The organism is Paramagnetospirillum marisnigri, from assembly GCF_001650715.1.
In the GTDB taxonomy this organism is placed as follows: Bacteria; Pseudomonadota; Alphaproteobacteria; order Rhodospirillales; family Magnetospirillaceae; genus Phaeospirillum; species Phaeospirillum marisnigri.
Genome location: NZ_LWQT01000088.1, coordinates 228,834 through 269,874, shown reverse-complemented (window position 1 = coordinate 269,874; position 41,041 = coordinate 228,834). Strand labels below are relative to the sequence as shown.

Below are 41,041 nucleotides of genomic sequence, written 5' to 3'. Positions count from 1 at the left end.
GTCTTGCCGTGGTCAACGTGACCAATGGTCCCGACGTTGCAGTGCGGCTTGTTGCGCTCGAATTTAGCCTTAGCCATTTTTCAACCCGTCTGATCGCGGCGGCTGCCGCCTTGGTTCATGCCATGCTTCCGGGGGTCACGACGGGCGGGAGATTTGGAGCGGGTGAGGGGAATCGAACCCCCGTCATCAGCTTGGAAGGCTGTTGCTCTACCATTGAGCTACACCCGCCAGATCGTCCCGCACGGTCGCACCGCCTGGCGCTCACCTTAAGAAGAAATCGTTCTTCCGCCACCCCGCCCCGAAAAGGGGGGATGATGGTGGAGGGGGGGGGATTCGAACCTCCGTAGACTTTCGTCGGCAGATTTACAGTCTGCTGCCATTAACCGCTCGGCCACCCCTCCACACCGTCATCCGACCATCGGCCGTGGCGACGGGAGGGCTGTACTTATGGGAATTTGGCGGAGCTTGTCAATCCGAAAAGAGAGGGCTAAACCCATCCCAGCACAAGGAGCCCCCATGAAGAAGCGTGACAGCCGAACCGACCCCCGTACTCCCAGGCGCGGCCCAGACCAGCGCGGCCCAGATCATCGTGGGCCGGGGCCACGTGGTGGTGGTGGCGGCGGCGGCGCCTCCTACTGGATCTACGGCACCCATGCCGCCCTGGCCGCCCTGGGCAATCCCGATCGCCGGATCAGGCGCATCCTGGCCACGGCGGAGGCCGCCAAGGGGCTGGAGGGCCGCCGCCTGCCCCTGGCCCTGGAACCGGCCGAGCGCGCCGAGATCGACCGCCTGCTGCCCGCCGGGTCTGTGCATCAGGGGATCGCCGTGCTGGTGGAGCCGCTGGAGTCCCTGGGCATCGAGGATGTGGGCCGCCTGGCCTCTGAACGTGCTGCCGCCGTGGTGGTGGTGCTGGATCAGGTCACCGATCCCCACAATGTGGGCGCCATCCTGCGCTCCGCCGCCGCCTTCGGCGCTCTGGCCGTGGTGGTGCCCGACCGCCATGCCCCGGAGGAGACCGGGGCGCTGGCCAAGGCGGCCTCGGGCGCGCTGGAGCGGATGCCGCTGGTCCGCGTCACCAATGTGGTACGCGCCCTGGAGGAGTTGAAGCAGGCGGGATTCTGGATCGCCGGACTGGACGCCGATGGGCCGAAGACCCTGGCCGAAGCGGCGCTGTCCGGCAAGGTGGTCATGGCCCTGGGGGCCGAAGGCGAAGGCCTGCGCCGCCTGACCCGCGAGCATTGCGATCATCTGGTGCGCCTGCCCATGACCGAGGCGGTGGAGAGCCTGAACGTCTCCAATGCCTGCGCCGTGGCGCTTTACGAACTGCGTCGGGGCGGCTAACTTTGCCCCCGCGCCGGTTTAGCTCAGATGGTAGAGCACCTGATTTGTAATCAGGGGGTCGCGGGTTCGAGCCCTGCAACCGGCACCAGTCCCATCCCCCCTACTCCGCCTGATGGCGGAGGTCGCGGACCCTGACCGCCTTGCCCTGGGAGCGCGGCAGTTCGCCGGGCAGGCGCACGATGACCTCGCAGGTGACGCCGATCAGCGACTTGATGTGGTGGCGAAGCTGCTGGGCGAGATGGACGCGGTTCTCCTCGCGCTCGGGCGCCGAGGATTCGGTCTCCACCGTCAGATGGTCCAGCGAGCCCTGGCGGGTCAGGGTCAGTTGGTACTGGGGCGCCACGCCGGGGAAGCCCACCAGCACCGCCTCGATCTGGCTGGGATAGACGTTGACGCCCCGGATGATCATCATGTCGTCGTTGCGACCGGTCACCCGCTGGATGCGCAGATGGGTGCGGCCGCAGGCGCAGACCTCGTCGGTCAGCCGGGTGATGTCGCGGGTGCGGTAGCGCACCATGGGCAGCGCCTGCTTGGTCAAGGTGGTGATGACCAGTTCGCCCTGTTCGCCCATGGGCAGCGGCTCCAGGGTGTCGGAATCCACCACCTCGAACAGGAAATGGTCCTCCCAGCCGTGCAGGCCGCAACGATGCTCGCATTCCGCCGCCACGCCCGGCCCCATGATCTCGGACAGGCCATAGGTGTCGTGGGCGCTGATGCCGAGTCGCCGGTCCAGTTCGGCCCGCATGGTCTCGCTCCACGGCTCGGCGCCGAACACGCCGATGGCCAGGGGCGAATCCGCCAGGTCCTGCCCGGTCTGGGCCGCCACCTCGGCGATGTTGAGCGCATAGGACGGCGTCGCCGCCAGCACCCTTGCCCCGAAATCGCGGATCAGGGTGATCTGCTTTTCGGTATTGCCGCCCGACATGGGCACCACCGAGCATTTCAGCCGCTCGGCGCCGTAATGGAAGCCCAACCCGCCGGTGAACAGGCCATAGCCATAGGCGTTGTGCACCACGTCGCCCGGCCGCGCGCCGAAGCCCACCAGGGAGCGCGCCATCAGATCGGCCCAGACATCCAGATCGGCCTCGGTATAGCCCACCACGGTGGGCTTGCCGGTGGTGCCCGAACTGGCATGGATGCGGACCACCTGTTCACGCGGCACCGCGAACAGGCCGAAGGGGTAGTTGTCGCGCAGGTCGGTCTTGACCATGAAGGGGAAGCGGGCCAGGTCCTCCAGATGGCGGATCTGGTCGGGCGCCACCCCCGCCGCGTCGAAGCTGCGGCGGTAATGGGGGATATGGGCATAGGCATGGGCCAGGGTTACACGCAGGCGCTCCAGTTGCAGCCGACGCAACGCCGAGCGCTCCAGCCGTTCCACCTCGGGCGCATACATGAAGTCCGCCGCCATTGTCCCTCTCCCCCCTCGACCTGACAGGGCCGGGATGGTGACGGCGAAGCGGCCTGGACGCAACCGGGAAAATTAAAACCTATGTCCTGGTCCGGATGGCCTCGGCCGCCAGCCGCGCCTCGGTATAGCGGGCCAGGGCGCGGACCGCGCGGGCGCAATTGCGGAAGATGCACACGCCCTGGTCCATCAGCCGCGCCGCCATGGCGTCGTAGAGCGGGCCGCCGTCGATGACGCCGATAATGGGCTTGGGCGTGCGCTCCACCAACGGCGGCATCAGATGCACGCTGCTCTTGGGGTTGTTGATGTCGATGCCGGGGCGCAGCTTGCTTTCCTCCAGCGCCATCACCGATGGCGCCGTGGGGTCCATGCCCACCACTACCGCGTCGATATGGGGATCCTGGGCGAAGGCCTCGACGATCTGGAGATGGCACTCGTCGTCGGCACCGGGATTGATGTCGATGGAGTTGCGGACCTCCACCAGGGCGTCCAGCTTCTTGGCCACCAGGATGTCCTTGACCTTGGCGACGGTGGCTTCGGTCAGCTCCCCCATCTCCAGGGCAAAAGTCTCGGTGACGGTGGAATCGGCCATGCCCACCGCCTCGAACCCGGCGCCCGAGATGCCGCCCAGCCGGTTGCCGGTGATCGCCTTGTGGTGCAGGGCGCCCGCCATGTAGAACAGGTCGTCGAAGGCGTCCAGGTCCTCGGCCACCATGGCGCCCGCCTGGCGCACCACCGATTCGAACAGGTCGAGCTCGCCCGCGATGGAAGCGGTATGGCCCATCACCCCGGCCTGCCCCGCCGGAGTCTTGCCCGATTTGTAGACCACCACCTGCTTGCCCAGGGTGACGGCGCGGCGCACCGCACGGGCGAAGTCGAGGCCGTCGCCGTCCTTGAAGCCCTCCACATAGACGCCGATGGTCTCGATCTCGGGCCGTTCGGCGAAATAGCTCAGCATGTCGCCGTGGGTCAGGTCGGTCTGGTTGCCCAGCGCCAGCATATAGGCCGGATCGAGCCAGGGATTGCGCGACAGCCGGGTGATCATGAAGGCGCCGCTTTGCGACAGCATCACCGAGTTGCGTTGCGGCTTCTTTTTCGGCTTGGGCAGGCGTTCCAGCGGAATGAACCAGGAATCATAGCCGCCCGCATGGGAGACCACGCCGAGGCAATTGGCCCCCAGGAACACCGGCCCGCCACCGGGATTGCCGTGGGCGGCGTTGATGCGCGCCGCCAGGGCGGCGGCCGGTTCGACGCTGGTCTTGGTCTCGCCCAATCCGCCGGGGATCAGCATCACCGACTCGACGGCGTCGGTGGCGATGATCTCGTCCACCAGGTCATAGACCGCGCCCGATGGCACCGCGACGATCAAAAGGTCGAGCTTGCCGTCCAAATCCTTCAAGCTGGGGACGCAGCGCACCCCGTCGATCTCGGTCTCCTCGGGGCGGATCACCAGCAGCTTTTCCTTGGCATAGCCGCTGCCCATCAGATTCTTCAGGATGATGCGGCCGAAATTCATGCCACTGGCCGAGACGCCGACGATACCGATGCGCGAGGGATGAATCAGCTTGTCGATCTTGGCGATGGGCCGGGCCAGTCGCCGGGGCGTCGGCGCGCGGTAGGAGCAGGCGACCTCGCCGCCGCCCAGGCTCTCCGCCGCCGCCAGATCAAGGGTCAGGCGCTCCAGGGTGACGCCGGGCGCCAGTTCCCGCTCGGCCACCAGCCGCCCCAGGGCGATCAGCCGCTCGAAACAGGCCAGCAGGGCGGCATCGGGGGCAGCGTGCCCGGCCCGGCGGGCCTTGGCCGCCAGACTCTGATAGGCGAAGGTGCGGCTGAATTGGGCCAGGAAGCCCCCGGCATCGGCCAGCGCCACCGAGGCATGGACCTCGGCGCGGTCGCGGCGGAAATTGCCCCGGGCCAGTTCGGCCTCGACGCCGCCCACCCCGGCGCTGATCACCACGCCGAATTCACGGGTATTCGCCAGGGCGAAGCGCAATTCCACCGCGCCCGCCCCGGCCGTGCCGCCCAGCCCCAGCGCCGCCCGCAAGCGTGCCGCGTCGGGCGCCTTGCCCTCGGCGGCGGCGGCACACAGGATCGCCCAGCCGTCAGCGGCCGGAGATGTCGCACTCCCCATTCCTGAACCCTCCTCCCTACGCCCGGTTTATCCCAGGTCGTTCAGTCCTTCTTCGTCTTGCGCCAGCCCGGCTTGAAGCCGGGGCCGGGCTCGCCCGATCCCCGCGCCGGGGCATGTTCGATGGAAAAGCCCTGGTTATGGGCCGCCTTGGTCACGATGGTGATCTTCATGGCCCAACCGCCGATCATGGCGGCCAGCCCGGCGGCGGGCAGCGCCGCCACCGCGATGTCGGGCTGCAAGCCGGCGCCGATCATCATGACGATGGGCATGACATTGCCGCCCAGGGTGAAGGGACCGGAAAAGGCGATCAGCACCGCCGCCGCCGCCACCGGAGCGCCGCCATCTACCATTTTGCGGCGATAGAACATCCACACGAAGATGCGCCCGGCAAGGGCCGCCATCAGCACGCCCCCCACCCATTCCGGGGCGGCGCCGGTCTCGAAGGCCAGCGGCGCCAGCAGCAGCAAGGCGCCCGCCCCTTCCACCAAGCCGGTGACCAGGATCAAGGGCAGGATCAGCGGCGAGCGCCAGGTGGGAATGCCCTTGGTGGCTTCCAGGATACGGGCCTGGCAGTAGAGATATCCGGCCGCCGGAGCCCAGACGATCTTCACCAGTTCGGGAAAGACCAGGGCGGCGGCGCCCAGGGGGAACAGGATACCGGCGGTGATGGCTTCACGGGTCATCCAGCTGCGCTTGCCGCCGAACAGCACGTTCATGGCGCGAAGCGGGCGACCGATTTCCAGGAAGACCGAGAACAGGCCCAGACCGACCAGCGCAAGACCGGCGACCAGCAACAGCTTGCTCTGGATGCCGTAATAGGCCCCGGCGGACACCAGGATCAGCAGCCCGGTGCCGGTGCCGCCGCCGATGAAATTGCCCGCCGCGCGCAAATCCCAGGCGGTCTGGAGCCAAGGGGACAAACCAAGATGCCGCATCTGCGGCTGGCCTTCAAAATCCTCGCTCACTCCTCGGTCTCCCACAAATAATGAATGTTGGGACCGGTTCCGAGTTCCTCGTGCATCCGAAACGACTTGTTCTTGTTCAGCAGCGTACTGACATTGCTGTCGGGGTCGTCCAGATCGCCGAAGGTCAGCGCCTTGGCAAGGCAGGCATTGACGCAGGCGGGGGTAGCCTCGGGATCGATTCCGGGCTTCAGCCCCTGGGCCAGCCCGGAATCGACACGGTCGACGCAGAAGGTGCACTTCTGCGCGACGCCGAGCAAGCGTTCATCGTAACGCTTGGTCTCGTTGGCCGTGGCCTGGTCCTTGAAAGCGAAGGTCGGCTTGGTGACCTTGTAGCGGGCCTGATAGGGACAGGCGAGGATGCAATAGCCGCAGCCGATGCAGATGTCGTAGTCGATCATCACCATGCCATCGGCCCGCTTGGTGGTGGCGGTGGTGGGACAGACATCGCGGCACGGCGGCTCGTCGCAATGCATGCAGCCCACCGGCACAAAGACCCGGCGCACATCGGGGAATTCGCCGATCTCCATGTCCAGCACCTTGCGGTACTGCACGCCCGGCGGCGTGTTGTTGGCGTGGCGGCAGGCGGTGGTGCAGGTCTGGCAGCCGACGCAGCGGCCCAGATCGGCGGTCATGGCCCATTTGGTCATGACGTCCTCCCTGCCACCTTGCGCACCGCCACCCGGGTCAGGTCGGCGGCCGAGCCGGTGGCGTCGGTCAGGGTCATGGACATGGCGGTCAGCTTGTTCATGCTGGGCACGTCGAAATCCTTGGCCACCGGCGTCGCCCAGTGGTCGAACTGCGACAACATCAGCAAGGTGTCGGGGCGGATGCCCTGGCTGAGCACGACGCGGCCCTGGACGCTTTTGCCGATGGGGGAGGAAACCTCGATACGGTCACCCTCCTCGACCCCCAGTTTCGCGGCGGCGGCGGGGTTCATCACCACGCCGTCATGGCCCTTCACATTGCCCGAGACCTCGCGCATCAGCGGGATGTGCATGTTGGAGCCCCAGGCGTATTGCATGCTCCGCGCCGTGACCACCCAGAACGGGAAGTCGGCGACCTTGGCCCCGCATTCGACCACATGGCTTTCCCAGATGCCGGGGAAGTCGTGCCAGTCGAACAGCGGCCGGTATTCCTCCAGCTGGCGATCCCACCAGGTGATCCCGGCCTCCTTCAGGCGATTGGCCAACTGGCGGCCGATGCGGGTCAGGCGCTCCTGATAGGGCAGTTCGTAGCGCAGCCCCTTTTCCACCAGGGCGGGGGTCAGGAACCAGTTGCTCACCGGGAAGGGGATGGTGCGGAAGCCGTTGGTCTTCCACCAGTCCAGCCCATGGGTCTCGGCGCCATCGGTCAGTTCGGCCGAGGCGGACCGGCACGAGGCGTCCCAGATCTCCTCGGCGCTATGGGCCTTGTCCACCGGCAGCGAGAAGTCCCAGTTGGGACCCTTCAGCGCTACACCGTGGGAGCCGCGATTGATGGCGGCGTTGTACTTCTCCAGCAGGCCGGTACGCGCCGCCAGATCGGTGGCGATATCGGTGAAGTCGCGGGAGTCGCCCCGGCCCTTGACCGAGGGTTGGCGCAGGGCGAAGCCCTGGCTGTCCCAATACTGTTCCTGGAACTTGGTGCCGCCGATGCGGATCAGCTGCAGGCCTTCCAGGTCGGTGCGGTCGGGCAGCAGGATATCGGCGAAGTGATTGGTCTCGTCGCGGGTGACGGCGAAGCAGACCACGAAGGGCATGCGCGACACCACGCTGGCCACCCGGTCGGTGTCCCAGAACGAGATCACCGGATTGGTGCGGTAGACCAGCAGGAATTCCGGGAAGGTGGCGCGGGGCAGCTTGTCCTGGGGCTCGTCCAGGAACATGTAGGAAAACTGGGTCGGCCCCAGGGCCGGGCTCCACGAGGAATTACCCACCAGCGGCACCAGGGTGGAATAGGCGTTGCGGATGGAGGGCTTGGCCTTCCAGGTCTCGCGGTCGGTGGGGTTGAAGGGATAGTCCATGAAGCCGTCGATAGTGGCCTCGAAGCTTTCCAGCCGGTTGGACACCGGCCGGTTGATGCGGATGGTGGTGCCGATGGTGCCGCCCGGCACTTCCAGCGCCCCCACCAGCACCGTCAGCATGGTCCTGGCCCAGCAGCATTCGGCGCCGCCCCAGCCGTTGTTGACGGTCTTGCCCAGGGTCACCGCCACCGGGCGATAGGGCATGGTCTTGCCCTCGATCTCGATGGTCTGGCCGACGCAGGCGGCGGCGATGAATTCATGCGCCACCTTGCGGATGCGGGCGGCGGGCACGTCACAGACCTTTTCCGCCCAGTCGGCGGTGTATTGGGCCATGTGCTCGGCGAATTTGGTGAAGGCGGTGACGCCTTCCACCCCGGTCTGGTCCCAGCGTTCCTCGTCGGCGCCCAGCTCGAAGGCGCTCGCGACGGGAAAGCGGCCCTCCAGGGCGGGCACCGCGCCGGGAGTGTCGTGGGGAACGGCTTGGCCGCTGGCCTCGTCCCACAGCAACGGTTTGCCGGTGGCGGGATCGCGCAGATAGAAGCCGTGCGGTCCCACCAGATAGGGACTGGAGGTGCGATCGCGCAGGAACGGCAGGTCGAGCCGGTCGCGCGGGCTCTCGAACACCATGACATTGAGCAGGGCGAACAGGAAGGCGGCGTCGGTCTTGGGCTTGATGGGCAGCCATTCCGAGGCGCAGGCGCCGGTGACCGACAGATGCGGTTCCACCTGTACCTTCTTCATGCCGCGTCCGCGCGCCTCGGCATGGCGGTAGACGCCGCAGACCCCGGCCGAGGCCTCGGAATTATTGCCGCAGGAAATGATGTAGTTGGTGCGCGGCGTATCGGGCGTGATGACATAGCCGCGATGCCAGAACTCGCCGTAGAGGTGCTCCGAGTGGTAGCACTTGACGCCCTGGCCCGAGCCGAAGCCGAAATCGATGGGGCCCCAGGCCGACAGGAAGGCGGTCAGCGAGCCCATATACTGGGTCGGCGTGCCCGCCCCGCCGAACGATGCCGCCACCTTGGGATAGCCCGCCTCGTCCAGCAGGCCCTCGGCGCGGATGGCATTCAGCTTGTCGGCGACGATGGTCATGGCCTCGTCCCACGAAATGGGGACGAAGCCGGGGTCCTGGTCCTTGCCCTTCCTCGGGTTGGTCCGCTTCATGGGCGTCAGGATGCGGTGCGGCGAATAGGCCTTCTGAATCAGCCCGAACGCTTTGACGCAGACCTTGCCCTCGGCGGGATGAACCCCCTTGGCCTTATGGTTGGGCTCCACCTCGGTGGCGATGCCATCCACCACCTTGACGGTCATGAGGTCGGGCCCGGCCACGCACTGATAACAGTAGGTCGGAACCCGTTCCACCACCCCGCCAGCCTTGGCCGGGGGCGGGCTCATTTCGCCGCCTTGACCTTCTCGGCCTTGGCCAGCAGGCGACCCTTGGTCTGCTCCAGACCGACCACGAAGCGCTTGTGTACGCCCTTGCCGATATTGTCCAGCGAGTCCTTGGCGGTGAAGGAGAAGGTGACCGACGGCCCCTTGACCTCTTCCACCGTCACCGTGATTTCCACCCACTGGCCCATCAGGGTGGGGGCCATGTGATCGACCTCGACCCGGGCGCCGACGGAATCCTCGCCCTCGTCCGAATGCTGCAGCAACAGCTCGCGGCAGGTGACTTCCATGTCATAGATCAGGGCGGGGGTGTTGTAGACCCGCACATCGTCGCCAAGGAAGCTGATGGTGCGCCCCTCATCGACGTCCCAGCGGCAGGTGTGGCTCAACCCCGCGACCAGCGAGCTTTTCATAGGTGTTCCTCCCGGATGATGGTGAAGCGGATTGGTCCGCCCCGATTTTCCTTTTTATATTACAGCAAGCGTCTAAGTGTCAAGTTTTCTGTATCACTAGCGTGCGCTGTGACGTCCACGCACCGCGCAAATCAACGATAATTCCCACAATTATAATGTCACAATATGACGTGCGAATATCGCCATGCCGCCTTGCAACATGAGAAAGAACACCCAGGAACAAGCCAAGGAATCCAAGATGCCTATTGAAGTAAATCAGTACTGTTTTGCTTATTTTGTGCGGGCGCCCGGCCCTGCCGATCGCGAGGCGCCGTTGTGATTCCAAGCCCGCCATGAGCGGCCCCACACACGGAAAGGCTATGGACCGGCAGACTCGACCCAACCAATATTGGCGTCCGGACGGAACGGGGATGCGTTCCGGCATCAGGCGCGGAGACTGAAGAGACATGCTCAAGCTCGACGTGGGCACCCTGGCCTTTTCGTCGGCGCTGGTATCCCTGGCCACCGCCGCCACCATCCTGGTCATCGGAGGCACACGGCGCCGCGATCTGCCATGGAGGTACTTTGCCGTGTCCGCGGCCCTTTACGGGATAGGGCTGCTGCTGATCATCTTTCACCCTCCGGGATGGCTGGTTCCGTTCGTCACGGGCGGCAACATCCTGGTCATGCTCTCCACTCTTGCCGCCCATGCCGGAGCCTGCGTCATCGCGCGGCGAAGCATCCCCGTCATGGTCTATGGCATTGCCACCCTGGGTCTGGCTGCCGGTTACTGGACGGCCTACAGGATTTATCCCTCCATCGACTCGCGTATCGTCCTGATTTCGCTGGCGCGCCTGCCATTCTTCGTCCACGGAGCCATCATCTTGCATGGCTGCTGGAGGGAACACCGATCACGCAGCACAGCACTGCTCGAGGCCTCCTTCATCGGCTGGATCGGACTCCTGGCCGTGCGCATCGGCGATGTGGCAATCCGCAAGAGCCATATCCCGCACTTCGTCAGCCTGGACGGCTTTCAGGCATTCTATTTCCTCTTGGCGCTTCCTTCCCTGGCGGCCCTGGGCATCGCGGTCCTGCTGATGGATGTGGAGCGGGAGGAGGACTTCCTGCTGGCCCGGATCAACTCCATGACCGAGGCCTTGCGCAGGGCCAAGGAGGCGGCCGAAGAGGCACTGGCCTCCAAGTCCCGGTTCCTGGCGGCCACCGGCCATGACCTGCGCCAGGCCGTCCACGCCCTGCGCCTTCTGCTGGCGGCCATGACCAGCGGAACCGCGGATCGCAGCCACGATCAGAAGGATGCCGAACTGTTTCTTCAGGAGATGGACGGCGTGATCAGCGGCATGACCGAACAGTTGAACGCGCTGCTGGAGTTGTCGCGACTGGAGGCCGGAGTGGTGGTCCCCGCCATTTCGGACTGCGCCATCCAGACCATTTTCCAACGGGTCGAGGGACAGTTCCGGCGGAGCGCCACCGCCGCCGATGTCGACCTTCGCTTCATGGCCTCCTCTTGCGTGGTACGAAGCGATCCGGCCCTGCTCTGCCGGATTCTCGGCAATCTGGTGGCCAATGGCATCCGGTTCGCCCCCGGCGGACGTGTCATCGTGGGATGCCGCCGCCAGACCGGCCATGTCCTGATCCAGGTCCATGACGACGGAATTGGCATTCCAGGGGAAAAGATGGATGAGATTTTCGAGGAATACCGGCAACTCGATAATCCGGCTAGGCAGCAGGTGAAAGGGCTTGGCCTCGGACTGGCGATCATCAAGCGGCTGGCGGGTCTGCTGGATCACGGAATTTCCGTCATCTCCACCCCCGGTGTCGGAACCATGTTCTCCGTCCGGATTCCAATATCGACGGATGTGGCGAATTGAGTCGAGACGCCGTTAGACGTTGCCGCCCCTACCATCGCATTGAACCCTCGGCATCACATCCGCCGCCATGAAAAACGGAGAGCAGATGGAAGAGACAGATGTGGGAGGGCAAATCCTGCGCTTCCGGAAGGAAGCCGGATTGAGCCAGCACGACGTTGCTGCCTTTCTGGGAGTGGGCCAGCGAACGGTGTCGCGCTGGGAGCGTGGCGTCGATCATCCCAGCACCGCGATCCTGTCCCGTTTGCAATCCCTTCTGGGAGGGGCGGAAGGAAACCCCTTGTCCCTGGCCTATGAAGCCGTGCGGCGGGCCGCGGTGCCCGTGGCTCTTATCGATGGCAAGGGAAAGGTACTGGTTGCATCGGCCAGCTTCGAGACCTCCGCCCGGGGCATGACGGAAACTTCACGCTCCGCCCTGCCGACGGTTCTGGTGGTCGAGGACGACGAGTCCATCCAAAGAGCAACCCGCGCGGTCCTGAAGCGGTGGTCATATTTGTGCGTCGAGGCGACAAAGGGGGAAGCGGCCATCGCCATGGTGGCCAAGCGGGAAGTCCGCCCCGACATCGCCATCATTGACTTCCTGTTGCCCGGAGGCATGGACGGTGTCGATACCGCGTCCTATCTGCGGCAGATCATCCCCGACCTTCCCGTGCTTCTGATCACGGGCGAAGCCACCCCTGAGCGAATGCGCAAGATTTCCGCCAGCGGCTTGCCGCTGATCACCAAACCCGTGGATATTGAAGGCATGAAACTGGCCCTGGAAGCCCTCGCCCCGAGATCGGCGCCTTAGACGGCGAAGGGTTCAGTCGGCGAACCAGCGGGCGAAGAAGGTATCGTCGCCCTCGGTGCGCAACCCCATGGTGGGGGCGCCGGTGTCGTCGATCAACTCCATGGCGCGCAGCCAGCGCACCACCTTGCGGAAATGGGCGATATTGTGGAGGCTACTGCCACCTTCCAGCCAGTTCTGCTCCAGGAAGGCCAGCACGGCGGGCTGGCCCAGTTCGGCCTCCCACAGGATGCCCAACAGGGAGCACAGCCCCTCTTCCACATCGCGTTCGGGCAGGAACAGCGACTGCACCGCGTCGGCCTCGGCCTTGCGGCCGGTTTCCGGCCCGGCGCCCAGGCCGAAATCCAGTACGGCGCGGCGCTCAGGCGCCGCCAACTGGTAATGGGCGACCTCGTGGATCAGCACGCTGGGTTCCAGATGGACCGCCACCGCCTCGCCGTCCCAGGTGAAATGCTGCTGCGGGCTCATTTCCAGGATCTTGAAGCCGAAGCGGCGGCACAGTTCCACGGCGCCCCGATGGTGGTCGGGATCGGTGGACAGGCTCAGCAGATCGCCCTCGGGCACCAGATGGGTGACGCGCCGAAACACCGCCCGGGCCAGCGGATCATCCGCCAGGGCCTGGTCGAACTCGGCCTTGAGGCCGCCGAGGATGCTGTGGTCGATGGGCGTCAGGATCATGGGCGGGTGTATTAGCCCATGATCCTGCCAAAGGGAAGCCTATCCCGCGTGGCGGACGCTGTCGTGCACCACCCGCACCAGCACCTGCTGCAGCGTGGCGATGGCCGACGAGACTTCGCCCGCCATGGCGCGCACCTGGGCGGCGTGGCCGCCGGTCTGGGATGCCTCGTCCGAGACCTCGCCGATATTGGCCGAGACCTCCTGGGCCGCCGAGGTGGTCTGGACGATATTGCGGGCGATTTCCTGGGTGGCCTCGCCCTGCTGCCCCACCGCCTCGGCGATGGTGGCGCTGATCTCCTCGATCTCGGTGATGGCGGCGATCACCTGCTTGACCGCCGCCACGCTGTCGTCGGTGACGGCGCGGATTTCGGCGATCTGGCGGTTGATCTCCTCGGTGGACTTCGAAGTCTGGTTGGCCAGGTTCTTGACCTCGCCCGCCACCACGGCGAAGCCCTTGCCCGCGTCACCGGCCCGGGCCGCCTCGATGGTGGCGTTCAAGGCCAAAAGATTGGTCTGCGACGCGATATCGGCGATCAGCCCGGCCACGTCGCCGATGCGGGCCACCGCCTTGATCAGGTCCTCCATGGTGGAGCGGGCATGACCGGCGGTATCCACCGCCCGACGGGTGACCTCGGTGGAATGGCCCATCTGCCCACGGATCTGATCGATGGAGGCGGTCAGTTCCTCGGCGGCGGCGGCCACGGTCTGGGCATTGGCCAGGGACTGCTGGGCGGCGGCGGCGACGCTTTGCGCCTTGGCGTCGACCCGGCGGGCCGACACTTCCATGTCATCGGCGCGTCCCATCACCGCCTGGGTGCGGGCGGTGACATTGCCAACGGCGGCATCGGCTTCGCGCTCCACCGTCTCGGCCATGGCCTGAAGGGCGCCGCGCTTGGCCCGTTCGGCCTCGGCGGCCATGCGCCCCTGCTCCGCCCTCAAACGCTCGGCCTCCAGTGCATTGTCGCGGAACACCTTCAGGGCGCGGGCCATGGAACCGACCTCGTCGCGGGCCTCGGTACCGTCTACCAGGGTCTCCAGATGCCCCTTGGAAATAGAGCGCATGGCCTGGATCTGGTGTCCCAGCGGCCCGGTGATGCTGCGCACCACCAGCAGGATCACCGAGATGAACACGCTCATCAGCACGGCGGTCAGAATCCAGAACCGCCGGGCGGCCTCGTCGGCGGCATCGCGGGTCTTCTGCGCCGCATCCACCGCCCCCGCCTCGATCATGGCCTGGGTGGCGTCGATCTTGGCCGCCATCTCGGCCAGTTGCTTGTCCACATGGCTCATCAGCGGGATGGCGATCAGGCGGTCGCTCTGGGCCATGTCGTTCATCTGGGCCACCGCCTTGGCGTAATTGGCCAGGCGGGTCTGGATATCGGCCATGGCCTCGGCCACGCTGGGATCGGATTTCAACTTGTCGGCCAGCCCGCCCGCCTTGGCCAGATTGGCGGCGATGGCCTTGCGCATGGACTCCAGTTTGGCTTCCGAGGTGCCGGAATCCACCAGGGCCAGATGACGGGAAACATCGGAATGGGTCTGATAGACCACGGCGATCAGCGCATCGGCCTGGATGCGCCGTTCGGCGGCCTGGACATGGATGGAGTCGATGGCGGACAGGGCCGTGCGGGCCTGCCTGTCCGCCATGACCAGCAAGAATGCGGTCAGCGCCAGGATGATGAACGGCGCCACCGTGATGCGGGCGGCGAGCGGCGTATGACGCAGCAGGGCGATCGGTCGCTCGAACATGCCCGCCTCCTCTTACTTATAGATGCCGGAATAGACGATCAGGTCCTTGCCCGGCACCCGCTTCACATAGGTCACCTTGGGCTGGATGGTGTTGGTGGCCGGGTTCTTCCAGCGGTATTCGGTCCAACCCTCGCCCTTGAGGCCGGTGTTCAGGATGTCCTTGCCCAGTTCCTTGCCGTCCTCGTCGACGAAGTTCAGCACGCTCTTGCCCTTGTTCTCGGGCTTGGGCGGGAACACGACCCAGTTGCCCTGGGTGTCGATGACGTTGATATAGACCTCGCCATACTTGAAGTCGCCTTCGGTGGTGAAGACCTTGGCGGCCTCGTCGATGCCCTTGGCGGCGACCAGTTCGGCGGCCTTGAGGGTCAGGGCCTTGACCTCGTCCTGGGTCGGCTTCTTGGCCTGGGCCTGAGCCATGCCGATGGCGGCGACCAGGCACAGCGCGGCGGCCATGGCGGTGCGGAAAATGTTCATATGCGTTTCCCCTTGTTTCATGGATGCCGCGGAAATCCTTGATTTCCCCTGGCACCCCCCTTCCTTGGCGAGCATCGTCGAACGAAACTCACGGCAAACATATCGCACCGCAACATTAACCCCGAGTCAAATCGCAAAAATTCTAATCTGCCATGCTTGGCCGCCGACCTTGACCCGGACATCGGCGGCGGGCTAAACGAGGCATCCCGTTTCTTCAGGACACAAAGCGCATGGACAGGATCCGCATCCACGGCGGAACGCCGCTCAAGGGCACCATCACCATCGGCGGCGCCAAGAACGCCGCGCTGACCCTGATGCCGGCCTGCCTGCTGACCGACGAAACCCTGTCGCTGGCCAATCTGCCCCATCTGGTGGACATCACCACCATGGCCAATCTGCTGGCCCAGCACGGGGCGCGGATGATCCTGAACGGCGACGCCAAGGACGGCGGCCATACCGGCCGGGTGCTGGAGCTGACGGCGGCGGAGATCACCAACACCACCGCGCCCTATGACCTGGTGCGCAAGATGCGGGCCTCGGTGCTGGTGCTGGGGCCGCTGCTGGCCCGCTGCGGCCAGGCCCGGGTTTCCCTGCCCGGCGGCTGCGCCATCGGCACGCGGCCGGTGGACCTCCACCTCAAAGCGCTGGAGCAGATGGGCGCCGTCATCGAGCTGGAGGAGGGCTATATCGTCGCCCGGGTCAATGGCCGCCTCAAGGGCGCCCATATCATCTTCCCGCAGGTCACCGTGGGCGGCACCGAGAACATCCTGATGGCCGCCTGCCTAGCCGAGGGCGAGACCGTCATCGCCAATGCGGCGCGCGAGCCGGAAGTGGCCGACCTGGCCCATTGCCTGGTGGCCATGGGCGCGAACATCGACGGCATCGGCAGCGGCACGCTGCGGGTCCAGGGTGTCGACCGTCTGCACGGCGCCCGCTATTCGGTGGTGCCCGACCGCATCGAGACCGGCTCCTATGCCGTGGCCGCCGCCATCACCCGGGGCGATATCGAACTGGTGGGCGCCCGCTTCGACCTGATGGAATCGGTCAACAAGGTCCTGACCGAATGCGGCGTGCTGGTGGAAGAGACCCCGCGCGGCATGCGGGTCTCGGCCGAGGGCCGCGACATCCGGGGCGTCGACATCATGACCGAGCCCTATCCCGGTTTCCCCACCGACATGCAGGCCCAGTTGATGGCGTTGATGGCGACCTCGTCCGGGGCCTCCATGATCACCGAGACCATCTTCGAGAACCGCTTCATGCATGTGCCGGAAATGACCCGCATGGGCGCGCGCATCAATGTCCACGGCGCCTCGGCCATCGTGCGCGGCGCGCCCCGGCTGTCGGGCGCCCAGGTCATGGCCACCGACCTGCGCGCCTCGGTCTCGCTGATCCTGGCCGGGCTCGCCGCCGAGGGCGAGACCATCATCAACCGCGTCTACCACCTGGATCGCGGCTATGAGCGGGTCGAGGAAAAGCTGGCCGCCTGCGGCGCCCGCATCGAGCGGATCAAGGACACCGCCGCCGAATAGGCGGCGCCTACCCAGCGCCGCCGGTCGCCGCCGCCCACAGCCGGGCGATGACGCCGAACTTCCACAAGGCGCCCGCCACCGCCACCACCGCCACCAGGAACACGGCGGTGCGCCACGGCGCCTCCTTCTCGGCATAGGGATCCTTCAGCGAACGTTGGGCACCCTCGGGCAGCTTGGCCAGATGGGTCAGCGCGGTGCCGAACGGAATATTGATGCGGGCATGGGTGTTCACCGCCCAGCCATTGGCATCCAGGATCGGCCCCAGATTGCGCTGGCGCAGCTTGAACCAGGCGATCAGCATGCTCGGCCCCGACACCAGCAGCAGCACGCCACCCAGGGCCAGCGGTATCTGCCACCACGGCAGCGACAGAAAGCCGGTGACCACCGATGCCAAGGCCGTGCCGATGGCGCCTACCGCGAGGCCCAGGGCGGCGAAGATGCCGGCGAAGCGTCCGGCGTCGAAGGGCGGCGGCGCGGCGGCGGCGGGAGCAGCGGCGGCAGGGGTGGCGGCGGGCCGGGGCGGCGGCGCGGTGGGAGCGGCGGCAGGGGCAGGCATCAGGGCCACCACCGGGGCGGCCGGGGCGGCGGCCTTGGCGGCGGCCATCTTCTCGACCTGCTGGCCGATCATCTTGCCCACCTTCTTATAGGGCGCCCAGAAGGATTGGCGGATGCCGATGGGATGGTCGATGATCTTGACCACGGTGGCGTCCCAGTCGCCGCCCTGGCGGTCGTAGAACACGCCGTTGCGCCCCACCATCAACTGATCGGAATCGCCATCGGTGACGGCGGCGGCGATGAACATCTTCTCGTCGGACTCGCCGCCTCTGCGGGTGCAGTCGCAATAGACCAGATAGATGCGCGACAGGCTGGCGACGGCTGCGTGCTTTTCCGGATCATTCACCTTGATGCACAATTCGCAGGACCGGCCGTCCAGATAAAGGGTGCCCGCCTGGAACACCGCCTTGCGCTTCCTGGTATAGAAGTCGCGGAAAGCGACGAAATTGTTGAGCAGAGTCATCAGGTCGCGGCAGCAGCGCAGCAGCCGGTCCACCGAGGCGATGGCCTTGGCCTCGGCCTCCAGGGCCAAATCCTTTTCGATCAGGTCGAGGATGGCGACCTTGGCGCCAGATGCGAGAATTTCGCGCAGGCGCGCCGCGCCCAGTTCACCCACCGGTCCGACCGGGCGTTCCGCCCGCCAGGCATTCCATGCGGCGAAGCGAGCCTTGATCCCGGTCCAGTCCTCGGCGGACAGGGCGTCGCGGCTGCCCAGCAGCGGCACCACCACCAGGGAGGTGAACGTGGTCATGGCCGAGGCCCAGGCCGGATTGCCGCCCAGGCCCAGCGGCAGGTCTCCGCCCGCCGTGACGCAGGCCAGGGGAAAGGCGGCGAGGCTTTCCTCGGCGGGCGACAGCAGCTTGCCGGACAGCGCCACCCAATCCTCCTCCGAGCGGTTGAGCGGCCCAGCGGCGCGGGGATCGAAGGCGGCCAGGGCCGAGCGGGTGAACCAGTCCTCGATCTTGTCGGACACCGCCGCCAGGGCCTCGGCCGCCGGGTCGGTGGCCTCGCCCAGGGGCTGCAATGCCGAATCAGATGCCGCCTTGTCGGCCCAGGCGACATAGGTCTCGGCCGCTTCGAAAAAATCGTCCAGCTTGGCACGGGTAATGCCTTCAAGGCCGCTGCGGTCGATCTCGCCGCCCAGGGTCTTGACCATGTCCTCGATCACCGAGCGCAGCGCGGGCTCGTCGACGATTTCCGGCGGCACCACGCCGTCGCCGTTGAAGTCGTTGGCCGAGAACACCTCCTCGACCCCGGCGACATCGGCCAGGGTGATGACCTCGGCCCCGGCCTTGCCACTCTTGGCCAGGATGCGCCGGGCGGCAGCCAGCACCGCCCTGCCCTCGTCCTTGCCGTCATCGATGGCCTCCAGCGGCAGCGAATCCTCGCGCTTGAGCAGGATATCCGGGTCCTTCAACTGAGAGCAGGCCCATTCCACCGCCGCGATCACCTCGCCCGCCCGGATGCGGCCATCCTTGTCGGTATCCAGGATATCCAGGGTCCGAGGGTCCATCTCGATCCCCCGCGTCGGGCAGCTCAGCACCGCCCACAGCTTCTGGTCCAGCGAGCCCAACGCCGCCAGCGAGACGCCGGTATCCAGCCGCACCTGATCGAACCCGCCCGCGCGGAAGAATTTCCACTGGATCGCCGCCGTCATCACCGCCCCCTGTCGCTGTCCGAACCCCAGATGATGCCCGAAGCTCCCGAAAAGGGAAGTTACCTTGTGTTACGAGAGCCGACATCACCCTGTTACCGGCGGATGATCAAATGGCCTCATGGGAAAAAGAGATGCTTAAGGAGGTCGCCATGAAGACCATGTTCAAACTGATCGCCGGTCTCGGCCTGATCACCATCGTCGCAGCCTGCACCGCCCAGGCCGCCGACCCCACTCCCGCCCAAAGCTGGACGCCGGGATGGCGCCATGAACAGATGGTCAAGGCCATGCAGGACGGAACCTTCACCCCCGGCCAGGGCTTCGGCCCCGGATACGGGCGCGGACAGGGCCCCGGCTATGGCCGTGGCATGGGCGGCCCGGGCTTCGCAGCCGCCATCGGCCCCGATGGCAAGATCGACCCGGACAAGCTGCCCGTGGGCTGCCCCATGCGCCAGGCCGCTGCCAAGTAGCCTTCAACCCCCCCCCCCTCCCAACCTCCCCCCGGCCAAGCCGGGGGGAGGTTGGGAGGGGGGGGCATGAACCAGCCATGACCGTTCCCCCGGCTTGACAGCCGGGGGTGGGGGTTCGATCCTGTCCCGGCGTTCCAACCCCGGGAGACTCCCATGCGCCGACTGCTTGCCTCCACGCTGCTGGCGACGCTGCTGTCTTTTCCGGCCCAGGCCCAGACCAAGGACGAACTGGTGATCGGCATCACCCAGTTCCCCGCCACCTTCCATCCCTCCATCGAATCCATGCTGGCCAAGACCTATGTCCTGGCCTTCGCCCATCGCCCGGTCACCGCCTATGATCCGAACTGGCAACTGGCCTGCCTGCTGTGCGAGACCCTGCCCACCCTTGAGAACGGGCTGGCCAGGCAGGAGACCCTGCCCGACGGCAAGAAGGGGATGGCGGTCACCTATACCCTGAAGGCCGGGGCCAAATGGGGCGACGGCACGCCGGTGACCAGCGACGACGTCGCCTTCACCTGGACGGTGGGCCGCCATCCCCAGTCGGGCATCGCCAGCGCCGAATTGTATCGCCGCATCCCCCGGGTGGAGATCAAGGACGCGCGGACCTTCATCCTGCACCTGGATCGGGTGACGTTCGACTATAACGCCATCAATGACCTGCGGCTGCTGCCCGCCCATCTGGAGCGCCCCCGCTTCGAGGCCGCTCCGGCCGAGTACCGCAACCGCACCGCCTATGACCAGGACACCACCAATCCCGGCCTGTACAACGGCCCCTATCGCATCGCTCAGGTGACCCAGGGCAGCCATGTGGCGCTGGAGCCCAACCCCCATTGGACCGGGCCGAAGCCCGCCTTCAAGCGGGTGGTGATCCGCGCCATCGAGAACACCGCCTCGCTGGAGGCCAATCTACTGTCGGGCGGCATCGACATGATTGCGGGCGAGTTGGGCCTGCCGTTGGAGCAGTCGCTGGCCTTCGAAAAGCGCCACGGCGCCCGTTTCAATGTCATCACCAAGCCCAGCCTGACCTACGAGCATCTCGACCTCAATCTGGGCGCCCCCGCGCTCGCCGATCGCCGGGTCAGGCAGGCACTGCTGCTGGGCCTCGACCGCGAGTCCCTGACCCGCCAACTGTTCGAGGGCCGCCAGCCGGTGGCCCATTCCCTGGTGCCGCCGCTGGACTGGGTCCATGCCGACGACATCGCCAAATACCCGTTCGATCCAGCCCGGGCGGGCGCCCTGCTGGACGAGGCGGGATGGAAGCCCGGCCCCGGCGGCATCCGCGCCAACGCGGCGGGCGACAAGCTGGCATTGGAGTTGGTCACCACGGCGGGCAACCGCTCGCGCGAACTGGTCTCCCAGGTCTTGCAGGCGCAATGGCGCAAGATCGGCGTCGAGCTGCGCCTGAAGGCCGAGCCGCCGCGCGTGCTGTTCGGCGAGACGGTGACCAAGCGCAAATTCCCCCACATGGCCATGTTCGCCTGGTATTCGGCGCCGGAAAGCGTGCCGCGCTCGACGCTCCATTCCGACTCCATCCCCACCGCCGGGAATTCCTGGTCGGGGCAGAATTATACCGGCTATGCCAACCCGGCCATGGACGCCTTGCTGGGTGCCATCGAGACCGAGTTGGACCGAACCAAACGCAAGGCGCTGTGGCGCCAGTTGCAGGTGCTCTACGCCGAGGACCTGCCCGCCCTGCCGCTGGTGTTCAAGGCGGATTCCTTCATCCTGCCCAAGGCGCTGAAGGGGCTTGTCCCCACCGGCCACCAGGACCCGTCGCCCTATTGGGTGGAGGCCTGGCGGTGGGAGTGACGGGTCTCGCCCCCTCCCCAACCCTCCCCCGGCAAAGCCGGGGGAGGGAGCCGCTTGACGTCCCCCTCCCCCGCGCGGCGCGTGGGGGAGGGCCGGGGTGGGGGCCATGATCGGCATCATCTCCCGTCGCCTCCTCCAGTCCGCCCTGGTTCTGCTGGCCATGTCCTTCGTGGTCTACGGCCTGATGGGGCTGATGCCGGGCGATCCCATCGACCTGATGATCGCCGCCGATCCCCGCCTGACCGCCGAGGACGCCCTGCGGCTCAAGGCGCTCTACGGGCTGGACCAGCCCTGGACCGAGCGCTGGGTCCGATGGCTGGCGCAGGTGGCCCGGGGCGAGTTGGGCTATTCCCGCCTTTATGCCCGGCCGGTGGCCGACACCATGGCCCCGGCCATGGTCAATACCGCCCTGCTGATGCTGACCAGCCTCGCCCTCGCCCTCGCCCTGGGGCTGCCGCTGGGCATCCTGGCCTCCTTGCGCCCCGGATCATGGACCGACCGGCTGGTGACCGTGCTGGCCACCGCCTCGGTATCGGTGCCGGTGTTCTGGCTGGGGCTGATGCTGATCGTGGTCTTCGCCGTCACCCTGGGCTGGCTGCCGGCCGGTGGCATGGGCGAGACCGGCGGCGGTGGCCGCCTGATCCACCTGATCCTGCCGGGAAGCGCCCTCGCCCTGGCCGGGCTGGGGCAGTACGCCCGGCATATGCGGGCCGCCATGCTGGCCGAGGCCGGAGCCGACTATATCCGCACCGCCCGGGCCAAGGGCTGCGGCCCCGCCCGGGTGCTGCTGCATCACCAGTTGCGCAACGCCCTGATCCCGGTGGTGACCATCGTGGCGCTGGAACTGGGCGGGCTGTTTTCCGGCGCCCTGATCACCGAGACGGTATTCGCCTGGCCCGGCATGGGCCGCCTGATCTATGAGGCGGTGATGGGCAACGACTTCAATCTGGCGCTGTCGGGCCTGCTGCTGGCCACGGTGATGACCCTGCTGGGCTCGGTGCTGGCCGACTTCGCCTATTGGCGCCTCGATCCCCGGGTGCGGGTCCGATGAGGGCCGGAGCCGCCCTGCTGGTCCTATTGCTGCTGGCGGTGGCGCTGGGGCCGCTGGTGCTGCCCGCCCCCGAGGCCCTGGACCTCGCCGCCCGCTACGCCCCGCCCTCCTGGGAGCATCCCCTGGGCACCGACGAGCTGGGCCGCGACCTCGCCGCCCGACTGCTGCATGGCGGGCGCGTCTCACTGGCGGTGGCCGCCGTCACCGCCGTGCTGGCGGCGATCATCGGCACCGGCATCGGCCTGCTGGCGGGGTTCCATGGCGGATGGGCCGACGCGGTGCTGATGCGTCTGACCGATGGGGTGATGGCTCTGCCGCTGCTGCCGCTGCTGATCGTGCTGGCCGCCGCCGATCCCGCCCGGCTGGGCCTCGACCCCGAACTGGCCGCCAGCGAGGGCTTCGCCGTGGCCCGCCTCGCCGTCATCATCGGCTGCGTCGGCTGGACCACGGTGGCGCGGCTGGTGCGGGCCTCGGCGCTGTCGCTGCGCTCGCGCGACTATGTGCGGGCGGCGGTGGTGGCGGGCGCCAGTCCCGGACGCATCATGCGCCGCCACATCCTGCCCAATATCGCCTCGCCCGTGGTGGTCTCCACCACCATATCGGTGGGCCACATCATCCTGATCGAGAGCGCGCTGTCCTTTCTCGGCCTTGGCATCCGCCCACCGCTGGCGTCCTGGGGCAACATGCTGACCGGCGCCATGGACGTGGTGTGGAGCACCCCCGCCCTGGCGGTATGGCCGGGCGCCGCCATCTTGCTGACCGTGCTGGCCTTCAACCTGCTGGGCGACGGGTTGCAGAAGCGGCTGGACCCGAAGCTGGTCAGTACCTCCACTTGATGGAGCACCCCATGCAGGGCACCTGCTCCGTGGGCGCCATACCGGTTTCCGCCACCTGGCGCATGGCCTCGAACAGCTCGCGCCGCGCATCCGGCGCCCCGGGCAGGCGGCCCGAGGCGTCCAGCCGCCCGCGATAGCAAAGCCGCAGATCCTTGTCATAGCCGAAGAAGTCGGGGGTGCACACCGCGCCATAGGCCCGCGCCACCTCCTGGCTTTCGTCATGGAGATAGGGAAAGCCCAGGCGATGGCGAGCCGCGAACTCCTTCATGGCGGCGAAGGAATCCTCGGGATACTGGATGGCGTCGTTGGCATTGATCGCTACCACGCCGATGCCCAGGGTCGACAGTTCGGCGGCGTCGCGCGCCAGCCGGTCGATGATGGCCACCACATAGGGGCAGTGGTTGCAGATGAAGGCCACCAGGGTACCGCGCGGCCCGGCCTTATCCGCCAGGGACCACATTTTGCCGTCGATGCCGGGCAAGGTGAAATCCGGGGCCGTCTGGCCCAGTTCGCCGCAAGGTGTCTCGACCGCCATTGTCGTCCTCCCCGATGGGCAGAAACTGCCCATTGATTCCGCACCCCACGAGTCACAGAATACCCTGGAAGCAGGTTCAAGGATCATAGAAATGATCGGGCGTTACGCCGTTTTGGCATTGGTTCTGGTCCTCGGTGGGTGCGGCTATGTCAGCCGCGCCGGAATCGGCGACGCGCCCAAGCCCCTGCCCAATCCCTACACCTTCTTCCAGTTGGAGGCGCTCAGCCTCATCAACACCCACAAGACCATCGGCGACCACATCATCGGCTGGATCGCCGACAAGGATTGTTCCAGCCCGCGCGCCGAGCGGGGCGAGGAGTATTGCCGCGACTGGCCGGGCAAGCCCGCGCCGCCGCCCCAGGTCTATTGCTACACCACCCTGGCCAGGCCCAGCTGCTATTCGCAGCCCTATAACGAAGGCAATGATCACCTGATCGGCTTCGTTCCGGCCTCGACCCCCATCCGCTGACGGGCGGGCCGGTCATGTCCACCCTGGTGCGCATGGCCGAATACAAAGCGAAGCCCGGCTTCGTCCGCTTCGAGAAATCCGAACTCAGCCAGATCCTGGCGCTTTACGCCGGGCGGGTCGCCAATGGCGACTGGCGCGACTACGCCATCGATATCGGCCCGGACGAGGCCGCCTTCTCGGTCTATCGCCATACCCTGGAACGGCCGCTATTCACCATCGCCAAGGACCGCCGCCGCAAGGGCTGGGTGGTACGGTCCGGCGGGCGCGAACTGGCCCGCGCCGACCGGCTGGCCGACATCCTTCCCGCCCTGGGAGGCAAGCCGAGGGGGGTGTGACCCCAGGCGGCAGGAACGGCCGCGCTTCTATAATTGAGGTGAGGCCTGAGCGGGCATCCTGCCCGCTCAGGCGGCCTTCTTGTCGTCCGCCCGGCCCTGCTCCTGGTAGTCGTCGTCCTGCCGGCCCGCGATGCCGTGCAGGAAGGTCTTGCGCGACTTCCAGAAGAATACCAGCGCCTGGATCGGGGTGATGTTGAACAAGATCAGGTCCTGGATGTGCTGCACCAGGATCAGCCAGCGGAAATACCTGGACCAGCGGCTGGTCAGGATGGGCTTGGCGAAATGGATCAGGCCGGGGATCACCACCAGCAGATAGCCCGCCCACAGGATGTTTTCCAGATGGGGATGGCTGCCGTCCACGTCGCGGGACTTGTAGGTGAATTCGCCCTCGGCCTCGCACCAGTTCTTGGCCAGGGCCTCGTCGGCCAGCTTGGTGCCCTTGTACATCTTCAAGATGCAGGTCTTGGTGCCCAGCGGCTTCAGTTCGCGGTTGAACTTGATGCTCTCGATGGCGTGTTCCAGCGTCTCGTTGGGCAGGGCGAACATGATGTTGGAGACGTAGTGGATGCCGTATTTGCGCAACAGGCGGCAGGTCTCGAGATAGGTGGCGTTGGGGATCGGCTTGCTCAGCGTCTTCATGCGGGTCTCCTCGACCCCCGTCTCCAGGCCGAACACCACGCCGCGGCAGCCCGCCGCCTTCAGCGCCGCCACCAGCGGCTCGTCGATGATCTGGACCGAGATGTTGCACGAGAACGGCAGGCCGATGGCCTGTTTGTAGCGGGAGCAGAACTCGTGCACCCACTTCTTGTTCAGGTTGAAGGTATCGTCGGAGAAATGGACCTGGCGGGTGGGGTACTTGGTCACCGTCGCCTTGATTTCCTCCAGCACCAGATCCACCGAGCGGCGGCGCACCAGCTTGCCCTTGCCGTCATACATGTCGGCCATGGCGGGCTCGAAGCAGTAGGAGCACTTGTAGGGGCAGCCGCGCTGGGTCATGAAGCGCTTGACCCCCATGCCCGCCAGCAGCGGATAGCGGTCGTAATACAGTTCGCGGTCGGGCGGCGGATACTGGTCCAGCGGCTCCAGGTTGCCCACCGGGTTCTTCTGCCAGGCGCCGTCCTCGCGGCGCGACCACAGCCCCGCCACGTCGAGGCAGTCGCGGCCCGAGCCCAGCCGGTCCATGACGTCGAGCAGGGCTTCCTCGCCCTCGCCGATGCAGATGTAGTCGATGCCGGGATAGGTGGCCACCTGCTCGGTCATGAACATGCAGTGCGCCCCGCCCCAGATGATGGGCAGGCCCAGCTTTTCCTTGATGACGGCGGTCAGCGGCCGGAAGGCCTCCACCTGCGGCGTCATCACCGAGAAACCGACCAGATCGGGCTTGGACGCCCGGATATGGGCCAGCACCGACTCGGTGGTGGGATGGTCGGTGAGCATGGTGAGATCGACGGCGTGCCCCTTGGCCTTGACGTAGGAGCTGAGCGACATGATGCCCAACCCCTCGTTGAGCAGGTTGTCGCTGATGAACAGAATCTTGGCCACGGCCACCTCGAAGCAGGTTGGAAGTGATCGAAATACCCCGGCGGCGGGCCAAAAAGCAATAAAGTCATGCCCCGCCCCGCCGAAGCGGGTGGCGAAGGTTGAAAAGCCCGCCCCCATTCCCTACAGTGCGCCCGCGCTTTTTACGGGTCTGGGTCGGCGGTTTGACATGAAGTCGGATTTGGTGTCCATCATCCTCTCGTTTCGGAACGAAGAGGACAATCTGCCGGAATTGATCCGCAGGCTGACCCTGATGGCCGATTCCCAGCCCGAGGGCTATGAATTCATCTTCGTCAACGATTGCTCGTGCGACCGTTCGCGCGAGATTCTTGTCGAGGCCCGCGCCAAGGACCCCCGCGTCAAGTTCCTGACCACCGCGCGCCGGGCCGGGCCGTCGGAAGGTGTGCTGGCCGGGCTGGCCGCCGCGACCGGCGACGCCCTGATCTACATGGATTGCGACCTGCAGGACCCGCCAGAACTGCTGCCGACCCTGCTGGCCCATTGGCGCGACGGCTGCGACGTGGTCCATACCCGCCGCATCGCCCGGCATGGCGAGGACCCGGTGCGCATGTGGCTGACCCGGCGCGCCTACCAGATCATCAACTGGACCTCGCGCGGGCAGATGCCCATCGAATCCGGCGATTTCAAGCTGCTGTCGCGCCGTGCCGCGCAGCATCTGCTGTCCCTGCGCGAGCATGACCCCTATATCCGTGGCCTGGCGGTATGGCTGGGCTTCAAGCAGGCCTTCGTTGACTACGAGCGTCAGGCGAGGCATTGCGGCGAAAGCAAGTTCACCGGCCTGCACCGCAACGCCTTCAAGGCCACGGTGGCGGGCATCACCTCCTTCTCCTTCCTACCCATCTACCTCACCCTATGCGCCGGACTGGCGGGCTCGGCCCTGGTGCCGGTGCTGCTGCTGGCCGCCCTGGTCGCCTGGGGGCTGGGGGGCGGTGTCTCGGGCTGGCTGATCGCCGCCCTGGCCTTCTTCCTGTGGGGCAGCGTCATGACCGCCCTGGGGGCCGTCGGCCTCTATATCGTGCGGATCTACAAGGAAGTACGTGGTCGGCCACGCTGGATCGTCGCCGAGGCGGAAGGCCTGGACATCGTCCCCGACCGCGCCGTGATGGGGCCGTCATGAGCAAGGGCCTCGACGGCATCGACGTCATCGTCCTGGCCGGTGGCCTGGGCACCCGTATCCGGGGCGTGCTGGGCGATACCCCCAAGGTGCTGGCCCCCATCAACGGCCGTCCCTTCCTCGACCATCTGCTGGATCATCTGGCCGCCCTCGGCGCCGGGCGGGCGGTGCTGTCCCTGGGCGTGGGAGCCGGACAGGTGATCGACCACCTGAACCAGCGAATCTATCCGCTGCCGGTGGTGCCGGTGGTGGAACCGGCGCCGCAGGGGACCGGTGGCGCCGTGCGCCATGTCATGCCTTCCCTGACGGGCGAGCCGGTGATGGTGATGAACGGCGACACCTGGCTGGAAGCCGATTTCGGGGCGTTCCTGGCGGCCCACCGCATGGCCGGCCGACCGATATCGCTCTTGTGTGTCGCCGTGGACGATGTTTCACGCTATGGTCGGGTGGAGATGGAGCCCGATGGAAACGTCACCCGCTTCGCCGAGAAGGACCCGGCCCTGGCCGGTCCGGGTTGGATCAATGGCGGCGCCTTGCTGTTGTCGGCCCAGGCGCTGCAGCGCCTCGCCGCCGGAACCGGCGCCTCGCTGGAACGCGACTTCCTGGGCGAGGCTCCGGACGGGTGGATCTTCGGCTGGCGGGCCGAGGGCGCGGCCTTCATCGATATCGGCACCCCCGACAGCCTGGCCGAGGCCGGCGGCGTGCTTCCGCAACAGACGACCCCGGCCGCAGGAAAGCCCAAGGCATGATCATCAGCCGCACCCCTTTTCGTGTATCCCTGTTCGGCGGTGGTTCCGACTACCCCACCTGGTTCAAGCAGTTCGGCGGTCAGGTGGTGGGCTTCGCCATCAACAAGTACTGCTACATCACCCTGCGGTCACTGCCGCCCTTCTTCGCCCACAGGCACCGCATCGCTTATTCCCAGGTGGAAAACGTCAACGAGATTTCCGAGATCCAGCATCCGGCGGTGCGCGCCGTTCTGGCGGAAATGGGAGTGGATTCCGGTGTCGAAATCCACCATGACGGCGATCTGCCCGCCCGCTCGGGCATGGGCTCGTCGTCCTCCTTCACTGTCGGTCTGATCAACACCCTGCTGGCCAAGCAAGGTCGCATGGCCACCAAGAAGCAGCTGGCCGAGGAGGCGATCCGCATCGAGCAGCAGGTGATTGGCGAGAATGTGGGATCGCAGGATCAGGTCTGGGCCGCCTATGGCGGCATGAACCGCATCTCCTTCCTGCACGACGGCAGCTTCGACGTAGCGCCACTGATCATCGCCACCGAGCGCCGCAAGGCCATGATCGGCTCGCTGATGCTGTTCTTCACCGGCTTCTCGCGCTTCGCCGACAAGGTGGCGGCCAAGCAGATCGCCAATATGGACAACCGCCGCGCCCATATCCACAAGATGGCCGCCATGGTGGACGAAGCCATTTCCATCATGAGCGCCCCGGTCGACCGGCCGCTGGACGACCTGGGCAAACTGCTGCATGAAAGCTGGCTGCTGAAGCGGGAACTGGCCGACGCGGTCAGCACCCCGGAGATCGACGAGATCTATCAGGCGGCCATGGACGCGGGCGCCATCGGCGGCAAGCTGCTGGGCGCGGGCGGTGGCGGCTTCATGCTGTTCTATGTGCGCCCCGAGAACCAGGCCAAGGTGCGCGAGCGCCTGAAGAACCTGATCCACGTGGATTTCGACGTGGACACGTCGGGTAGCAAGATCGTGGTCTACGAGCCCAACGGCCTGGAATACAGCTGATCGGCGGCAGCGGTCAGCGCCAAGAAAAAAGGCGGTCCCTTAGGGGGCCGCCTTTATCCTTTTGCCCTTGGGCCAGACTTACTTGGCGCCGTTGATGGCCAGGTAGCTGATGCCGCCGGTGGCGCCGATGCCGATCTGGCCACCCAGGCCGATGGGAACCAGGGTGATATCGTTGCCGATGCCGGCCAGACCCGCCTGGGCGGCAATGCCGACACCCAGGGTCGCCGAAGCCTTGGCGCCGACGAAGTAGCCTTCCAGGCTGTTCTTGTCCTTCCAGGTGCCGCCGAGCACGAGATAGCCCATCACGGCCTTGTTCTCGATTTCCAGGTCGATACCCAGCAGGATGCCGTCGATGCCGGTATATTTCTGCGGGCCGCCGATGCCGTCATAGGTGCACTCGACGGGGTTGCGGGAATGCAGGACATAGGTCGTCCCGGTGCCGGTCTTGGAGCAGCTCAGGATACCGAGAACACCACCACCTTCGGCCTTGGCCTCCCCGCTCAGTCCAACCATGGCGGCGGCGGCGATCAGGGCCGGAGCAATCCACTTCTTCATTAATCCCTCCTGTGGAAATCCATCGCCGACAGCCCGCAGACCACCCGCCCGGGACCAGCAGCCCTGCAAGAGTAGGACAGGATTGCCATCAATGAAAGGGGGAAGGTTGGAAATCCGCACAAAGCGCACCACAGCATTGCCTTGCTGCATTGCAGCGTAACTTTTGGGGCGCCCAGGCCAGAAGAAAATGCATATGAAAGTTTTGCCAGACTTACTGTCCTTTTCCTTGCACGATCCATGCACCCCCTGGCCTTGCCTGGAAGCGCAGCCAGTCGCGACATGCCGCCGACTGTTCGCTCCCTTCCGGCGGCGCCCATGCGGCAAAGTCGGATTCCGGCGTTGGCGCATAGGGACCGGCCTTGACCTCCAGCATCAGCGCTCCGCTTTTGCCCGCCACCACCGTATGCCAGCTTCCCGCCGGGAATTCGACGATGCGCGGACCGGTCGCCCCCGCCTCGATCCGCTCGGCGACCCTGCCCTGGTCATCAAAGGACAACAGCGAGGCGGTTCCTTCCAGCAGAACGAACATCTCGAACTTGCCGGGATGGCGGTGCGGCCGGATATAGGTGTCGGGCTCCAGGGCAATGAGCAGGCGGTTGATGGGCTCATTGGTGTCGTCATGGATGTTGAGGTGGGCGCGGCGACGCGGCGCGCTTCCCGCGGCGGCGACCAGGGCGGCCAGACGGTCGGATGAAAGGATCTTCAATTGGAACATTCCTTTACCAGAACTTCAGACTCTCGCATCAAAATGCTGAAATGGCTTACAAATGCAATCCCCTGAGGGAGGGGACGTGTCCAATTCCAGCATCCTGAAGCGTCTGGCGCTCACCACTACCGCCCTGGCCACCCTGTCGGGCTGCTCGGTGACGCCCCCCGATCTTGGCGAAATCCGTCAGGAGCTGAACCGGCATGCCGAGGCCATGCCCCAGGAACGTCTGCAAAAGCCGCTGACCGTGGATGACGCCATCGCCCTGGCGGTGGCCAACAACCTGGATGCCCGCGTCAAGGAAATGGAAGAGGTGCTGGCGGCGGGCAAGGCCGACCTGTCCCAGTTCGCCATGCTGCCGGAACTGGCGCTGAAGGGCGGCTGGACCAAGCGCAACACCAAGAAACTGACGGCGTCGCGCGACACCAATACCGGTTCCATGGGCAATTTCAGCGTGGGCGAGGACCAGATCAGCCGCACCGGCGACCTGACCGCCACCTGGAATCTGGTGGATTTCGGCATCGCCATGCTGCGCTCGGACCAGGAGGAAGACCGGGTCAAGCTGGTGATGGAAAAGCGCCGCCGCGCCCTGCATCTGCTGATCCAGGATGTCCAGGCCGCTTACTGGAAGGCCGTGATCAACGAGTACGCGGAAAAGAAGTACATCTCGCTGGAGCAACGGCTGATCAAGTCGGTGGCCGATGCCGAGGAGGCCGAGCGCAACCGGGTCGGCGACCCCATGCAGATGCTGGCTCACCAGCGCGCCATCGTCGACACCATGCGCCAGATCGCCGAACTGCAGCGCCAGACCGCACCCGCCCGGGCCGAACTGGCGGGACTGATGGGGCTTCCGTCGGCCTCCGGCTACCGGCTGCTGGAGTTGAAGGACGATTCCTTCCTCAACGTGGTCGAGGCGGCGGAAGCCGTCGAGGCCATGGAGATCACCGCCCTGGCCAACCGGCCGGAACTCCGGAGCGAGGAAGCCCAGTTCCGCATCGATGTGAAGGATGTCCGCACCGAACTGCTGAAATCCCTGCCCGGCATCGGCCCCTTCATGGGCGGCCACTACGATTCCAGCACCTTCATCAAATACAACGCCTGGGCCGATGCGGGCCTGCACATGGCCTGGAACCTGATCGACATGATCAGCACCCCAAAGCGCATCGGCCAGGCCAAGAACGTGGCCGAGGTCACCCGCGCGCGGCGTCTGGCCTTAGGCATGGCGGTGGTGACCCAGGTGCATGTGGCCGACATCCAGTATCGCCATTCCCTGAAGGAATACCGCCTGACCGAGCAGATGGCCGCCATCGACCGCCGCATTTCCGGTCTGGCGTCCAAGTCCAAGCAGGCGGGCAGCGGCAGCGCCATGGAGGAAATCAAGGCCGAGGCGGCGGGCATGCTGTCCACCCTGCGGCGCTTCATCCTCTATTCCGATCTCCAGGCCGCCCGGGCGCGGCTGAACTCCGCCATGGGCATCGACCCGTCCCAGCCCAAGGACAAGGAAAAGGAGGCCGAGGCGGCGCCCGCGACCTCCCCGCCACCGGCTCCGACGGTTCCACCGGCCCCGCCCCCCGAAGCCCAGCCCATAGCCCTGCCGCCCGAACCGCCAGCGGTGGAAGTCCCGTCCGAGTCTTCCACCGACGCCCCAGCCGAGCCCAAGGCCGAGCCGAGGGCGGAACCACCCGCCGAGTCGCGCCCCCTCCCCGAGCCCGCCGCCGATGCCACGCCCGCCACAGGCTGAGGCCGCCATCATCGAGGCCGAGGCCAGGGCCATTTCCGCCTGCCTGCGGGGCCTGGGCCACGCGGTGGCCGCCACCGCCCTCAAGGATTCCTACCGCATGGCCGAAGCCGATGGCGCCGCCAGTCCCTGGCTGGCCGCCCTGTCGCGCTATGGCATCGCCGCCCATATGGAACAGGGAATCAACCCCGCCACATTGGGAGCCGACCTGTTTCCCTGCGTCAGCCTGGGACCGGACGAGCCCCGCGCCCTGACCCTTGCCCCGCGCGAGGCCGAGCCCGCCACCGTCTTGTTCCTACGCCCACGGCTGGACCGCGAGGCCCAGGCGCTACCCACCTCCTGGCCCGCTTTGCTGTCGTCATGGAAGCCCATGGTGGTGCGCGCCGGACTGGCGGGCATGCTGGCCAATGTCCTTGCACTCGCCGGTCCGATCTTCTCGGCCCAGGTCTATGACCGGGTACTGCCCCACGGCTTGCTGGATTCCCTGGTGGCCATGGCGCTGATGTTCCTGGGCGCCGCCCTGTTCGAGCAGGTATTCCGCCGCCTGCGCGCCCTGTTCGTGGAAGACGCCCTGCACGAGGGCAATGTCCGCCTCGCCATGGACATGCACCGCCGCATCCTGGAAACCCGCTTCGATGGCGCCTCGGCCCCGTCCGGCCACCTGATGCGCATGCTGCAGGACTTCGATTCCATCCGTGACGGCTTCGGCGCGGCGGCGGTGTCCTTGCTGGCCGACCTGCCCTTCATGCTGCTGTTCCTGCTGGGCCTGTTCCTGTGCGATCCGCTGATCGCCCTGGCCATCCTGGTCATGAACCTGCTGATCGCGGCCGCCACCCTGATCTCCATCCACCGCCAGCGCCTGCTCTACAAGGAGCTGTCGCGGGCCGCCACCAACCGCGCCCAGGCGGCCCAGGAAAGCTTCATGGACCCGGAGACCGTGCGCCGGGTCGGCGCCGGAGCCTATCTCCAGGCCCGCTTCCGCCACGGAACCGTGCTCTACGCCGCCGCCGCCCGGGCCATCCGCACCCTGTCGGCGGCGCGCGGCAACCTGTCCATGCTGGCCCAGAACGGCGCCATGCTGCTGGCGGTGGGCCTGGGCGCCTGGAAGGCGGTGGACGGCGGCATGAGCGCGGGCGTTATCCTGGCCGCCACCATGCTGGCCACCCGCTTCACCGGCGCCACCATGCAACTGGTGTCGGTGGTGCCCCAGACCCTGTCGGCGATCGCCTCGCTGGACGCGCTGAAAAGCGTCACCGGCCGCCCCACCGAGCGCCCCGAGGGCACCGCCCTGATCCACCGGCCGGTGGCGGCGGGGGCCATGGCGGTGGAAGGCGTCGAGGCCCGCTATCCCGGCTCGCCCCATCCGGTGCTGGACGGCATCGACCTCGTCCTGGAGGCGGGCGGCCGCCTGGCGGTGGTGGGACCATCGGGATCGGGCAAGACCACCCTGGAAAAGGTGCTGACCGGCGTCATCCGCCCGGCGCGCGGCCGGGTGATGCTGGACGGCGTCGACATTTCCCTGATCGACCCCGCCGATCTCCGCCGCCATATCGCCGTGTGTCCCCAGACACCACCGCTCTATTCCGGCAGCCTGCGCTCCAACCTGTCCTTCGACGGTACCGTGTCCGACGAGGATATGGTGCAGATGATGAACGCGCTGGGCGCGGGCGGCGTCATGCCGCTGGGCATGGGGCTGGACTTCGAGGTGATGGAGGGCGGCCGCAACCTGTCGGGCGGCCAGCGCCAGATGGTGGCCCTGGCCCGCGCCCTGTTGAAGGCCGCGCCGGTCACCATCCTGGACGAGCCCACCGCCGCCATGGACGACGCCACCGAGAAGCGGGCCATCGCCGGTATCCATCGCGCCGTGGGACGGCGCAGCCTGATCGTCATTTCCCATCGCCAGGCGGTGGTGGCCCTGGCCCAGCGGGTGGTTCAGCTTGACCGGGGCAAGGTGGCGGGCATCACCCAGCGCGTCCAGCCGCAACCGGGAGGCGGACGATGATTCGCCGTCCCGACCCAAAGGAGCAGGCGGTGGACGCCTTCCGCAGCCCCATCCACGGCATCGCGCCCAAGCTGACGCCGCCCTCGGCCTCGTGGCTGCTGGCCTGGTCCACAATCGCCTTCGTCGTGATGCTGGGCGCCGCCGCCCTGCTGGAACTGGACGAGGTGGTGACCGCCCCCGCCCGCATCGAGCCCTCGGGACAGGTTCGCCATGTCCAGCATTTCGAGGGTGGCACCATCCAGGAGGTGCTGGTCCACGAGGGTACCTTCGTCGGCGTCGGCGATGTGCTGGTCCGCCTGATCAATTCGCAAGGCGCCGGCGACCTTGCCGACAAGCGCGCCCGCTGGTCCGCCTTCCAGGCCCGTGCCGCCCGCCTGAAGGCCGACCTGGACGGTACCCGCGACATCGCCTGGCCCAAGGGGGTGGAGATCGACGCCGAGACTCGTCGGCGCGAGATCAGCACCCATCTGGAACGCCTGGGCCACAAGGCCGAGCAGGCCAATGTCATCGCCCGCGAGATCGAGCGCCGCCGCCGCGAGGTCACCGAGATCGAGACCAAGTCCACCGGCCTGACCCGCGCCCAGGCCAAGGGCGTCGAGGAGATGAAGATCAAGCGCAAGGCCTATGAGGCCGGGGTGGTGGGCAACCAGGAGATCGTCAAGCTGGAACGCGAGGTGCTGATGCTCGATACCGAGGTCAGCACATCGCGCGATACCATCGCCCGGCTGCGCGCCCAGTCGCGCGAGGCCGAGGCCAAGCTGGCCGAATTCGAGTCGGGCTGGCGCGCCGGGGTGCTGGACGAGATCGGCAAGGTCGAGGCCGAACTGGCGGCGCTGAGGGCCACCATGGAAGTGGCCAGCGACCGCGAATCCCGCTCCGAGGTGCGCTCACCGGTCCGGGGCGTGGTCAAAATGGCGGCCATTACCAATGTGGGACAAGTGGCGCGGCCCGGCGACACCTTGATGGACATCGTGCCGCTGGACGACGCCCTGGTGGTGGAGGTCAAGGTGCCGCCCCAGGATATCGGCCATCTGCGTGAAGGTCTGCCCGCCTCCATCCGCCTGTCGGCCTATGACCAGTTCCGCTTCGGCCATCTCAATGGTCGGGTGATGATGGTCGGCGCCGATTCCATCGAGGAAACCCGGGGCAATGCCAGCACCACCTATTACAAGGTGCTGATCCATTCCGAAAAGGGGGCGCTGACCGACGCCAAGGGCAATACCTATCCGGTTCGATCCGGCATGGCGGGAACCGCCTCCATCGTGGTGGGTCGGAAGTCCATCCTTCGTATGGTGCTCGACCCTGTGCTGCGGAATGAAATGATTTTTTCACTGAAATCGTTCACACTGAACTTTCCCGGTGGACTGGACTTGCCCCTGCCGGGACGAACGACGCCCTGAAATACGGGCCTTGGGGTTTAAGCCATGGATGTCAGAATGACAAACATACCCCCCGCCAAGTCCGTCGCGACCTCCGTCGCCGATGGTGCGCCCACCCAGCTTGCCCAGGCCGCCGATTCTGCTCCGGTCGAAGCCAAGCCCACCGCCTCCACCAAGGTGATCGGCAAGGTGGTGACCGTCCAGGGCGAGGCCTGGGTCATTCACAATGGCCAGAAGATACCGGCCAAGGCCGAGATGGCGGTGACCGAGGGCGACACGGTCGAAACCAATGCGGGCGCCCAGATTTCCCTGGTCTTCGCCGACCGCTCCACCTTTGCCCTGAAAGACAAGGGCAAGGTGTCCATGGAGGAATTCTCCTACGACCCCGCCAGCAAGACCGGCCATGAAAGCTTCAAGGTGGACGAAGGCGGCTTCAGCTTCGTGTCCGGCGACATCGCCAAGACCCAGCCCGACGCCGCCCGCATCGCCACCCCGGTGATGACCATGGGCATCCGGGGCACCACCGTGGCCGGAACCGTCGGCTCCGATGGCAATACCTCGGTGGCCCTGTTGCCCGATCCCGGCTCCAACTTCGTCGGCGAGATCGCGGTGTCGCGCCCCGGCGGCGGCGAGGCCGTCACCATCAATGCCGCCGGGTCGGGTATCGTCGGCGCCACTTCGGGCGGATCCTGGTCGGTGGCGTCCAATGCCGGAGCCTCGGTGGCCGCCAGCATTCCCGCTCCGCCGCCGCCGCCCGCCACGCCGCCCGCCCTGCCCGCCGCTCCCGCCGCCGCCCCTGCCGGAACCGGAGGCGCCGCCGCCGGAGCCAATGCCCAGGCCGCCGCCGCAGCTCAACCGGCGGCAGCGGCAGCCCAACCAGCGGCCGCCGCCCAACCGGCCGCCGCCGCCCAAGGCCCGCAGACTGCGGCGCAGCAGACCGGACCGGTGGATGCCGGCCCGCAGCAGGTGGTCGCGGCTGAACCGCCGCCCCTGCCCAAGATCGCCGCCGCCAATGATGGCGGCGCCAAGACCGGCCCGGCCGATGGCGTAGGCGCCGGAGGAACCGGCGGTGGCGGAACCGGTGGAACCGGTCCCGGCGGCCAGGGCAATACCGGCAACGGCTTCGGCCAGGGTAACACGGGCACCGGCAATACCAATCCCGCCCAGCAGAACCGTGACCCTTCCACCAATCATGTAACCCTGTCGCCCGGCTCCGAGGATACGGCGCGGATCATCACCCCGTCGCAACTGCTGGCCAATGCCACCGACCCCGATGGCAATCCGCTGACGGTCCGGAACCTTGCCCTGGTCAACCCCGCCCACGGCACCCTGACCCAGAATCCGGATGGCAGCTACACCTTCACCCCCGCCGCCGATTTTCACGGCCCGGTGGCCCTGACCTATGTGGTGGAAGACGGCAAGGGCGGCCATGCCGATGGAACCGCCACCCTGGGCATCGCCGCCGTCAACGACGCGCCCATCAATTCCGGCGCCGTCACCCTGACCAACGGCAGCGAGAATGTCGCCCAGATCATCACCAAGGCGGCGTTGCTGGCCAATGCCGACGATCCCGCCGACAACGATGCCCTGGACGTGACCGGCGTCACCTCCAACCACGGCACGGTGGTGGACAACAACGACGGCACCTTCACCTTCACCCCCACCGCCAATTACGACGGCCCGGTGGCCTTCGCCTACACCATCATCGACGGCAACGGCGGCACGGTCCCCGGCACCGCCTCGCTGACCCTGGCCAATGCCTCCGGCCCCCTGACCCAGAGCGGCTCCGCGCTGCATTCGACCAGCGCCACCAATCTGGTGGACGCGGATTTCACCGGGTTCACCGGCGTCGATTCCCTGATCTTCGATGCCGCCACCGGGACCCAAGGCGCCGTGCTGGGGGCCAATGCCACCGCGACCGGCCTGTTCGCGGTGGATGCCTCGGGCACCACCGGCGGCGTCACCATCAGCGCCAGCGGATCGAGCCAGAACCTGACCGTCACGGGCGGCAGTGGCACCGACATCATCACCGGTGGCTCCGGGGCCGATACCATCACGGGCGGAGTCGGCGGCGATACCCTGACCGGCGGCAGTGGTTCCGACATCTTCATCTATACCTCGCCGTCCCAGTCCCTCGATGCGATGGGCGACCGTGACAAGCTCATGGATTTTGTCACCGGCACCGATCATCTGCGGATATCCCTGACCGGAACCCATGTGGATGTGTCGGGGTTTTCCGTGGTGGGGAGCTACAATGCCGGACAGACGGCCATTTCCAGTGGCGGAGTGCTGGCGGGCGAGGGCTTCTATTCCACCTTGGATGATGCCTTCTATATCTACGTGACCGGCGGGACCGCCAACATCAACGCCACGAGCGACTATGTGATCGGCAGCGCCACCGACATCAACGCCGCCGACCTGGATTTCGAGATTCTCGGCACCGCAGGCACCGACACCCTGGTGGGTGGGGCGGGCCGCGATACCCTGGACGGCGGTCTCGGCGGTGACACCCTGACCGGCGGCGACGGCAACGACAGCGTGATCGGCGGAATGGGAACCGATATCGCCATATTCTCGGGCAATGCCGCCAACTATTCCGTCATCTCCAGTTCCGGCACCCTGACGATCACCGCGTTGAGCGGTACCGACGGCACCGATACCCTGACCGGTATCGAGACCTTGCGGTTCAGCGACGGCGATATCACGGTTTCCTCCATCGCCCCCGTGGCCCATCTGACCGGCACCTTCGCGCCGTCGCTGATGGGAACCCATGTCCAGGCCCCGTCCTCGTCGGACTCGACGGGCTTCGCCGCCGACTTCAACGGTGACGGCCTGACCGACATCATGTTCACCAATTCGGTCTCCGGCATGGTGCTGGGGCTGAACAACGGCAGCGGCTTCGGCCCCAGCGGCTTTTCCTATTCCACCGTCTCGGCCCATACCGGCCGCTACACCGTCGGTGATTTCGATGGCGACGGCGACCAGGACATCCTGACCATCAATACCACCTCGGAGGTGGATACCATCCTGACCAACAATGGGTCGGGAACCTTCACCGCCACCGCGAACACCATCGCGCGGACCTATGCCCCCTATGCCGCCGTGGGCGACGTCAACAATGACGGCTATGACGACATCCTGGTGCTGCGCAGCACCGGCTATGCCCATGAACTCCACCTGGGCGGGGCTGGCGCCGTTCTAACCGCCGGAAGCACCCTGACCGCATCGGGAGCCACTTCAGCCACCTTCACCGATCTCGACGGCGACGGCGACAAGGATATCGTGGTGGGCAACTGGGGCGGCGCCGCCCAGGTCTACATGAATGACGGCACCGCCAGCGGAACCTTCTCCCTGAGCCAAAGCCTGAACGTCAACGGCATCGCGGTCCCCGGCGATGTGGGCTCGACGCTGGAAGTGCATGTGGGCGACTTCGACAATGACGGCGACACCGACGTCTTCCTGGCCAATCGCTATACCGAGAGCATGGTCTATCTCAACGACGGCACTGGCGCCCTGACCAAGCAGGCGGCGGGCTATGGCGCCAGCAGCGGCAACCAGACCATCCGCTCGGGCGGTGCCGTGGCCGACGTCAACAATGACGGCAACCTGGACATCATCCTGGCCACCGAGGGCAATGACGAAATTCTCCTGGGTAATGGCGACGGCACCTTCGTCATGCACGGCGATACCCTGGACACCAGCTATAACACCGACATCCTGGCCGCCGATTTCGACAAGGACGGCGACGTGGATTTCGTCGATCTCAGCAATAACGGCGCCAATACTAAGTTCTACCTCAACACCATGCTGACCGGTCCCAGCTATACCGAGAACGGCGCGGCGACACCGCTGTTCACGGGCCTGTCGGTCACCGACGCCGACAGCGCCAGTCTGGCCTCGGCCACCATCAGCCTGACCAATTTCCAGTCCGGCGATGTTCTCGCCTTCACGGATCAGAATGGCATCACCGGCAGCTATAACGGCACCACCGGCGTGCTGACCCTGTCCGGCGCCGCTACCCTGGCCAACTACCAGACGGCGGTGACATCGATCACCTATGCCAATACCAACCCGGCCATGAGTTCCGACGACCGGGAGGTATCGCTGACCCTGAGCGACGGCATTTTCCACACCACCGCCCTGACCCAGACCATCCAGGTCAGCGTCCTGGACAATACCCTGACCGCCACGGGTGGGGTGGACACCATGGACGGCGGCGACGGCTCCAACACCTATGCGGTGGCCCCCTCGACCTTCGCTGCCGGGGACAGCATCACCGATACCGGCAATGATCCGGGCAATGTGGACATCCTGTCGCTCGGCACCACCGGCACGGTGGACCTGGCGGCGGGGACCATCAGCGGCATCGAGAAGATCGTGATGTCGGCCAGCGGCAATACCGCCATCCTGGGCGGCGGCGCCGATCCGCAGCAATTCACCTCCATCGTCGGCGGCGCCGGGACCGACACCATCGCCCTGACCGACAGCGGCAGCCATCTCGACCTGACCGGCATTTCGCTGACCTCGATCCAGACCATCTCGCTCGGCGCGGGCGTGGCCGATTCCGTGGCCTTCGACGATATCAGCGCGCCGGGCGCCGCCATGATCGTGGATGGCGACGCCGCCAGCGGCGACAACGACGCCGCCATCTTCTACTACCAGACCCAGGGCGGCACGCTCGACATCAGCGGCGTGTCGACCAGCTATATCGAGAGCATCGTGCTGCAGGCCGCCGACGACGTGGCCGCGAATCCCGCCTATACCGGCCTCAACCTCACCTTCATCGGCAACAACCAGGGCAACAGCTTCATCGGCGGCACGGGCAACGACACCATGATCGGCGGCAGCGGCGCCGATGTGGCGGTATTCGGCGGCAACGCCGCCGACCATGCCTTCCTGGCCTCCAACGGCGCCATCGCCGTGGCCGATCTGGTCGGCACCAACGGCACCGACTCGCTCAAGGGTATCGAGACCCTGCGCTTCGGCGATCGGGACCTGACGGTATCGGGCGGCTCGGCCAATGCCGAGACCCTGGTCAACACCTATGCCACGCTGGACCAGAAGGCTCCCAAGATCACGACCCTGAGCGATGGCGGCTATGTCATCGCCTGGCAGTCCAACGGCCAGGACGGCGACAGTTGGGGCGTCTATGGCCAGATCTTCGAGGCCAACGGTAATCCGCGCGGCACGGAGTTCCGCCTGAACTCCACTGTCGGCGGCGAGGAGTCCGACGTCACCCTGGCCGCCACCGCCGATGGCGGCTTCGTCGCCACATGGCTGCAATGGGGCTCTGGGGGCGCGGGCCAGGACGGCAGCTATGGCGGCGTCATCGCCCGCAAATTCGATTCCACCGGCAGCCCGGACAGTTCCGAATTCATCGTCAATTACACCACCAGCGGCGACCAGAGCGACGGCAAGGCGCTGGTTCTCGCCGACGGCAATATGCTGTTCACCTATAATGTGGACGACGCCAATTATTCGGGAGTGAGAGTCCGTATCTTCACCGCGCCCAACACGGCGACCACCGCTTCGGACGTCCAGGTCAACCAGTACACCAACCAGCACCAAAGTGAGTCCGATGCCGTCCAACTGGTCAATGGCAACGTTGTCATCGTCTGGCGCTCGGATACCCAGGACACCGGCGACAGCAGCCGGGCGGTGATGGGCCGCCTGATGACCAGTTCCGGCACCTTCCTCGGCGACGAGTTCGAGATTCCCTCCATGGTCACCGGCGATCAGATCTCTCCCTCGGTGGCGGCGCTGGACAATGGCGGCTTCGTGGTGGTGTGGAC

The 41,041-nt window shown here is 66.5% G+C and carries 31 protein-coding genes and 3 tRNA genes (1 of these 34 running past the window's edge); 18 read left to right on the top strand and 16 right to left on the bottom strand.

The window, feature by feature from the left end; all coding sequences use genetic code 11:
- Positions 1 to 154 precede the first annotated feature (154 nt).
- Both A6A04_RS17180 and A6A04_RS17175 read right to left on the bottom strand, forming a co-directional pair.
- Positions 155 to 228, bottom strand: a tRNA-Gly gene (locus A6A04_RS17180).
- Positions 229 to 315: 87 nt separating this feature from the next.
- Positions 316 to 401: transfer RNA gene (locus tag A6A04_RS17175), tRNA-Tyr, on the bottom strand.
- A gap of 115 nt (positions 402 to 516) precedes the next feature.
- Here A6A04_RS17175 and rlmB point away from each other — a divergent pair.
- A complete protein-coding gene (gene rlmB / locus A6A04_RS17170; RefSeq protein WP_068495061.1) occupies positions 517 to 1,341 on the top strand; it encodes a 23S rRNA (guanosine(2251)-2'-O)-methyltransferase RlmB in 825 nt (274 codons plus the stop codon).
- A gap of 12 nt (positions 1,342 to 1,353) precedes the next feature.
- A tRNA-Thr gene (locus A6A04_RS17165) sits at positions 1,354 to 1,429 on the top strand.
- A gap of 12 nt (positions 1,430 to 1,441) precedes the next feature.
- On the opposite strand, the gene A6A04_RS17160 is transcribed toward A6A04_RS17165, so the two are convergent.
- The 6 genes from A6A04_RS17160 to A6A04_RS17135 form a co-directional block, all read right to left on the bottom strand.
- A complete protein-coding gene (locus A6A04_RS17160) occupies positions 1,442 to 2,749 on the bottom strand; it encodes a phenylacetate--CoA ligase family protein (protein WP_068495059.1) in 1,308 nt (435 codons plus the stop codon).
- A 79-nt stretch (positions 2,750 to 2,828) separates the two neighbouring features.
- The gene (locus A6A04_RS17155) at positions 2,829 to 4,877 is read right to left on the bottom strand and encodes a CoA-binding protein (RefSeq protein ID WP_068495058.1); all 2,049 of its coding nucleotides are present in this window, start codon (positions 4,875 to 4,877) and stop codon (positions 2,829 to 2,831) included.
- A gap of 41 nt (positions 4,878 to 4,918) precedes the next feature.
- Positions 4,919 to 5,842: a DmsC/YnfH family molybdoenzyme membrane anchor subunit gene (locus A6A04_RS17150; RefSeq protein ID WP_082915009.1), complete on the bottom strand. Its 924-nt coding sequence runs from the start codon at positions 5,840 to 5,842 to the stop codon at positions 4,919 to 4,921.
- Entirely contained in the window at positions 5,839 to 6,489 is a 651-nt protein-coding gene (locus A6A04_RS17145) for a 4Fe-4S dicluster domain-containing protein (RefSeq protein ID WP_068495056.1), read from the bottom strand. Before A6A04_RS17145 ends, A6A04_RS17150 begins: the two co-directional genes overlap by 4 nt.
- On the bottom strand, positions 6,486 to 9,239 hold the full coding sequence (locus A6A04_RS17140) for a molybdopterin-dependent oxidoreductase (protein WP_068495054.1): 2,754 nt from the start codon (positions 9,237 to 9,239) through the stop codon (positions 6,486 to 6,488). Before A6A04_RS17140 ends, A6A04_RS17145 begins: the two co-directional genes overlap by 4 nt.
- Entirely contained in the window at positions 9,236 to 9,646 is a 411-nt protein-coding gene (locus A6A04_RS17135) for a thioesterase family protein (protein ID WP_068495051.1), read from the bottom strand. Before A6A04_RS17135 ends, A6A04_RS17140 begins: the two co-directional genes overlap by 4 nt.
- Positions 9,647 to 10,092: 446 nt before the next feature.
- Between A6A04_RS17135 and A6A04_RS17130 the strand changes: the two genes are divergently transcribed.
- Positions 10,093 to 11,514 (top strand): sensor histidine kinase, encoded by a 1,422-nt coding sequence (locus A6A04_RS17130; protein WP_068495049.1) that lies wholly within the window; start codon positions 10,093 to 10,095, stop codon positions 11,512 to 11,514.
- Between the two features lie 85 nt (positions 11,515 to 11,599).
- Entirely contained in the window at positions 11,600 to 12,301 is a 702-nt protein-coding gene (locus A6A04_RS17125) for a response regulator (RefSeq protein WP_068495047.1), read from the top strand.
- 12 nt (positions 12,302 to 12,313) lie between these two features.
- Here A6A04_RS17125 and A6A04_RS17120 read toward each other — a convergent pair whose 3' ends face one another.
- From A6A04_RS17120 to A6A04_RS17110, 3 genes are read right to left on the bottom strand one after another with little or no spacing between them, the layout of a single operon-like run.
- Entirely contained in the window at positions 12,314 to 12,976 is a 663-nt protein-coding gene (locus A6A04_RS17120; RefSeq protein ID WP_068495044.1) for a hypothetical protein, read from the bottom strand.
- Positions 12,977 to 13,015: 39 nt separating this feature from the next.
- Complete coding sequence (locus A6A04_RS17115; protein WP_068495042.1) at positions 13,016 to 14,725, bottom strand: methyl-accepting chemotaxis protein; 1,710 nt, start codon at positions 14,723 to 14,725, stop codon at positions 13,016 to 13,018.
- A gap of 12 nt (positions 14,726 to 14,737) precedes the next feature.
- Positions 14,738 to 15,199 carry a cache domain-containing protein gene (locus tag A6A04_RS17110; RefSeq protein ID WP_068495040.1) on the bottom strand — a complete coding sequence of 154 codons (462 nt, stop codon included), beginning with the start codon at positions 15,197 to 15,199 and terminating at the stop codon, positions 14,738 to 14,740.
- A gap of 230 nt (positions 15,200 to 15,429) precedes the next feature.
- Between A6A04_RS17110 and murA the strand changes: the two genes are divergently transcribed.
- Positions 15,430 to 16,728, top strand: coding sequence for a UDP-N-acetylglucosamine 1-carboxyvinyltransferase (gene murA, locus A6A04_RS17105; RefSeq protein WP_068495038.1), 1,299 nt, complete (start codon positions 15,430 to 15,432; stop codon positions 16,726 to 16,728).
- Between the two features lie 7 nt (positions 16,729 to 16,735).
- Here murA and A6A04_RS17100 read toward each other — a convergent pair whose 3' ends face one another.
- Complete coding sequence (locus tag A6A04_RS17100) at positions 16,736 to 18,940, bottom strand: hypothetical protein (RefSeq protein WP_068495036.1); 2,205 nt, start codon at positions 18,938 to 18,940, stop codon at positions 16,736 to 16,738.
- A gap of 131 nt (positions 18,941 to 19,071) precedes the next feature.
- Here A6A04_RS17100 and A6A04_RS17095 point away from each other — a divergent pair, with 131 nt between their 5' ends.
- From A6A04_RS17095 to A6A04_RS17080, 4 genes are all read left to right on the top strand, one after another.
- Positions 19,072 to 19,407, top strand: coding sequence for a hypothetical protein (locus A6A04_RS17095; RefSeq protein WP_245651263.1), 336 nt, complete (start codon positions 19,072 to 19,074; stop codon positions 19,405 to 19,407).
- Positions 19,408 to 19,560: 153 nt separating this feature from the next.
- A complete protein-coding gene (locus A6A04_RS17090; protein WP_068495034.1) occupies positions 19,561 to 21,216 on the top strand; it encodes a peptide ABC transporter substrate-binding protein in 1,656 nt (551 codons plus the stop codon).
- A gap of 106 nt (positions 21,217 to 21,322) precedes the next feature.
- Positions 21,323 to 22,267 carry an ABC transporter permease gene (locus tag A6A04_RS17085; protein ID WP_068495032.1) on the top strand — a complete coding sequence of 315 codons (945 nt, stop codon included), beginning with the start codon at positions 21,323 to 21,325 and terminating at the stop codon, positions 22,265 to 22,267.
- Complete coding sequence (locus A6A04_RS17080; protein ID WP_068495030.1) at positions 22,264 to 23,103, top strand: ABC transporter permease; 840 nt, start codon at positions 22,264 to 22,266, stop codon at positions 23,101 to 23,103. Before A6A04_RS17085 ends, A6A04_RS17080 begins: the two co-directional genes overlap by 4 nt.
- Here A6A04_RS17080 and A6A04_RS17075 read toward each other — a convergent pair.
- Complete coding sequence (locus tag A6A04_RS17075; protein WP_068495028.1) at positions 23,087 to 23,638, bottom strand: thioredoxin family protein; 552 nt, start codon at positions 23,636 to 23,638, stop codon at positions 23,087 to 23,089. The two genes, A6A04_RS17080 and A6A04_RS17075, sit on opposite strands and share 17 nt — an antisense overlap.
- Positions 23,639 to 23,729: 91 nt before the next feature.
- Here A6A04_RS17075 and A6A04_RS17070 point away from each other — a divergent pair, with 91 nt between their 5' ends.
- On the top strand, positions 23,730 to 24,107 hold the full coding sequence (locus tag A6A04_RS17070; RefSeq protein ID WP_068495026.1) for a hypothetical protein: 378 nt from the start codon (positions 23,730 to 23,732) through the stop codon (positions 24,105 to 24,107).
- 14 nt (positions 24,108 to 24,121) lie between these two features.
- Positions 24,122 to 24,442 (top strand): DUF2794 domain-containing protein, encoded by a 321-nt coding sequence (locus A6A04_RS17065; protein WP_068495024.1) that lies wholly within the window; start codon positions 24,122 to 24,124, stop codon positions 24,440 to 24,442.
- A 66-nt stretch (positions 24,443 to 24,508) separates the two neighbouring features.
- On the opposite strand, the gene A6A04_RS17060 is transcribed toward A6A04_RS17065, so the two are convergent.
- The gene (locus A6A04_RS17060) at positions 24,509 to 25,984 is read right to left on the bottom strand and encodes a B12-binding domain-containing radical SAM protein (RefSeq protein ID WP_172822804.1); all 1,476 of its coding nucleotides are present in this window, start codon (positions 25,982 to 25,984) and stop codon (positions 24,509 to 24,511) included.
- A 166-nt stretch (positions 25,985 to 26,150) separates the two neighbouring features.
- Between A6A04_RS17060 and A6A04_RS17055 the strand changes: the two genes are divergently transcribed.
- The 3 genes from A6A04_RS17055 to A6A04_RS17045 are packed head-to-tail and all read left to right on the top strand — an operon-like array spanning position 26,151 to position 28,869.
- Positions 26,151 to 27,119, top strand: a complete 969-nt coding sequence (locus A6A04_RS17055; RefSeq protein WP_068495020.1) for a glycosyltransferase family 2 protein — start codon at positions 26,151 to 26,153, stop codon at positions 27,117 to 27,119.
- On the top strand, positions 27,116 to 27,865 hold the full coding sequence (locus A6A04_RS17050; RefSeq protein ID WP_068495018.1) for a sugar phosphate nucleotidyltransferase: 750 nt from the start codon (positions 27,116 to 27,118) through the stop codon (positions 27,863 to 27,865). Before A6A04_RS17055 ends, A6A04_RS17050 begins: the two co-directional genes overlap by 4 nt.
- A complete protein-coding gene (locus tag A6A04_RS17045; protein WP_068495016.1) occupies positions 27,862 to 28,869 on the top strand; it encodes a GHMP family kinase ATP-binding protein in 1,008 nt (335 codons plus the stop codon). Before A6A04_RS17050 ends, A6A04_RS17045 begins: the two co-directional genes overlap by 4 nt.
- Before the next feature lie 78 nt (positions 28,870 to 28,947).
- On the opposite strand, the gene A6A04_RS17040 is transcribed toward A6A04_RS17045, so the two are convergent.
- Together A6A04_RS17040 and A6A04_RS17035 are read right to left on the bottom strand one after the other, a co-directional pair.
- Complete coding sequence (locus A6A04_RS17040; protein WP_068495013.1) at positions 28,948 to 29,424, bottom strand: DUF992 domain-containing protein; 477 nt, start codon at positions 29,422 to 29,424, stop codon at positions 28,948 to 28,950.
- Between the two features lie 211 nt (positions 29,425 to 29,635).
- Positions 29,636 to 30,130 (bottom strand): WbuC family cupin fold metalloprotein, encoded by a 495-nt coding sequence (locus tag A6A04_RS17035; RefSeq protein WP_245651262.1) that lies wholly within the window; start codon positions 30,128 to 30,130, stop codon positions 29,636 to 29,638.
- An 85-nt stretch (positions 30,131 to 30,215) separates the two neighbouring features.
- Between A6A04_RS17035 and A6A04_RS17030 the strand changes: the two genes are divergently transcribed.
- The 4 genes in view from A6A04_RS17030 to A6A04_RS17015 are tightly spaced (at most 36 nt apart) and all read left to right on the top strand, a layout consistent with a single transcriptional unit that may run on beyond the window.
- Positions 30,216 to 31,871, top strand: coding sequence for a TolC family protein (locus A6A04_RS17030; RefSeq protein ID WP_245651261.1), 1,656 nt, complete (start codon positions 30,216 to 30,218; stop codon positions 31,869 to 31,871).
- Complete coding sequence (locus A6A04_RS17025; protein WP_068495009.1) at positions 31,849 to 33,870, top strand: peptidase domain-containing ABC transporter; 2,022 nt, start codon at positions 31,849 to 31,851, stop codon at positions 33,868 to 33,870. The genes A6A04_RS17030 and A6A04_RS17025 overlap by 23 nt, the downstream gene beginning before the upstream one ends.
- Complete coding sequence (locus A6A04_RS17020) at positions 33,867 to 35,270, top strand: HlyD family type I secretion periplasmic adaptor subunit (RefSeq protein ID WP_068495007.1); 1,404 nt, start codon at positions 33,867 to 33,869, stop codon at positions 35,268 to 35,270. Before A6A04_RS17025 ends, A6A04_RS17020 begins: the two co-directional genes overlap by 4 nt.
- 36 nt (positions 35,271 to 35,306) lie before the next feature.
- On the top strand, positions 35,307 to 41,041 hold the 5' portion of the coding sequence (locus A6A04_RS17015) for a cadherin-like domain-containing protein (protein ID WP_068495006.1). It continues 2,176 nt past the right edge of the window; 5,735 of the gene's 7,911 nt are visible here — the first part of the coding sequence; it begins with the start codon at positions 35,307 to 35,309; its stop codon lies beyond the right edge, outside the window.

Excerpts from the sequence above, each read along its gene's own strand:
- A6A04_RS17050 (WP_068495018.1), top strand. The coding sequence starts at position 27,116 with ATGAGCAAGGGCCTCGACGGCATCGACGTCATCGTCCTGGCCGGTGGC.
- A6A04_RS17160 (WP_068495059.1), bottom strand. The coding sequence starts at position 2,749 with ATGGCGGCGGACTTCATGTATGCGCCCGAGGTGGAACGGCTGGAGCGC.
- A6A04_RS17115 (WP_068495042.1), bottom strand. The coding sequence starts at position 14,725 with ATGTTCGAGCGACCGATCGCCCTGCTGCGTCATACGCCGCTCGCCGCC.
- rlmB (WP_068495061.1), top strand. The coding sequence starts at position 517 with ATGAAGAAGCGTGACAGCCGAACCGACCCCCGTACTCCCAGGCGCGGC.
- A6A04_RS17045 (WP_068495016.1), top strand. The coding sequence starts at position 27,862 with ATGATCATCAGCCGCACCCCTTTTCGTGTATCCCTGTTCGGCGGTGGT.
- A6A04_RS17145 (WP_068495056.1), bottom strand. The coding sequence starts at position 6,489 with ATGACCAAATGGGCCATGACCGCCGATCTGGGCCGCTGCGTCGGCTGC.
- A6A04_RS17065 (WP_068495024.1), top strand. The coding sequence starts at position 24,122 with ATGTCCACCCTGGTGCGCATGGCCGAATACAAAGCGAAGCCCGGCTTC.
- A6A04_RS17075 (WP_068495028.1), bottom strand. The coding sequence starts at position 23,638 with ATGGCGGTCGAGACACCTTGCGGCGAACTGGGCCAGACGGCCCCGGAT.
- A6A04_RS17055 (WP_068495020.1), top strand. The coding sequence starts at position 26,151 with ATGAAGTCGGATTTGGTGTCCATCATCCTCTCGTTTCGGAACGAAGAG.
- A6A04_RS17155 (WP_068495058.1), bottom strand. The coding sequence starts at position 4,877 with ATGGGGAGTGCGACATCTCCGGCCGCTGACGGCTGGGCGATCCTGTGT.
- A6A04_RS17025 (WP_068495009.1), top strand. The coding sequence starts at position 31,849 with ATGCCACGCCCGCCACAGGCTGAGGCCGCCATCATCGAGGCCGAGGCC.
- A6A04_RS17130 (WP_068495049.1), top strand. The coding sequence starts at position 10,093 with ATGCTCAAGCTCGACGTGGGCACCCTGGCCTTTTCGTCGGCGCTGGTA.
- A6A04_RS17095 (WP_245651263.1), top strand. The coding sequence starts at position 19,072 with ATGCTTAAGGAGGTCGCCATGAAGACCATGTTCAAACTGATCGCCGGT.
- A6A04_RS17090 (WP_068495034.1), top strand. The coding sequence starts at position 19,561 with ATGCGCCGACTGCTTGCCTCCACGCTGCTGGCGACGCTGCTGTCTTTT.
- A6A04_RS17110 (WP_068495040.1), bottom strand. The coding sequence starts at position 15,199 with ATGAACATTTTCCGCACCGCCATGGCCGCCGCGCTGTGCCTGGTCGCC.
- A6A04_RS17140 (WP_068495054.1), bottom strand. The coding sequence starts at position 9,239 with ATGAGCCCGCCCCCGGCCAAGGCTGGCGGGGTGGTGGAACGGGTTCCG.
- A6A04_RS17040 (WP_068495013.1), bottom strand. The coding sequence starts at position 29,424 with ATGAAGAAGTGGATTGCTCCGGCCCTGATCGCCGCCGCCGCCATGGTT.
- A6A04_RS17020 (WP_068495007.1), top strand. The coding sequence starts at position 33,867 with ATGATTCGCCGTCCCGACCCAAAGGAGCAGGCGGTGGACGCCTTCCGC.
- A6A04_RS17120 (WP_068495044.1), bottom strand. The coding sequence starts at position 12,976 with ATGATCCTGACGCCCATCGACCACAGCATCCTCGGCGGCCTCAAGGCC.
- A6A04_RS17085 (WP_068495032.1), top strand. The coding sequence starts at position 21,323 with ATGATCGGCATCATCTCCCGTCGCCTCCTCCAGTCCGCCCTGGTTCTG.
- A6A04_RS17135 (WP_068495051.1), bottom strand. The coding sequence starts at position 9,646 with ATGAAAAGCTCGCTGGTCGCGGGGTTGAGCCACACCTGCCGCTGGGAC.
- A6A04_RS17125 (WP_068495047.1), top strand. The coding sequence starts at position 11,600 with ATGGAAGAGACAGATGTGGGAGGGCAAATCCTGCGCTTCCGGAAGGAA.
- murA (WP_068495038.1), top strand. The coding sequence starts at position 15,430 with ATGGACAGGATCCGCATCCACGGCGGAACGCCGCTCAAGGGCACCATC.
- A6A04_RS17080 (WP_068495030.1), top strand. The coding sequence starts at position 22,264 with ATGAGGGCCGGAGCCGCCCTGCTGGTCCTATTGCTGCTGGCGGTGGCG.
- A6A04_RS17070 (WP_068495026.1), top strand. The coding sequence starts at position 23,730 with ATGATCGGGCGTTACGCCGTTTTGGCATTGGTTCTGGTCCTCGGTGGG.
- A6A04_RS17100 (WP_068495036.1), bottom strand. The coding sequence starts at position 18,940 with ATGACGGCGGCGATCCAGTGGAAATTCTTCCGCGCGGGCGGGTTCGAT.